We start from the raw sequence: 56035 nt of genomic DNA on the forward strand, positions 1-56035 counted from the left end.
TCATAGGAAATACTCCTTGAAAAGTAACGTGTTAGGTGAGTGCTTAAAATCACACTTCTGAGAGATTCATGAGGTGCACCACAAAAAAGCATAGCAGACAGGCATGGTAATGCTGGCTGAAGGAGGTAACATGGTTGTTATGAGTTGATTACGAAATCTTTATTCAAGTCGTGATAGTTTGGGGATCTTCAAAGTTTGCGTCCCGCAGTGCGGTGATAATGTGCGACGCACCTGACTGCGCGTGACTTTTTTGAACGATACGTGAAAGGAACAACAAGATGGATGACCAGTTAAAGCAAAGCGCCCTTGATTTCCACGAATTCCCGGTACCGGGTAAAATCCAGGTTTCCCCGACTAAGCCCCTTGCCACGCAGCGCGATCTGGCGCTGGCCTACTCGCCAGGCGTCGCCGCACCTTGTCTTGAAATCGAAAAAGACCCGCTGGCTGCGTATAAATACACCGCACGTGGCAACCTGGTTGCCGTTATCTCTAACGGGACGGCGGTGCTGGGCTTAGGCAATATTGGCGCGCTGGCCGGTAAACCGGTCATGGAAGGCAAAGGCGTTCTGTTTAAGAAATTCGCCGGTATTGATGTGTTCGATATTGAAGTCGACGAACTCGACCCGGATAAATTTATTAACGTCGTCGCCGCGCTGGAGCCGACGTTCGGCGGGATCAATCTGGAAGACATCAAAGCGCCAGAGTGTTTCTACATCGAGCAGAAACTGCGCGAACGTATGAATATTCCGGTGTTCCATGACGATCAGCACGGCACTGCAATCATCAGTACCGCCGCCATTCTTAACGGCCTGCGGGTGGTAGAAAAAAATATCTCCGACGTGCGGATGGTGGTATCCGGCGCAGGTGCGGCGGCGATCGCCTGTATGAACCTGCTGGTGGCGTTGGGGATGCAGAAGCACAACATCGTGGTTTGCGACTCCAAAGGCGTTATCTACAAAGGCCGCGAGCCGAACATGGCAGAAACCAAAGCGGCCTACGCGGTTGAAGATGACGGCAAACGGACGCTGGATGACGTCATCGACGGTGCGGACATTTTCCTCGGCTGTTCAGGCCCGAAAGTGCTGACCCAGGAGATGGTCAAGAAGATGGCTCGCGCGCCGATGATTCTGGCGCTGGCTAACCCGGAACCGGAAATCCTGCCGCCGCTGGCAAAAGAGGTGCGTCCGGACGCCATCATCTGTACGGGGCGTTCCGACTACCCGAACCAGGTTAACAACGTTCTGTGCTTCCCGTTCATCTTCCGCGGCGCGCTGGACGTTGGTGCTACGGCGATCAACGAAGAGATGAAGCTGGCTGCGGTCCATGCGATTGCCGAGCTGGCGCATGCCGAGCAGAGCGAAGTGGTGGCCTCGGCCTATGGCGACCAGGATCTGAGCTTTGGCCCGGAATACATCATTCCAAAACCGTTCGACCCGCGTCTGATCGTCAAAATCGCGCCGGCAGTTGCCAAAGCGGCAATGGATTCTGGTGTGGCGATGCGCCCGATTGCTGACTTCGATGCTTACATCGACAAGCTGACTGAATTTGTCTACAAAACCAACCTGTTCATGAAGCCGATCTTCTCGCAGGCGCGTAAAGCGCCGAAACGTGTCGTGTTGCCGGAAGGGGAGGAGGCGCGCGTCCTGCACGCCACGCAGGAACTGATCACGCTGGGTCTGGCGAAACCGATCCTGATTGGTCGCCCGAGCGTAATCGAAATGCGCATTCAGAAACTGGGACTGCAGATCAAAGCGGGCGTCGATTTTGAGATAGTCAATAATGAATCCGATCCGCGCTTTAAAGAGTACTGGAGTGAGTACTACCAGATCATGAAGCGTCGCGGCGTTACCCAGGAGCAGGCGCAGCGTGCGGTGATCGCCAACACCACGGTGATTGGCGCGATCATGGTACAGCGCGGGGAAGCGGATGCGATGATCTGTGGCACCATTGGCGATTACCATGAGCACTTCAGCGTGGTGAAAGAGGTGTTTGGCTACCGTGAAGGCGTCCATACTGCCGGGGCGATGAACGCCTTACTGTTGCCGAGTGGCAACACCTTTATTGCCGATACCTACGTTAATGACGATCCTGAGCCGGAAGAACTGGCAGAAATCGCCGTGATGGCGGCGGAAACCGTGCGTCGCTTTGGTATCGAACCGAAAGTCGCGCTGCTATCGCACTCTAACTTTGGTTCATCTGACTGCCCGTCTGCCGGTAAAATGCGTGCCGCGCTGGAGATTATCAAAGCACGTGCACCTGACCTGATGATTGATGGCGAAATGCATGGCGATGCCGCGCTGGTGGAAAGCATTCGTAACGATCGGATGCCAGATAGCCCGCTGAAAGGCTCGGCCAATATTCTGGTGATGCCAAATATGGAAGCCGCGCGTATTAGTTATAATTTACTGCGCGTCTCCAGTTCTGAAGGTGTTACGGTTGGCCCCGTTCTGATGGGGGTGGCGAAACCGGTTCATGTATTAACGCCGATCGCTTCGGTGCGTCGAATCGTTAATATGGTGGCGCTGGCGGTCGTTGAGGCGCAAACACAACCGCTGTAATCCGTTGTCATGATGATGTAACACTCGCTCTTACCCTGACTGGTTCAGGGTAAGAGTATTATTTTTTATGATTATCCGCGTTATTATCAGCCTGGTCGCCTGTCGTGCGGCTGTATTATTCTCTTCTCATCGACACGAAAATAATCACGATTATTAAATCGCTTGTGCTTGTTTACTGAAATCGAAATAATATTCCATCTCAGACAATGTGGCTGTTAAAAATGTCTTTAAAATCAATGGTAAGACAACTTTTTTATCGTCTTTATGATTATCAGTCTGTTTATATTGATAATTCAAATATAAAGCTCGCGGTTATTCATATACCCGATCAAATCGGGGACGCGATGTCAGTTTTTCCTGTAATACGTGCACTGGAAGCGGGTGACGTAAAACATTTGCTAATTGTATCATCGACTATTAATCAATCGATATTTGAGACACTTTCTTTACGTCAAACAAAATTGACCGTAATAAGTATGTCCATGCAAGACAATGCTACGTTTAATGAAATAAAAACAGTCGCCAGAAAGATAAGAAAAGAGTACGGAACCCCCGATATATGCATCGAAGCCATGCGGCGAAAGAACCTGAAAACAATGCTTTTCATCAATAGATTAAGGGCCAGAACGAATCTTCAGGTGGCGGGGTTAACCATGAAGTGTTATTCCCCGGTCTGCAAAACAGCCTCAAGAATGGATCAGATCTTTCGGGCACCCGTGCCGATGACCTGGGCAATTTTGATGAGAGACGCGGGGTTTCCGCTCGTCAGGGCTGTTTTTGAATTCCCTCTCAGCGAAGCGGTGTTAACGGAGGTTCGCAGCGATATCTCGACATTGGGACGATATATTGCCCTGAATTTAGAAGGCAGCGCGAAACAGCGCACGTTTTCACTTCCGGTTGCCGAAAAGCTTATCGCGATAATCAAAAAAGAGATCGATCTCCCGATTGTCATTGTCCACGGCCCGAAAGGGGTCGACAGTTCGGTTTCGTTAACGCAATCCTGCGATGGCGTGCATCGACTGTCATTGCCGCCATCCATAATGCGTTCCGCTGCGGTCATCAACGGTGCGTTTTTGGTCATCACACCGGATACCTCCATTTTACATATGGCAAGTGCGTACAATATTCCTGCGATTGCGGTTTATGCCGACTATAAAACGCGTTGGCCAGCGATGCAGGATATTTCAGAAACAATAGCGGTGGGTAAAGATATAGACCATATCAATCTGGATGAATTCAGAGCGGCGATAAAACGCGTCATTACGCGGATTCAGAGCTCCCCGTCCTGAGGGACCATTTTTAATGACACCTGTCGGCCATTGTGGCCGTCTGGCGGACGTAATATAACGATATCGGTAAACAAAATCCATAATTTGCCCGGCACGACTCCTCTCTGAGAATATTTCTGTTTGATTGAAAAATCCTGTGTTTTCGCCTTTATGTCGCATCTTTCACTTTTCCTGAGCGTATTCAATGTCGTTTGTGATAAGTCTTATTTTTTTTATTTCCCCATTCTTAGTGATCCACCTCACCTTTTAAATCTCTTTGCCGAATTTTGTTATTTACCCTGACAAAAAATTGCCACGATAAGCCCAGTCTTAACACAGGCGGTGAGCAATGGATAAAGAACGCATTATTCAGGAATTTGTGCCGGGCAAACAGGTCACGCTGGCGCATCTCATTGCGCATCCTGGTGAAGAACTGGCGAAAAAGATCGGCGTTCCCGAAGCTGGCGCCATTGGCATTATGACCCTGACGCCGGGAGAAACCGCGATGATAGCCGGCGATCTGGCGATGAAGGCTGCCGATGTACACATCGGTTTTCTCGACAGGTTCAGCGGCGCGCTGGTGATTTACGGTTCGGTCGGTGCGGTAGAAGAGGCCTTATTGCAAACGGTCAGTGGGCTGGGACGTTTATTAAATTTTACGCTCTGCGACCTGACGAAAAGCTAATTTTGAGGTGCTTATGAAACGTATTGCGTTTGTTGGCACTGTCGGCGCGGGAAAAACAACGCTTTTTAATGCGTTACAGGGGAATTATACCCTCGCCAGAAAAACCCAGGCCGTGGAATTTAATGAACATGGCGATATCGATACGCCAGGGGAATATTTCAGCCATCCCCGCTGGTATCACGCCTTAATTACCACGCTGCAGGACGTTGATACGTTGATTTATGTCCATGCAGCCAATGACAAAGAAAGTCGCTTACCTGCCGGGCTGTTAGATATCGGTGCCAGTAAACGACACATCGCCGTGATCAGCAAAACGGATATGCCAGATGCTGACGTGACCGCGACGCGGGAATTATTGCGCGGGATTGGGTTTCAGGAGCCGATTTTCGAACTCAACAGCCATGACCCGCAAAGCGTGCAGCACCTGGTGGATTATCTGACTGAGCTAAGCCAAAAGGAGGAAGGGGCAGGTGAAAAAACTTATCACAGCTAACGATATACGTGCGGCGCACGCACGGGGCGAGCAGGAAATGTCGGTGGTGCTGCGCGCCAGCATCATCACCCCGGAAGCTCGTGAAGTCGCGGAGCTACTGGGCGTCACGATTGTGGAGTGTGAGGGCTCCGCCCCGACGGCAACGGCTTGCGCGGACGAGACCAAATCTGAAACTCAGCGCATTCGTGAAACCATCATCGCGCAACTGCCGGAAGGGCAGTTTACCGAAAGTCTGGTCTCGCAGTTGATGGACAAAGTGCTGAAGGAAAAACAGTCGCTGGAGCAGGGCGGGATGCAACCGGGTTTTCATTCGGTGACCGGCAAAGGTGGCATCAAAGTGATCGACGGCAGCAGCGTTAAGTTCGGCCGTTTTGACGGTGCGCAACCGCACTGCGTAGGTCTGACCGATCTCGTCACCGAACAGGATGGCAGCAGCATGGCCGCCGGGTTCATGCAGTGGGATAACGCATTCTTCCCGTGGACGCTGAACTACGACGAAATCGACATGGTGCTCGACGGTGAGCTGCATGTGCGCCATGAAGGCGAAACGATGATCGCCAAAGCCGGGGACGTCATGTTTATCCCGAAAGGCTCGAGCATTGAATTTGGCACGCCGACGACCGTGCGCTTCCTGTACGTTGCGTGGCCTGCGAACTGGCAATCGGTATGAAAGATTTCATCACCGAAGCATGGCTCAGAGCGAATCATACGCTCAGCGAAGGAGCAGAAATCCATCTCCCCGCTGATGCTCGCCTGACGCCCTCTGCCCGCGAACTGTTGGAAGGCCGTCATCTGCGCATCAAGTTTCTCGATGAGCAGGGCAGTCTGTTTGTCGACGACGAACAACAGCAGCCGCAACCGGTGCACGGGTTAACCAGCAGCGACTCGCATCCACAGGCCTGTTGTGAACTGTGTCGCCAGCCAGTGGCGAAAAAGCCGGACACGCTGACCCACCTGACCGCGGACAAAATGGTTGCCAAAAGCGACCCGCGTCTGGGCTTTCGCGCCGCGCTGGACAGCACTATCGCGCTGGCGGTGTGGCTGCAAATCGAACTGGCGGAGCCGTGGCAGCCGTGGCTGGCGGACATTCGTTCACGGCTGGGCAACATCATGCGCGCCGATGCCATGGATGAACCGCTGGCGGCACAGTCCATCGTTGGGCTGAACGAAGATGACCTGCACCGTCTTTCCCATCAGCCGTTGCGCTATCTGGATCACGATCATCTGGTACCTGAAGCCAGCCACGGTCGCGAGTCCGCGTTGTTGAACCTGCTGCGTACCAAAGTTCGCGAGACGGAAACGATCGCCGCCCAGGTCTTTATCACCCGTGGATTTGACGTCCTGCGTCCGGATATTTTGCAGGCGCTGAACCGTCTTTCCAGTGCGGTCTACGTGATGATGATTCTGTGTGTCACCAAACACCCACTCACCGTCAGCCAGATTCAACAGCGACTGGGAGGTGAAAAATGATCATTGAACGCGCCCGTGAACGGGCTCAGCAATCCCCGGCACGGGTGGTCTTTCCGGATGCCCTGGACGAACGCGTGCTGAAAGCGGCGCACTACCTGCAACAGCACGGTCTGGCGCACCCCATTCTCGTGGCCAGTCCGTTCGCGCTGCGCCAGTTCGCCCTCACTCATCGGGTCGCGTTGGACGGTATTCAGGTTATCGATCCGCACAGCAATCTGGCGATGCGTGAAGCGTTTGCTCAGCGCTGGCTCGCCCGATCCGGGGAGAAAACGCCGCCGGATGCCCTTGAAAAACTCAATGACCCGCTGATGTTTGCCGCGGCGCTGGTTAGCGCAGGCCAGGCGGATGTCTGTATCGCCGGCAACCTCTCTTCCACGGCCAATGTGCTGCGCGCGGGCTTACGCATTATCGGTCTGCAGCCAGGGTGTAAAACGCTGTCGTCCATTTTCCTGATGCTGCCGCAGTACGTCGGACCAGCGTTAGGGTTTGCTGACTGTAGCGTGGTGCCACAGCCGACGGCGGCGCAACTGGCGGATATCGCGATCGCCAGCGCCGACACCTGGCGCAGTATCACCGGCGAGGAGCCGCGCGTGGCGATGTTGTCGTTCTCCAGTCAGGGCAGCGCGCGTCACCCGTGTGTGGCTAACGTGCAGCAGGCAACGGAGATCGTTCGTGAACGCGCGCCTGGGCTGCTGGTGGATGGCGAACTGCAGTTTGACGCTGCCTTTGTGCCGGAAGTCGCCGCGCAAAAGGCGCCAGCCAGTCCGCTACGGGGCAATTCCAACGTGATGGTTTTTCCGTCACTGGAGGCCGGCAATATTGGCTACAAAATCGCCCAGCGTCTGGGCGGATATCGTGCTGTCGGGCCGCTGATTCAAGGGCTTGCCGCACCGCTTCATGACCTCTCGCGAGGCTGTAGCGTACAGGAAATTATCGAACTGGCGTTGGTGGCAGCCGTGCCGCGCCAGACTGACGTGAGTCGCGAGCGCGACTCACAAACCCTGGTTGTATAAATGGTCCCGTTCTGGACCCCATGAGAGGAAAACATAATGGAAGCTTTAGGAATGATTGAAACCCGGGGCCTGGTTGCACTGATTGAGGCCTCTGATGCGATGGTAAAAGCCGCACGCGTGAAGCTGGTTGGTGTGAAACAGATTGGCGGTGGTCTGGTGACTGCGATGGTTCGTGGCGATGTTGCGGCCTGCAAAGCGGCAACGGATGCCGGTGCCGCCGCCGCGCAACGTATCGGGGAACTGGTCTCCGTGCACGTGATCCCGCGTCCGCATGGCGATCTGGAAGAAGTGTTCCCGATCAGCTTCAAAGGCGACAGCAACATCTAAGCAGGACTGGGGCCGGATGGCGCTGCGCTTATCCGGCCTACAGGATCGCAGCACAACTTAACCCACGGAGGCGGGTATGAAACTGGCAGTCGTCACAGGACAAATTGTTTGTACCGTACGCCATCAGGGACTGGCACACGACAAATTGCTGATGGTGGAGATGATCGATGCCCAGGGAAATCCCGACGGACAGTGCGCCGTCGCCATTGACAGCATCGGGGCGGGAACCGGGGAGTGGGTGCTGCTGGTCAGCGGTAGTTCTGCTCGCCAGGCACATCGCAGTGAAGCGTCTCCGGTCGACCTGTGCGTGATTGGTATTGTCGATGAAGTGGTGGCTGGCGGTCAGGTGATATTCCACAAATAGGACTTAACATCATGAATCAACAGGATATTGAACAGGTGGTGAAAGCGGTACTGCTGAAAATGAAAGACAGCAGTCAGCCAGCGACCACCGTTCATGAAATGGGCGTCTTTGCCTCCCTGGATGATGCGGTGGCGGCAGCAAAAGTCGCTCAGCAGGGGCTGAAGAGCGTGGCGATGCGCCAGCTTGCCATTCACGCCATTCGTGAAGCGGGCGAAAAGCATGCCAAAGAATTAGCGGAACTTGCCGTTGCAGAGACCGGCATGGGACGCGTTGACGATAAATTTGCCAAAAATGTGGCGCAGGCGCGCGGTACGCCGGGCGTGGAGTGTTTATCGCCGCAGGTACTGACCGGTGATAACGGCCTGACGCTGATCGAAAATGCGCCGTGGGGCGTCGTGGCCTCAGTGACGCCATCCACAAACCCGGCGGCGACGGTGATTAACAACGCCATTAGCCTGATTGCTGCGGGCAATAGCGTTGTGTTTGCTCCCCACCCGGCGGCGAAAGGGGTGTCACAACGCGCGATTACACTGCTTAACCAGGCGGTGGTCGCGGCGGGCGGCCCGGAAAACCTGCTGGTGACCGTGGCGAATCCGGATATTGAAACCGCGCAGCGGCTGTTTAAGTACCCAGGCATTGGCCTGCTGGTCGTGACCGGTGGCGAAGCAGTGGTCGACGCCGCACGCAAACACACCAATAAACGTCTGATTGCCGCCGGTGCCGGTAATCCCCCGGTCGTCGTCGATGAGACCGCAGATCTGGCGCGGGCCGCGCAGTCCATCGTCAAAGGTGCCTCCTTCGATAACAACATCATTTGTGCTGATGAGAAGGTGTTGATTGTTGTCGACAGTGTGGCGGATGAGTTGATGCGTCTGATGGAAGGTCAGCAGGCGGTGAGACTGAGTGCGGAGCAGGCCGAACAGCTCCAGCCGGTGCTGCTAAAAAATATCGATGAACGCGGCAAAGGTACTGTCAGCCGTGACTGGGTCGGACGCGATGCGGCGAAAATCGCAGCAGCCATTGGTCTGAAGGTTCCGGAGCAAACCCGACTGCTGTTTGTTGAAACGCCTGCCACGCATCCCTTTGCCGTCACTGAACTGATGATGCCGGTCCTGCCGGTGGTTCGGGTGGCAAATGTCGGCGAGGCTATTGCGCTGGCGGTGCAACTGGAAGGCGGCTGTCACCATACTGCTGCGATGCACTCACGCAACATCGACAACATGAACCAGATGGCAAACGCCATTGATACCAGCATCTTCGTCAAAAACGGACCGTGCATTGCCGGGCTGGGACTGGGCGGTGAAGGCTGGACCACCATGACCATTACCACGCCAACCGGGGAAGGGGTGACCAGTGCGCGCACGTTTGTGCGTCTGCGTCGCTGTGTTTTGGTGGATGCGTTTCGAATTGTATAAGGGATGAATGATGGCGCACGACGAAGAAAATTGGCTCACCCCAAGACTGCAAAAAGCCGCTGACCTGTGTAATCAGGCGCCTGCAATGAGCGACTCTCCACTGTGGCTGGGCGTTGACCTGGGCACCTGTGATGTGGTGTCGATGGTTGTCGACGGCGATGGACAACCGGTTGCGGTGTGTCTTGACTGGGCTGACGTCGTGCGCGACGGCATCGTCTGGGATTTCTTTGGTGCGGTCACCATCGTGCGCCGCCATCTCGATACGCTCGAACAGCAACTCGGCAGTCGCTTTACCCACGCGGCGACCTCGTTCCCACCGGGCACCGACCCGCGCATCTCTATCAACGTGCTGGAGTCTGCCGGGCTGGAGGTCAGTCATGTGCTGGATGAACCGACCGCGGTTGCCGACCTGCTGCAACTGGATAACGCCGGTGTCGTGGATATCGGTGGTGGCACGACCGGCATTGCCATCGTTAAACAGGGCAAGGTGACGTACTCGGCGGATGAAGCGACGGGCGGTCACCATATTTCTCTGACTCTGGCCGGAAATCGCCGTATCGAACTGGAAGATGCCGAGCAGGTCAAGCGCAGCAACGCGCAGGATATCTGGCCGGTGGTGAAACCGGTCTACGAAAAAATGGCGGAGATCGTTGCCCGTCATATCGAAGGACAAGGAATAGCTGATTTATGGCTGGCGGGCGGCTCCTGTATGCAGCCGGGTGTGGAGGCGTTGTTTCGTCAGCGCTTCCCGGCGCTCCAGGTGCATCTGCCCCGGCACAGCCTGTTTATGACACCGCTGGCAATCGCAAACAGCGGGAGAGAGAAAGCGGAGGGAATCTATGCAAGCTGAATTGCAGACGGCGCTCTTTCAGGCATTCGATACCCTGAATCTGCAACGCGTGAAAACGTTCAGCGTACCGCCGGTCACGCTGTGCGGGCTCGGGGCGCTCAGTTCCTGCGGACAAGAAGCGCAATCGCGAGGCTTAAGCCATCTGTTCGTGATGGTCGACAGTTTCCTGCATCAGGCGGGAATGACCGCGTCGTTAGAGCGCAGTCTGGCGATGAAAGGCGTAGCGATGACGGTCTGGCCGTGTCCGATGGGCGAACCATGCATCACTGACGTCTGCGCGGCGGTAGCTCAACTGCGCGAGTCAAAATGCGACGGCGTCGTTGCCTTTGGCGGCGGTTCGGTGCTGGATGCGGCAAAAGCGGTCGCGCTGCTGGTGACCAATCCGAATCAGACGCTGGCGGAGATGACGGAATACAGCGCTTTACGCCCGCGTCTGCCGCTGATTGCTGTGCCGACTACCGCCGGAACGGGATCCGAAACCACCAACGTGACGGTGATTATCGACGCGGCGACGGGACGCAAGCAGGTGCTGGCGCATGCGACGCTGATGCCGGACGTGGCGATCCTCGATGCAGCCCTGACCGAAGGCGTGCCGCCCCATGTGACGGCAATGACCGGGATTGATGCACTGACGCACGCGGTTGAAGCCTGGAGCGCGCTGAACGCGTCACCGTTCACCGACAGCCTGGCGATTGGCGCGATTGCGATGATTGGCAAATCGCTGCCAAAGGCGGTGGGCTACGGTCACGACCTTGCAGCGCGGGAAAGCATGCTACTCGCTTCCTGCATGGCGGGGATGGCGTTTTCCAGCGCCGGACTGGGGCTGTGTCATGCGATGGCGCATCAACCGGGAGCGACATTACATATACCGCACGGCCAGGCAAATGCCATGCTGTTGCCGACGGTGATGGGCTTTAACCGCCTGGTATGTCGAGAGCGCTTCAGCCAGATCGGACGCGCGCTGACCAACAAGAAATCAGACGATCGCGATGCGATCAATGCGGTCAGTGAACTGATTGCTGAAGTGGGCCAGACCAAACGGCTCGCCGACGTCGGCGCAAAACCCGAACACTACAGCGCCTGGGCGCAAGCCGCGCTGGAAGATATTTGTATTCGCAGTAACCCACGCACCGCTACGCAGAGCGAAATTATCGATTTGTACGCGGCGGCACAATAAAAGCATACCAGGACGTAGGCCGGATAAGGCGTTCGCGCCGCCATCCGGCAAAACGCGGCATCATTGCCTGATGGCGCTGCGCTTATCAGGCCTACGAAGACCCTGGCAAATGGAGACAAGGGTATGGGAATTAACGAAATCATCATGTACATCATGATGTTCTTTATGCTGATTGCCGCCGTTGACAGGATCCTGTCACAGTTCGGCGGGTCAGCGCGCTTCCTTGGAAAGTTCGGCAAAAGCATCGAGGGATCCGGCGGTCAGTTCGAAGAAGGATTTATGGCGATGGGCGCACTGGGACTGGCGATGGTCGGTATGACCGCGCTGGCACCGGTGTTAGCCAAACTGCTCGGACCGGTGATTATTCCGCTGTATGAAATGCTTGGCGCGAACCCGTCTATGTTCGCCGGAACGCTGCTGGCCTGTGATATGGGCGGCTTCTTCCTCGCCAAAGAACTGGCGGGTGGCGATGTGGCGGCGTGGCTCTATTCCGGGCTGATTCTGGGGGCAATGATGGGGCCAACCATCGTGTTCTCTATCCCCGTTGCGCTGGGCATTATTGAGCCGTCCGACCGCCGTTATCTGGCGCTTGGCGTGCTGGCCGGTATTGTCACGATCCCTATCGGCTGTATCGCCGGGGGGCTGGTTGCGATGTACTCGGGGGTTGAAATCAACGGGCAGCCTGTCGAGTTCACCTTCGCATTGATCCTGATGAACATGATTCCGGTGATCATCGTCGCCGTGCTGGTGGCGCTGGGGCTGAAATTCATCCCGGAAAAAATGATCAGCGGCTTCCAGATTTTCGCGAAATTCCTCGTCGCGCTGATCACCATTGGCCTCGCGGCGGCAGTCATTAAGTTCCTGTTGGGCTGGGAGCTGATCCCTGGACTTGACCCGATCTTCATGGCGCCTGGCGACACTCCCGGTGAAGTGATGCGCGCCATTGAAGTGATTGGTTCCATCTCCTGCGTGCTGCTCGGGGCGTATCCGATGGTGCTGTTGCTGACCCGCTGGTTTGAGAAGCCGCTGATGCGCGTCGGCAGCCTGCTGAAAATCAACAATATGGCAGCAGGTGGCATGGTGGCGACACTGGCGAACAACATCCCGATGTTCGGCATGATGAAACAAATGGATACCCGCGGCAAAGTGATCAACTGTGCTTTCGCTGTCTCCGCGGCCTTCGCGCTGGGCGACCACTTAGGCTTCGCGGCTGCCAACATGAACGCCATGATCTTCCCAATGATTGTCGGCAAATTGATTGGCGGTGTGACGGCGATTGGCGTAGCCATGATGCTGGTGCCAAAAGATGAAAACGTTCCGGCAGAAACGGAAGTGGAGGCGCAATCGTGAACACCCGCCAGCTACTGAGCGTCGGTATCGATATCGGCACCACGACCACTCAGGTGATCTTCTCGCGCCTGGAACTGGTTAACCGTGCGGCTGTGTCGCAGGTGCCCCGGTACGAATTTATTAAACGCGACATTAGCTGGCAAAGCCCGGTCTTCTTTACTCCTGTCGATAAGCAGGGCGGGTTACGGGAGGACGAACTTAAAGCGCTGATCCTTGCACAGTATCAGGCGGCGGGGATCGCGCCGGAATCGGTCGATTCAGGCGCGATCATCATCACCGGTGAGAGTGCGAAAACCCGCAACGCGCGCCCGGCGGTGATGACGCTCTCCCAGTCGCTCGGCGACTTTGTGGTCGCCAGTGCCGGACCGCATCTGGAATCGGTGATTGCCGGTCATGGTGCCGGGGCGCAAACCTTGTCTGAGCAACGGATGTGCCGGGTACTGAATATTGATATCGGCGGTGGCACCTCGAATTACGCCCTTTTCGATGCCGGAAAGGTGAGCGGCACCGCCTGTCTGAACGTTGGCGGCCGTCTGCTGGAGACCGACGGTCAGGGACGCGTTGTGCATGCCCATCAACCCGGACAGCAGATTGTCGACGAGGTATTCGGCGCCGGTACCGACGCCCGTTCACTGACCGTCTCACAGTTGGGACTGGTCGCGCAGCGGATGGCGAGTCTGATCGTGGAAGTGATCGACGGTACGTTGTCGCCGCTGGCACAAACGCTGATGCAAACCGGGTTACTGCCGGCGGGGGCGAAACCGGAAGTCATCACCCTGTCCGGCGGCGTGGGGGAGTGCTATCGCAACCTTCCTGCCGACCCGTTTTGTTTTTCTGATATTGGGCCGCTGTTAGCGACGGCGCTGCATGAGCATCCGCGTTTGCGCGAGATGAACGTGCAGTTCCCGGCGCAAACCGTGCGCGCCACGGTGATTGGCGCGGGGGCGCACACGCTTTCGCTCTCCGGCAGCACCATCTGGCTGGAAGGGGTTCAACTTCCGCTGCGCAATCTGCCGGTGGCGATCCCGGTGGATGACGCCGATCTGGTGAGCGCGTGGCAACAGGCGCTGATGCAGCTCGATCTGGATCCACAGACTGACGCATACGTACTGGCGCTTCCCGCCTCGTTGCCGGTGCGTTATGCCGCATTACTTACGGTCATCGACGCGCTGCTCGCGTTTATCGCGCGTTATCCGAATCCGCATCCCCTGCTGGTGGTGGCCGAGCAGGACTTTGGTAAAGCGCTGGGCATGCTGTTGCGCCCACAGTTACAGCAACTCCCGCTGGCGGTCATTGACGAAGTGATTGTCCGGGCGGGCGACTATATCGACATTGGTACGCCTTTGTTTGGCGGATCGGTTGTGCCGGTGACGGTGAAATCACTCGCATTTCCTTCCTGAGGGAACGACTTATGAAACTAAAGACCACATTGTTCGGCAATGTTTATCAGTTTAAGGATGTAAAAGAGGTGCTGGCGAAAGCCAACGAACTGCGTTCGGGGGATGTGCTGGCCGGCGTCGCGGCGCAAAGTTCGCAGGAGCGCGTGGCGGCGAAACAGGTGTTGTCGGAAATGACGGTGGCGGATATTCGCAACAACCCGGTGATTTCCTATGAAGAGGACTGCGTCACGCGTCTGATTCAGGACGACGTCAACGAGACGGCCTACAACCGCATTAAGAACTGGAGCATCAGTGAGCTGCGTGAGCACGTGCTGAGCGATGAAACCTCGGTTGATGATATTGCCTTTACGCGTAAAGGGTTGACCTCGGAAGTGGTGGCCGCGGTGGCGAAGATCTGTTCTAACGCCGATCTGATCTACGGCGGCAAGAAAATGCCGGTTATCAAAAAGGCCAACACCACGATCGGTATTCCGGGCACCTTCAGCTGTCGTCTACAGCCGAACGATACCCGTGACGATGTGCAGAGTATTGCCGCACAAATCTATGAAGGACTCTCTTTCGGTGCCGGTGATGCGGTAATTGGCGTCAACCCGGTGACCGATGACGTGGAGAACTTAAGCCGCGTACTGGACACGGTGTATGGGGTGATCGACAAGTTCAACATCCCGACCCAGGGCTGCGTGCTGGCACACGTTACCACTCAGATTGAAGCGATTCGTCGCGGCGCGCCGGGGGGGCTTATCTTCCAGAGTATCTGCGGCAGCGAAAAAGGCTTGAAAGAGTTCGGCGTGGAACTGGCAATGCTGGACGAAGCGCGTGCGGTAGGCGCGGAGTTTAACCGGATCTCCGGGGAAAACTGCCTGTACTTCGAAACCGGACAGGGCTCGGCGCTCTCCGCCGGGGCGAACTTCGGCGCGGATCAGGTGACGATGGAAGCCCGCAACTACGGTCTGGCGCGCCACTACGATCCGTTCCTGGTAAACACCGTGGTGGGTTTTATCGGGCCTGAGTATCTCTATAACGACCGGCAGATCATTCGTGCCGGTCTGGAAGACCACTTTATGGGCAAGCTGAGCGGCATCTCGATGGGCTGTGACTGCTGCTACACCAACCATGCCGATGCCGATCAGAACCTCAACGAAAACCTGATGATTCTGCTCGCCACCGCGGGCTGTAACTACATCATGGGTATGCCGCTTGGCGACGACATCATGCTCAACTACCAGACGACCGCTTTCCACGATACCGCGACCGTACGCCAGTTACTGAATCTGCGTCCGTCTCCGGAATTTGAGCGCTGGCTGGAAACGATGGGCATTATGGCAAATGGTCGCCTGACCAAACGGGCGGGCGATCCGTCACTGTTCTTCTGATGACGCGGGGATGACAAACAATGGATCAAAAACAGATTGAAGAAATTGTACGCAGCGTGATGGCGTCAATGGGACAGACACAGCCGCAGCCACAGACCGCCGCCCCGTCGCCGCAGTCCTGCAACCAGCCACAGTGCGCGGCACCGTCCACCGCAGAAAGCTGTGCGCTGGATCTGGGCTCCGCCGAAGCGAAAGCGTGGATTGGCGTGGAGAATCCGCACCGTGCCGAGGTGCTGACTGAACTGCGGCGCAGTACCGCGGCGCGCGTCTGCACCGGACGTGCCGGTCCGCGTCCGCGTACTCAGGCGCTGCTGCGCTTTCTCGCCGACCACTCGCGCTCGAAAGACACCGTACTGAAAGAAGTGCCGGAAGAGTGGGTGAAAGCCCAGGGGCTGCTGGAGGTCCGTTCGGAAATCAGCGACAAAAATCTCTACCTGACGCGCCCGGATATGGGGCGTCGACTGAGCCAGGAAGCCATTGAGGCGCTGAAATCGCAGTGCGTGATGAGTCCGGATGTGCAGGTGGTCGTATCTGACGGCCTGTCTACCGATGCGATCACCGCGAACTACGAGGAGATCCTGCCGCCGCTGCTGTCCGGTCTGAAGCAGGCCGGGCTGAAGGTCGGGACGCCGTTCTTTGTCCGCTATGGTCGCGTGAAGATTGAAGACCAGATCGGCGAGATCCTCGGTGCGAAGGTGGTGATTCTGCTGGTCGGTGAACGTCCGGGGCTGGGGCAATCAGAAAGTCTCTCCTGCTATGCGGTCTATTCACCGAAGGTGGCGACCACCGTGGAGGCCGACCGTACCTGTATTTCCAACATCCACCAGGGCGGCACGCCGCCGGTAGAAGCGGCTGCTGTGATCGTGGATTTGGCCAAACGTATGCTGGAGCAGAAAGCGTCCGGCATCAATATGACCCGTTAAGGAGGCATCATGCCAGCATTAGATTTGATTCGACCCTCGGTCAGCGCGATGCGCGTGATTGCTTCCGTGAACGATGGGTTTGCACGCGAACTTAAATTACCGCCGCATATACGTAGCCTCGGTCTCATCACGGCAGATTCTGATGACGTCACGTATATTGCCGCAGACGAAGCGACAAAACAGGCGATGGTTGAAGTGGTGTATGGCCGTTCGCTGTATGCCGGGGCGGCCCACGGGCCGTCACCGACCGCGGGTGAAGTGTTGATTATGTTGGGGGGGCCGAACCCGGCGGAAGTGCGCGCCGGTCTGGATGCGATGGTCGCCCATATCGAAGGCGGCGCGGCGTTCCAGTGGGCGAACGATGCAGAAAACACGGCGTTTCTGGCGCACGTGGTGTCGCGTACCGGTTCTTATCTTTCGTCAACGGCAGGCATTGCGTTGGGCGATCCGATGGCCTATCTGGTGGCACCGCCGCTGGAAGCGACGTATGGCATTGATGCGGCGATGAAATCTGCCGATGTCCAGTTGGTGACCTACGTGCCGCCACCGTCGGAAACCAACTACTCGGCGGCGTTTTTAACCGGCAGCCAGGCTGCCTGTAAAGCCGCCTGCAATGCCTTTGCCGATGCGGTTCTGGATATCGCCCGTAACCCTGTTCAGCGCGCGTAACGGAGGTCATCGATGATCAATGCACTGGGGCTACTGGAAGTGGAGGGCATGGTTGCCGCCGTTGACGCGGCGGATGCCATGCTGAAAGCCGCCAATGTCAACCTGCTGAGCCATGAAGTGCTTGACCCGGGTAAGGTGACGCTGGTGGTGGAAGGCGATCTGGCGGCGTGCCGCGCGGCGCTGGATGCTGGAAGCGCCGCGGCACAGCGGACCGGTCGCGTCATCAGCCGCAAAGAGATTGGTCGGCCAGAAGACGATACCCAGTGGCTGATCGGCGGATTTAAGCGGGCGTCGAAACCCTCTGAGCAGAAGAAAGCGCCGACGCCTGAAGCGCCTGCGCGGTCTGAATTCGCCGATGCGCTGTTGGCACAACTCGCCACAGTGCGTCAGGGGATGACGGCGGGAGAGGTCGCCGCGCACTTTGGCTGGCCGCTTGAAGAGGCCAGAAACGCGCTGGAACAACTCTTTACTGACGGGGCGTTGCGTAAACGCAGTAGTCGCTATCGCTTAAAAAATTAACCTGTCGGAGGGCCGGACGTCTTACCAGGCGTCCGGCATAAAAGATCATGAAAAAGACCCGTTCAGCCAGTTTGCACCATCTTTATCATGAAGCGTTACCCGAAGACGTTAAACTTACGCCAAAGGTTGAAGTGGATAACGTTCACCAGCGGCGGACCACGGATGTTTATGAGCACGCCCTGACGATCACCGCCTGGCAGCAGATTTACGATCAGCTTCATCCGGGGAAGTTTCATGGCGAATTCACGGAAATCCTGCTCGATGATATCCAGGTTTTTCGCGAATACACCGGACTGGCGCTGCGTCAGTCTTGCCTGGTATGGCCGAACTCGTTCTGGTTTGGCATTCCGGCCACGCGCGGCGAGCAGGGATTTATTGGCGCCCAGTGTCTTGGCAGCGCCGAGATTGCGACTCGCCCCGGGGGGACTGAGTTCGAGCTGAGCACGCCGGATGATTATACGATTCTCGGGGTAGTTATCTCGGAAGATGTGATTTCCCGTCAGGCACAGTTCTTACATAATCCGGAAAGGGTGCTGCATATGCTGCGCAACCAGTCGGCGCTGGAGGTCAAAGAGCAGCACAAGGCGGCGCTGTGGGGCTTTGTCCAGCAGGCGCTGGCGACCTTTAGCGAGAGCCCGGAGAATCTTCATCAACCCGCAGTGCGTAAGGTGCTGGGGGATAATCTGCTGCTGGCGATGGGCATGATGCTGGAGGACGCGCGACCCATCAATTCGGCGGAGAGCATCAGCCATCAGGGCTACCGCAAACTGCTCTCCCGGGCGCGGGACTATGTGCTGGACAATATGTCGGAGCCGTTGACGGTACTCGACCTCTGCAACCAGCTCCACGTCAGCCGTCGTACGTTGCAGAACGCATTTCACGCCATTTTAGGGATTGGCCCGAATGCATGGCTGAAGCGGATCCGCCTGAATGCAGTGCGACGGGAATTAATCAGCCCGTGGTCGCAGAGTACCACGGTCAAGGATGCGGCAATGCAGTGGGGATTCTGGCATTTAGGGCAGTTCGCTACCGACTACCAGCAACTGTTCGCCGAGAAGCCGTCGCTGACGTTGCACCAGCGCATGCGCCAGTGGATGTAGTGGCGTGCCTGATGGCGCTTCGCTTATCAGGCCTACAAAGACAGACCCCGTAGGCCGGATAAGGCGAAGCCGCCATCCGGCATTAATAACGTCCTCAGACCTGGGGGTAATGCGTCACACCCACTCGCGTACCTGAATAAAATCGCGCAGCGCGGCCTCCGGGCTGTCGGCGTCCGGCTGCCAGTCATATTCCCAGCGAACCAGCGGCGGCATTGACATCAGAATGGATTCCGTGCGTCCACCGGTCTGTAACCCGAACAGGGTGCCGCGATCCCACACCAGATTAAACTCCACGTAACGGCCACGGCGATAGAGCTGGAAGTTTCGCTCACGTTCACCCCAGCGCATCGCCTTACGACGCTCAACGATCGGCAGATACGCCTCGGTATAACCTTGACCTACGGCCTGCATGAAGGCAAAACAGTGGTCAAAATCCGGCGTATTCAGGTCGTCGAAAAATAACCCGCCGATGCCGCGCTGTTCGTTGCGATGTTTGAGGAAGAAATAGTCGTCGCACCACTTTTTGTAACGCGGATAGACATCATCGCCAAACGGCTGGCACAAATCGCGCGCGGTACGATGCCAGTGGACGGCGTCTTCTTCAAAGCCGTAGTAAGGCGTTAAGTCGAAGCCGCCGCCAAACCACCAGACCGGGTCGGCACCTGGTTTTTCGGCAATAAAAAAACGTACGTTGGCATGGCTGGTGGGAATATAGGGGTTGAGCGGATGCACGACCAGCGATACGCCCATCGCTTCAAAACTGCGTCCTGCCAGTTCCGGGCGGTGCGCGGTGGCTGACGCTGGCATAGCGTCGCCGTGTACGTGAGAAAAATTGACCCCAGCCTGTTCGAAGATGCCGCCGTTACGCAGCACCCGACTGCGCCCACCGCCGCCCGCTTCACGCTGCCAGCTATCCTCAACAAACTCCGCGCCGTCAATGGCGGTGAGCTGCTGGCAAATGGCATCCTGCAGGTTCAGCAGGAACTGTTTTACGCGTAGAGCATCGGGTTTCATGATTAACGTTTCTTCGAGTGTGCTTTCTGATTATCAAACCAGTGGAAATAGCTGATCACGCCGTTGGCGATGGCGGTGGCAATCTTCTGGCGAAAAGCCGTGGTGCCCAGCAGTCGCTCTTCTTCCGGGTTGGTGATGAACGACGTTTCCACCAACACCGAGGGGATTGAGGGTGATTTTAGCACCACAAACGCCGCCTGTTCCGTACTGCGGCTGTGTAATTTATGTACCGGCTTGATCTTCCTGAGAATATGCGAACCCAGCGTCAGGCTGTTTTTGATGGTATCCGTCTGTACCAGGTCAAATAGTACCTGCTGTAGCAGGTGATCTTTGTCGGTCGTTTTCTTGCCGGCCACTTCGTCGGCGCGGTTTTCGCGATCGGAAAGGTATTTCGCCATGGCGCTACTGGCCCCGCGATTGGAGAGGGCAAACACTGACGCACCCGCCGCGCTGGGATTGGTGAAGCCGTCGGCGTGGATAGACATAAACAGATCCGCGCCGTGCTTATGGGCGATTTCAACGCGATCGTACAGAGGAATAAAGGTGTCGCCCGAGCGCGTCAGGCGGCAGTCGATCCCCTGGCTGCGTAAAATTGAACGCACATTTTTCGCAATCGCCAACACGACGTGCTTTTCTTTGGAGCCGTTGCGGCCAATGGCTCCGGTGTCGATACCGCCGTGTCCGGGGTCCAGTACGACAATGCGCTTGCCGCCCGATTTTTTTGTGGCGGGTTGGCTGTGACCATTGCTGGTTTTCAGTGGAGCTTCTTTGGCTGAGGCGTTCGACATCCCTGTTAATGTCAGCGCCGCCAGTCCGGCTTTCAGCACCTGGCGGCGCGATGTGAGAATTTTTAGCGGTTTAAAAGTGCTCATACGGCCTGAGTTGTAAAAAAAAGAATCCCGATGTTATATCGTATCGCGTAATCCGTTACGACGCTTGATGTTGAGAATTGTTTTACTTTTCATTTCAATACGTGACAATTGGCTATTATGCCATTTTTTCCGCCGTTTCGCGTCAGATATTGGCTAAATCAGTCGTTCACGCCATAATCACTATTTTTAAGGCTAAAAGGGTCTCAATACCATGGAGATACGCGTTTTTCGCCAGGAAGATTTCGAAGAGGTGATCACCCTCTGGGAGCGCTGCGATTTGCTGCGGCCGTGGAATGACCCCGAAATGGATATCGAGCGGAAGGTGAATCATGACGTCAGCCTGTTTCTCGTCGCAGAAGTGAACGGGGAAGTGGTGGGAACAGTGATGGGCGGCTATGACGGCCATCGCGGGTCGGCCTATTATCTCGGTGTGCATCCGGAATTTCGCGGTCGCGGCATCGCCAATGCGCTGCTTAATCGACTTGAGAAGAAACTCATCGCCCGCGGTTGCCCGAAGATTCAGATCATGGTGCGTGAAGATAACGATGTCGTGTTGGGGATGTATGAGCGACTCGGCTATGAGCATTCCGACGTGCTGTGTCTGGGGAAACGCCTGATCGAAGATGAAGAATACTGAGTTTCATCCTGCTGATTACGACAACCACGGTCATTTGCGTCTGCCCTTTTTATTCTGGCTGGTACTGCTGCTCCAGGCGCGGACCTGGGTGCTGTTTGTGATCGCAGGTTCCTCTCGCGAGCAGGGCACCGCGCTGCTAAATCTGTTTTATCCCGATCACGACAACTTTTGGCTGGGACTGCTGCCCGGCATTCCGGCGGTGCTGGCGTTTTTGCTCAGCGGACGACGTTACACCTTTGTACGTCTGTGGCATGCGTTGCGACCGCTGCTGATGGTGGCTCAGATGGCGCTGCTCTGCTGGCAGCCCGTGCTGTGGTTCAATGGCTCCCCTGTTAACGGCGTTGGCCTGGCGCTGGTGGTGGCCGATATTGTGGCGCTTCTCTGGCTACTGACCAACCGACGAATGCGTGCCTGTTTTGCCCTGGAAAAAGAATAACGGAACTTTTTGGCGAAGCCGGACTCCAGGTAACGTTGAATATCAAAGAAAGGAAGTGAGATGAAATCGCTGCGTGTATTGTTATGTGCCATGCCGCTGGTACTGACCGGCTGTTCGACGCTGTCGTCGGTAAACTGGTCCGCCGCTAATCCGTGGAACTGGTTTGGTTCATCGACAGAGGTGACCGAGCAGGGCGTTGGGGCGCTCACGGCATCGACGCCACTGGATGAACAAGCCATTGCTGATGCGCTGGACGGCGACTATCGCCTGCGCAGTGGCATGAAAACCGAGAACGGCAATGTGGTACGCTTTTTCGAAGCTATGAACGGTGACAAGGTGGCGATGGTTATCCACGGCGAGCAGGGTAACATCAGCCGTATTGATGTCCTGGATAGCAAGATCCCTTCCGACGCAGGCGTTGACATTGGCACACCGTTTAGCGACCTCTACAGTAAAGCGTTCGGCAATTGTCAGCCTGCCAGCCACGATGAGCAGAGCGCGGTAGAATGTAAAGCCGAAGGCAGCCAACATATCAGCTATCTCTTTACCGGTGAATGGAAGGGACCGGAAGGGCTAATGCCGCCAGACGATACGCTGAAAGCGTGGAAGGTGAGCAAAATTATCTGGCGTCGTTAATTTGCGTCTGAACAAACCCTGGAAAGTAAAAACAGGGTAAAATAACGCTCATCAATGCCACGATTGCGTGGCATTCTCATTTTTCAGGAGGAATGATGTCTCAGGTTCAGAGTGGCATTTTGCCAGAGCATTGCCGTGCGGCGATTTGGATTGAAGCGAATGTAAAAGGCGACGTTGACGCCCTGCGTGGGGCGAGCAAAGCGTTCGCCGATAAACTGGCGACCTTCGAAACCAAATTCCCGGATGCCCATCTGGGCGCGGTTGTGGCATTTGGCAACAAAACCTGGCGCGCCCTGAGCGGCGGGGTGGGGGCTGAAGAGCTGAAAGACTTTATCCCTTACGGTAAAGGTCTGGCTCCGGCCACGCAGTACGACGTGTTAATCCACATTCTTTCTCTGCGTCATGATGTCAACTTCTCAGTCGCCCAGGCGGCCATGGAAGCCTTTGGCGACTGTATTGAGGTACAAGAAGAGATCCACGGGTTCCGTTGGGTGGAAGAGCGTGACCTCAGCGGCTTTGTTGACGGCACAGAAAACCCGGCAGGTGAAGAAACGCGCCGCGACGTGGCGGTCATCAAAGACGGCGTGGATGCCGGCGGCAGTTACGTCTTTGTTCAGCGCTGGGAACACAATCTGAAACAGCTCAATCGTATGAGCATTCACGATCAGGAAATGATGATCGGTCGAACCAAAGAAGCCAACGAAGAGATCGATGGCGACTCCCGTCCGGTAACGTCGCACCTGAGCCGTGTGGATCTGAAAGAAGACGGCAAAGGGTTGAAAATTGTTCGCCAGAGCTTGCCGTACGGGACGGCAAGCGGTACTCACGGTCTCTATTTCTGCGCCTATTGCGCGCGTCTGCACAACATCGAACAGCAATTGCTGAGCATGTTTGGCGACACCGACGGCAAACGTGACGCCATGCTGCGCTTCACCAAACCAGTGACCGGTGGATATTACTTTGCGCCGTCGCTGGATCGTTTGCAGGCGCTGTGATTTTCTGCGTACTCACGTCGGTACTGGCAGCATAAAAATAGTGTCCCCGCCTCGGCGGGGATTATTTTTACCTAAGATTTACCTTAATTAGTGAGCTGTTCCTCAGCACTTATCTGTTTTTACTGTATTTTCAGTGTTAATGGAGTGTGAGACTCCATTTTCACAAGGAGAGCATTGAAATGGGTAAACTCACGGGCAAAACAGCATTGATTACGGGCGCATCACAGGGTATTGGCGAAGGTATCGCCAAAGTATTTGCACGCCATGGCGCGAACTTAATCTTGCTGGATATCTCCGATGAGATTGAAAAGCTGGCCGATGAACTGGGTGGCCGCGGGCATCGCTGTACGGCGGTGATTGCGGATGTGACCAATCCCGCGTCTGTGGCAGCGGCGCTGAAGAAAGCGAAAGCGGTGGAAGGCCGCATCGACATTCTGGTCAACAATGCGGGCGTTTGCCGTCTGGGAAGCTTCCTCGACATGACTGACGAGGACCGCGATTTCCACATTGATGTGAACATCAAAGGCGTCTGGAACGTGACCAAAGCCGTTCTGCCGGAGATGATTAAGCGTAAAGATGGACGCATTGTGATGATGTCATCGGTTACCGGCGACATGGTGGCCGATCCCGGGGAAACCGCCTATGCGTTATCGAAAGCGGCGATTGTGGGACTAACCAAATCGCTGGCGGTAGAGTATGCCCAGTCGGGGATTCGCGTGAATGCGATTTGCCCGGGCTACGTGCGTACCCCGATGGCAGAGAGCATTGCGCAGCAGTCAAATCCGGCCGATCCGGAGTCGGTGCTGACCGAGATGGCGAAGGCTATTCCGCTACGTCGACTGGCCAGCCCGCTGGAAGTGGGTGAACTGGCGGCTTTTCTCGCGTCCGATGAATCCAGCTATCTCACGGGTACACAAAACGTGATTGATGGGGGCAGCACACTGCCGGAGACCGTCAGCGTCGGCATCTGACGGCCGCGTAACCCCTTCTGATTCTCAGGAGGGGTTTTCTCTTATTCCCTTTTCAACTTTCAAATCAGTAAACGGTATATAAAACCGTTACTCCTTTCACACTCGTTATAAATATTATGGCTATTAGAAAGTCATCAAATTTATAAGGGTGCGCAATGGCCGTTAACTTACTGAAAAAAAGATATCTGACGCTGATGGCGTCGCTGTTACTGGTCGGTCAGGCGCAGGCGACGGAGCTATTGAATAGCTCATACGACGTCTCCCGAGAACTGTTTGCTGCCCTTAACCCGCCGTTCGAACAGCAGTGGGCGAAAGATAACGCTGGCGATAAGCTGACCATTAAGCAGTCGCATGCGGGCTCTTCAAAGCAGGCGCTGGCGATTTTACAAGGGCTGAAAGCCGATGTCGTGACCTACAACCAGGTGACCGACGTGCAGATCCTGCATGACAAAGGCAAGCTGATCCCGGCGGACTGGCAAAGCCGCCTGCCGAACAACAGTTCACCGTTCTACTCCACGATGGGATTCCTGGTGCGTAAAGGCAACCCGAAGAACATCCATGACTGGAATGACCTTGTCCGAACTGACGTGAAACTGATCTTCCCGAATCCGAAAACCTCCGGTAACGCGCGTTACACTTATCTGGCCGCATGGGGCGCAGCCGATAGCGCGGATGGCGGCGATAAAGCCAAAACCGAACAGTTCATGACGCAGTTCCTGAAAAACGTCGAAGTGTTTGATACCGGTGGTCGCGGCGCGACGACCACGTTTGCTGAACGCGGACTGGGCGATGTGTTGATAAGCTTCGAGTCTGAAGTGAACAACATTCGCAAACAGTATGAAGCGCAGGGTTTTGAAGTCGTTATCCCGAAAACCAATATTCTGGCCGAGTTCCCGGTCGCCTGGGTGGACAAAAACGTACAGGCCAACGGCACCGAGAAAGCGGCAAAAGCCTATCTGAACTGGTTGTACAGCCCGCAGGCGCAAACCATCATCACCGACTACTACTACCGCGTGAACAACCCGGAGGTGATGGACAAGCTGAAAGATAAATTCCCGCAGACCGAACTGTTCCGCGTGGAAGAAAAGTTTGGCTCCTGGCCTGAGGTGATGAAAACCCATTTCACCAGCGGTGGCGAACTGGACAAACTGTTGGCGGCGGGGCGTAAGTAATGTTTGCAGTCTCCTCCCGACGCGTGCTGCCCGGCTTTACTTTAAGTCTGGGCACCAGTCTGCTGTTTGTTTGCCTGATTTTGTTGCTGCCGCTCAGTGCGCTGGTGATGCAACTGGCGCAGATGAGCTGGGCGCAATACTGGGAGGTGATCACCAATCCGCAGGTGGTCGCCGCCTATAAGGTGACGCTGCTGTCGGCGTTTGTGGCGTCGATTTTTAACGGCGTGTTTGGCCTGCTGATGGCGTGGATCTTAACCCGCTATCGCTTCCCGGGACGGACGCTGCTGGATGCGCTGATGGACCTGCCGTTTGCTCTGCCGACGGCAGTCGCAGGTCTGACGTTGGCCTCGTTGTTTTCCGTTAACGGTTTTTACGGCGAATGGCTGGCGAAGTTTGATATCAAGGTGACGTACACCTGGCTTGGTATCGCGGTGGCGATGGCTTTTACCAGCATTCCGTTTGTGGTGCGTACCGTGCAGCCGGTGCTGGAAGAGTTAGGCCCGGAATATGAAGAAGCGGCGGAAACGCTCGGCGCAAGTCGCTGGCAGAGCTTTCGCAAAGTGGTACTGCCGGAACTGTCGCCGGCGCTGGTGGCTGGCGTGGCGCTGTCGTTTACCCGCAGCCTCGGCGAGTTCGGCGCGGTGATTTTTATCGCCGGTAATATCGCCTGGAAAACGGAAGTGGCCTCGTTGATGATTTTTGTTCGTTTGCAGGAGTTCGATTACCCTGCCGCCAGCGCGATTGCTTCGGTGATCCTCGCGGCATCGTTGCTGCTGCTGTTTTCGATTAACACTCTGCAAAGTCGCTTTGGCCGACGTGTGGTAGGTCACTAATGGCGGAAGTTACTCAATTGAAGCGTTATGACGCCCCCCGTATTAACTGGGGAAAATGGTTTCTGATTGGCACCGGTATGCTGGTGTCGGCGTTTATCCTGCTGGTGCCGATGCTCTACATTTTCGCCAAAGCGTTTAGCCTTGGGCTGATGCCGGTACTACAGAATCTGACCGACCCGGATATGCTGCACGCCATCTGGCTGACGGTGCTGATTGCGCTGATTGCGGTGCCGGTGAACCTGGTGTTCGGTATTCTGCTGGCCTGGCTGGTGACCCGTTTTAATTTTCCGGGGCGCCAGTTGCTGCTGACATTGCTGGACATTCCCTTTGCTGTCTCGCCGGTGGTGGCGGGGCTGGTGTATTTGCTGTTCTACGGCTCGAATGGTCCGCTGGGCAGCTGGCTGGATGAGCATAACTTGCAAATTATGTTCTCCTGGCCGGGGATGGTGCTGGTCACTATCTTCGTCACCTGTCCGTTTGTGGTACGTGAGCTGGTGCCGGTGATGCTCAGCCAGGGCAGCCAGGAGGATGAGGCGGCGATTTTGCTGGGCGCATCCGGTTGGCAGATGTTCCGTCGCGTGACGTTGCCGAACATTCGTTGGGCGCTGCTGTATGGCGTGGTGCTGACCAACGCCCGTGCGATTGGCGAGTTTGGCGCGGTGTCGGTAGTGTCGGGCTCGATTCGCGGGGAAACGCTATCGCTGCCGTTACAGATTGAATTACTGGAGCAGGATTACAACACCGTCGGCTCCTTTACCGCCGCCGCGCTGCTGACGCTGATGGCGATTATTACCCTGTTTTTGAAGAGCATGTTGCAATGGCGCCTGGAGAATCAGGAAAAACGCGCGCAACAGGAGGAAAATCATGAGCATTGAGATTGCCAATATTAAGAAGTCTTTTGGTCGCACCCAGGTGCTGAACGATATCTCACTGGATATTCCTTCAGGTCAGATGGTTGCGCTGCTGGGGCCGTCCGGTTCCGGAAAAACCACGCTGCTGCGCATTATTGCCGGACTGGAACATCAGTCCAGCGGCCATATTCGTTTCCACGGCACGGACGTCAGTCGCCTGCATGCGCGCGATCGTAAAGTCGGTTTTGTCTTCCAGCACTATGCGCTGTTCCGCCATATGACGGTGTTTGACAATATCGCCTTTGGCCTGAGCGTCCTGCCGCGTCGTGAGCGCCCCAATGCGGCAGCAATCAAAGCGAAGGTGACGAAACTGCTGGAGATGGTGCAACTGGCACACCTGGCGGATCGCTTCCCGGCGCAGCTTTCAGGTGGACAAAAACAGCGTGTCGCGCTGGCCCGCGCCTTAGCCGTTGAACCGCAAATTCTGTTATTGGATGAACCGTTCGGTGCCCTCGATGCGCAGGTACGAAAAGAGTTGCGCCGTTGGTTGCGTCAACTGCATGAAGAGCTGAAATTCACCAGCGTCTTTGTCACGCACGATCAGGAAGAGGCTACGGAAGTGGCGGATCGCGTGGTGGTGATGAGTCAGGGCCATATTGAACAAGCCGATGCGCCAGACCAGGTATGGCGTGAACCGGCGACCCGCTTTGTGCTGGAGTTTATGGGCGAAGTTAACCGCCTGCAGGGCACCATTCGCGGCGGACAGTTCCATGTTGGCGCCCACCGCTGGCCGCTGGGCTATACGCCAGCGTATCAGGGACCGGTCGATCTGTTCCTGCGTCCGTGGGAAGTCGACATCAGTCGCCGTACCAGTCTGGATTCACCCTTGCCGGTACAGGTCATCGAAGCCAGCCCGAAAGGCCACTACACCCAATTAGTTGTGCAGCCACTCGGGTGGTATCACGAACCGTTGACGGTGGTTATGCAGGGAGACGATGCCCCGGTGCGCGGCGAGCGTCTGTTTGTCGGGCTGCAAAACGCACGGTTGTATGATGGCAATCAGCGTATTGAGACCCGCGAAGAGGAACTTGCTCTGGCACAAAGTGCTTGATAGGTTATCTGTATGTTTATCGCCCGGAGGCGCAACGCGATCCGGGCTTTTTTATGGACAGCGTGCGTGAACACATTAGAACAAACAATTGGCAATACGCCTCTGGTGAAACTCCAGCGCCTGACACCGGATAATGGCAGTGAAATTTGGGTCAAACTGGAAGGCAATAACCCGGCAGGTTCGGTGAAAGATCGTGCTGCATTATCGATGATTGTTGAGGCGGAAAAACGCGGCGAGATTAATCCTGGCGACGTGTTAATTGAGGCGACCAGCGGCAATACCGGCATTGCGCTGGCTATGATTGCCGCGTTGAAAGGTTATCGTATGAAGCTGCTGATGCCAGACAACATGAGTCAGGAGCGTCGTGCGGCGATGCGCGCCTACGGTGCCGAGCTGGTTCTGGTCACTAAAGAGCAGGGAATGGAAGGGGCGCGCGATTTAGCGCTGGAAATGGCCCAGCGCGGCGAAGGTAAACTGCTGGACCAGTTCAACAACCCTGATAATCCGTACGCGCATTACACCACCACAGGGCCGGAAATCTGGCAGCAAACGTCCGGACGCCTCACCCATTTTGTCTCCAGTATGGGCACTACGGGCACCATCACCGGCGTTTCCCGCTTTCTGCGCGAACAAGAGAAACCGGTGACGATTGTGGGGCTGCAACCGGAAGAGGGCAGCAGCATTCCGGGGATTCGCCGCTGGCCAGCGGAATACCTGCCGGGCATTTTTAATGCTCAGCTTGTCGATCAGGTGGTGGATATTCACCAGCGAGATGCGGAGAACACCATGCGTGAACTGGCTGTACGTGAAGGGATCTTCTGTGGCGTCAGTTCAGGCGGCGCAGTGGCCGGCGCGATACGGATTGCGAAAGCGAATCCGGGCGCGGTGGTAGTGGCGATTATTTGCGATCGCGGCGATCGTTATCTCTCTACTGGTGTGTTTGGCGAAGAACACTTCAGCCAGGGCGCAGGGATTTAATCACCACATAGCCCGGCCCTGGCCGGGCTATGTCAGTTAACGCTGGCGTTTTTTTACCAGCAGATCCAGGAACTGCCAGAGCTTTTCGTTCATCTCCCGGTAATCCCATTCACGCATTTCCGCATTTGAGCGAATAAAGCGCTTCCCTTTGGCTTCTGCCAGCTCCTGCTCAGAGTGCTGAATCAGCCCTTCCACAGCCTCGGCGGTAAATTCCATGTGGCACTGAAAGCCGTAAACGAAATTACCGTACTGCACTATCTGCCGTGGACACCCGGCACTTGTGGCAAGTACCGTTGCCTGATCGGTAAGCCCTGGCATGTCGTTATGCCAGTGACCGACGATTAGTGGGGATCCGAAGTGGGCTACCAGCGGATGCTGCTTTCCTGCTTCGCTCAGGGTGATGGGATAGTGACCAATCTCTTTCTCCGGGCTCTGGCAGACTTTGGCTCCCAGCGCCTCCCCAATCAGCTGTGAGCCCAGGCAGATCCCGACCACAATACGACCCGCCGAGATGGCTTGGTTGATCAGATGTTGTTCGGCCAGAGAATCAAAGTAAGGGCACTCGGCGAGCGTGGTGCGCGGTGATTGTGGGCCGCCGAAAACGACCAGCATATCAAAGCCATCGGCGTTAGCCGGAACGGGTTCGTTGTCGTAGACGCGAGTCCAGGTGATGTTGTGACCGCGTGTTTCAGCCCACGGCAAATAAGCGCCTGCCGATTCAAACGACTCGTGAATGATAAAATGGACGTGCACGGATGCTCTCCTGTTATTGGCTCAGCGCCTGATGAAGATGGGCGGCCAGGCGGTTGATGTCGTTGTCGTTGAGTGTGGACAGGGTAATGCGCAGTCCCTGTGCGGGGGTGTTGACGCCGAAGGCTTCGCCTTCACGCACCAGCCAGCCAGATTTCGCCAGCGCGAATGCGGTGTTCTGACTGGCTTCAGCGAGCGGTAGCCACAGGTTCAGGCCATCGCCGGGGAAGAAATTGCTGATGCCTTGCGTGAGCAGCGCCTGAGCCAGTTTACGCTGCTGTTCAGCATAAAACTGGCGGGATTCTGTGAGGGTTCGCTGCCAGGCGGGGTCCGTCAGACAGGCGTAAACCAGATCCTGCAAAATGTGGCTGACCCACTGACTGCCAGCGTTAAGGCGTAGGCGTAACTTTGCCGAGGTCGCGGGATCGCTGGCGACAATGGCAAGGCGCAGGTCCGGCCCCAGCGTTTTCGACATTGAGCGAACGACCGACCAGTGGAGCGTTTCGGCTGCAATTACCGGATACCATGCGGAAGCTGAAAGCAGCGCAAAGTGGTCGTCAACAATGACCAGCACCTGCGGATATCGCGCAAGGATAGCCTGTAACGCGCCAGCGCGTGCGGCGCTTAAACTGCATCCTGTCGGGTTGTGCGCCCGTGGCGTAACGATCACCGCGCGCGCGCCTTTACTCAACGCCTGTTCAAGCCCTTCGGGTAACATCCCTTCGCTATCGACGCTCACCGGGCTGGCGCTGAATCCGGCGTATCGCAGCATGCTGATGCTGCTTAAAAAACAGGGATCCTCAACCACCACGCTGTCGCCCGGTAGCAGATGGGCGCTCAGCAGGCGCTCAATGGCATCAATCGCGCCGCTGGTGATATCAATTTCGCCCGCGGCGGGAACGGCATTCTGCATCCATTGTGTGGCCCAGCGCTTTAGCTCCGGTGAAACGGGCGCGTCGCCGTACAGACGGTGACCATGATGGAGATTTACAAAGTAGCGACTCAGGTCGGGCAGACGAGTCGGATCTGGATTTCCGCTGGAGAGATCGTGCAGTGGCGTATGTGGGTCGCCGCCTTCCCGCGCGATGGGCACAGAAGCACTTTTGATGACGGTACCATTGCGGCCACGACTTTGCGCCAACCCGGAAGTGACCAGGCGTTTGTAGGCCGCCGCGACGGTATTGCGATTCACGTTGAGTTGCGCTGCCAGTTCCCGCACCGGAGGCAGTGTTTCACCGGCAGGCAACACGCCACTGGTTACGTGCTGACGTATACTGTCAAATATTTCGCTGGCGGTTTTTCCGTCGATCATTATTGACCTATGACAAAATGAATTTTAGCATATGACGATAATAGTGAGGCATCAGCCCGCTGTCCAGTGAGAGGAGAAGTCTATGGGGCAGGAGAGTGATATTCAGTCAGTGCTCTTCGACGATAAGCATCGGGCGTTACAGACCGATATTGTCGCCGTTCAGTCACAGGTGGTGTATGGCAGCGTTGGCAACAGCATCGCTGTACCTGCCATCAAAGCAAAGGGATTGCGGGTGACAGCGGTGCCTACCGTTCTGTTCAGTAATACTCCGCACTATGACACGTTTTATGGCGGGGTGATCCCGGCTGACTGGTTCAGTGGCTATTTGCTGGCGCTTAATGAGCGCGATGCGCTGCGCGAGTTAAAGGCCGTGACAACCGGTTACATGGGCAGCGCGGAGCAAATTGCGCGACTGGCGCAGTGGCTGAAAATCGTGCGTGACACGCATCCGGACATCGCGGTTCTGGTCGATCCGGTGATTGGCGACGTTGACAGCGGGATGTATGTGAAAGCCGAGATTCCGGATGCCTATCGACTTCATCTGTTGCCGTTGGCGCAGGGGCTGACGCCGAATGTTTTTGAGCTTGAGATGCTCAGTGGCATGTCGTGCCGCACGCTGGAGGAGGCTGTCGTCGCGGCGAGATCGTTGCTGACCGACACGCTGAAGTGGATTGTGATCACCAGCGCACCAGGGCAGGACGGTGACACCATCACTGTGGCGGTGGTGACAGCGCAAACGCTGGATGTGATTGAACACCCGCGTGTAGAAACCGATCTGAAAGGGACCGGCGATCTGTTTTGTGCTGAGTTAATTAGTGGCATTGTGCTGGGAAAAACACTGACGCAGGCAACGCAACAGGCTGCAGAACGCGTGCTGGAGGTGATGACCTGGACGCAGCAATGCGGGTGTGACGAACTAATACTGCCTCCGGCAGGGGAGGCGCGATGAAGAGCTATCGACTGGTGGTGCGCCAGCAGGGGCGCATCGTCGGGCATTTTGAAACCAGCGGGCTGAATGCGCTGGAAGATATCTGCGTGGCGCGCGCGATGTTTGGCATTACGGGCGGCTATCAGTGTGAACTGCTGGTGTCTGATTCAGAAAAGCGGATGCTGGAGAGCGGGCCGGATGGGATGAAAATCCTGATGCGTGAAAAGTGTTATCGCCCGGTGACCTCGCCACTATGACCGCCGTACCGATGCCGGATGGCCTGGTTCCGTGGTGACAAATCGCCCAGGCCTGATAACGTGTATAAAAAAATGGCGCCAGAAGGCGCCATTTTTTCCTGCGGCAAGAATTATTTCTTGATGCGGATAACCGGGGTTTCCCCTACGGTCACGCTACCGGACAGTTTGATCAGTTCTTTGATTTCGTCCATGTTGGAGATAACAACCGGAGTCAGGGTAGACTTGGCTTTTTCTTCCAGCAGCGGCAGATCGAATTCAATAACCGGGTCACCCACTTTCACACGCTGGCCTTCTTCAGCAATGCGCTTAAAGCCTTCGCCTTTCAGCTCAACGGTGTCGATACCGAAGTGAACAAACAGTTCGATACCGCTATCGGATTCGATAGAGAACGCATGGTTGGTCTCAAAGATTTTGCCGATAGTGCCATCAACCGGTGCAACCATCTTGTTACCGGTTGGTTTGATAGCGATGCCATCACCCACGATTTTTTCAGCAAAAACGACATCCGGTACGTCTTCGATGTTGACGATCTCGCCAGAGAGCGGTGCAACAATCTCAATAGTTCCGGTGTCTTTCTTATCATCAGAAACCAGAGACTTCAGTTTATCGAACAAACCCATGATCTTCTCCTAAGCAGTAAATTGGGCCGCATCTCGTGGATTAGCAGATTGTTTTTTCTTCAATGAACTTGTTAACCAGCGTCATTAACTCGTCCGTTGTCGGTTGAGCAAGAGCCTGCTCTGCTAACACCTTCGCATCTTCGAAGTTCGTGTTACGGATAATCTTCTTAATGCGCGGGATAGAAATGGCGCTCATAGAGAATTCGTCCAGACCCATCCCCAGCAACAGAAGTGTAGCACGTTCGTCGCCTGCAAGCTCACCACACATGCCAGTCCATTTACCTTCAGCATGAGAAGCATCAATAACCTGCTTGATAAGCGTCAGGACAGATGGCGACATTGGCTGGTAGAGATGTGAAATCATATCATTACCACGGTCAACTGCCAGGGTGTACTGCGTTAAATCATTGGTGCCGATACTAAAGAAATCAACTTCTTTGGCTAAATGACGAGCAATGGTTGCCGCTGCCGGTGTTTCCACCATCACGCCAATCTCAATGGTTTCATCAAATGCTTTACCTTCGTCACGCAGTTCCTGTTTGTAGATTTCGATCTCTTTGCGCAGCGCGCGGACTTCTTCAACAGAGATGATCATCGGGAACATAATGCGCAGTTTGCCGAAAGCAGACGCGCGCAGGATAGCGCGAACCTGATCGCGCAGGATCTCTTTACGATCCATCGCGATACGCACAGCGCGCCAGCCCAGGAACGGGTTCTCTTCTTTCGGGAAGTTCATGTACGGCAGCTCTTTGTCGCCGCCGATGTCCATGGTACGCACGATCACGGCCTGAGAGCCACAGGCTTCAGCCACGGCTTTGTACGCTGCAAACTGTTCTTCTTCAGTCGGCAGCGCGTCGCGGTCCATAAACAGAAATTCAGTACGATACAGACCAACGCCTTCCGCACCGTTACGCTCTGCACCTTCGACGTCACGCACGGTACCGATGTTGGCGCACACTTCAACCTGATGACCATCCAGCGTGATCGCCGGCAGGTCTTTCAGTTTAGCCAGTTCCGCTTTCTCAGAGGCAACCTGCTCCTGAACAGCGCGCAGTTTTTCAATTTCTTCGTTGGTCGGGTTGACGTAAACCTGGTTGTTTACGGCATCCAGAATCAGATAGTCGTCATTTTTGACCTGAGAGGTCACGCTACCGGTACCCACGATGGCAGGTAGTTCCAGAGAACGCGCCATGATAGAGGTGTGGGAGGTGCGGCCGCCCGCGTCGGTAATGAAACCCAGCACCTTCTGCAGGTTCAACTGTGCGGTTTCGGACGGGGTCAGGTCAGCGGCAACCAGGATCACTTCGTCCTTGATTGCGCTCAGGTCGATGATTGCCAGGCCCAGGATGTTGCGCAGCAGGCGCTTACCGATGTCACGTACGTCAGCCGCACGTTCTTTAAGGTATTCATCATCCAGTTCTTCCAGGGCAGTGGCCTGACCTTCGATAATTTCATGCGCAGCTGCGTCAGCCGTCATGTGTTTATCTTTAATCAGGGCTATGATTTCCTGCTCCAGCTCCTCATCTTCGAGCAGCATGATATGCCCCTCGAAAATGGCTTCTTTTTCTTCACCGAACGTTTCACCAGCTTTCGTTTTGATCGCTTCTAACTGTGCAGATGCCTTGGCACGACCGCTCAGAAAACGTTCAACTTCCTGATCAACCTTGTCGGCAGAAACTTTTTTCCGGTCAATGACGATTTCGTCTTCTTTCAGCAAAAGTGCTTTGCCGAAAGCGATACCCGGGGATGCTAAAATGCCTGAAATCATAACCCTACCTTACTTGTGACTGATTTTTAAAAGAACCCGGAAAAACTTATTCCAGTTCCGCCATCAGCTTGACCAGATGTTCAACCGCTTTCTGCTCGTCTTCACCTTCCGCAGAGATAGTAACGACGGTACCCTGAGTCAGACCCAGAGTTTGCAGTTTAAACAGGCTTTTCGCGCTGGCGCTTTTGCCGTTGGAAGTCACAGTAATCTCAGAAGTGAAGCCTTTCGCTTCTTTAACAAACTGAGCAGCAGGGCGGGTGTGCAGACCGTTCGGAGCGGTAATGGTAACTTCTTGCTGGAACATTGTATTTCCCCAACTTATAGGTTTAGTGTTGTGGAACTAAAGTCTAGCCTGGCGGTTTGACTTTAGCCTGTATTGTTAGCGCCGGCGTAAACGGGCGCGACACACCAGGTGTTTTACGCAATCCGTTGCAGTCAACCTCTGGCCGCTGACGTTTCGCTCGTCATTAAACATTATGCCGCTAAATCAATACTTGAACCAAATCATAAAATCGATTCAGCCAGCAGTTTTCCTGTAACGATTAATTTCGCGCTTCAAAATAATTAATCAGGTTAAATACCAGACCTGGCGGGGTGAAGCAATGGCAGGTGGGGTGAAAGTTTGAAGCAGGCCACAAAAAAGCACCTGGAAAGGTGCTTTTTTACGCGTTTTTAACATGCTGGCATTACTGTTGCAATTCTTTCTCTGTGAAGAGATCGGCAAACAGTGCAGTGCTCAGATAACGCTCACCCGATGATGGTAGGATAACCACAATATTCTTATTGGTAAAGGTTTCATCTTCCTGAAGTTTAAGCGCGGCAGCCACTGCGGCTCCGGAGGAGATACCAGCAAGAATACCCTCTTCTTCCATCAGACGGCGGGCGGTGGAGATCGCTTCTTCGTTGGTGATGGCAACCACTTTATCGATCAGTTTCAGATCCAGGTTACCTGGAATAAAGCCGGCACCGATACCCTGAATTTTGTGCGGACCTGGTTTCAGCTCTTCACCGGCCAGCGCCTGAGCAATGACCGGGGAATCCGTCGGCTCAACGGCAACGGTAATCAGGTCAGTTTTGCCTTTGGTGCCCTTAATATAGCGGGTGACACCGGTGAGCGTACCGCCAGTCCCCACGCCGGAGATAAAGACGTCAACCTGACCATCGGTATCTTCCCAGATTTCCGGGCCAGTGGTTTTCTCGTGAATTTCCGGGTTAGCCGGGTTGCTGAACTGCTGAAGCAGCAGGTATTTCTCTGGATCGCTGGCGACAATTTCTTCCGCTTTCTGAATCGCGCCTTTCATGCCTTTCGCGCCTTCGGTCAGCACCAGATTGGCACCCAGCGCTTTCAGCAGCTTACGACGTTCGATACTCATGGTTTCGGGCATGGTCAGCGTCAGCTTGTAGCCACGCGCCGCCGCAACATAGGCCAGCGCGATACCGGTGTTGCCGCTGGTGGGCTCAACCAGTTCAACGCCAGGTTTCAGCACGCCGCGTTTTTCAGCATCCCAAATCATATTGGCACCGATACGGCATTTCACGCTGAAGCTCGGGTTACGTGATTCCACCTTCGCCAGAATGCGTCCGTTACCGATACGGTTCAGTCGAACCAGCGGCGTATGACCGATAGTCAGCGAGTTGTCTTCAAAAATCTTACTCATGGCCTGTCCTTAACTGTATGAAATTGGGATACCTTCCCAGCATACCCTTCAGACTGAGATGGGGAAGTAAAGATTTCGCATATCTATATGCTATGGAGAAATAATGGGGATCAGTATGGAATAAGAGGTGGCATAAGCCACCTCTCGTTTACACATTTTTGCATTACTTCCATAACGCGTGTTTAGCACGATAGCAATCCACCCACATCGCGGTGGCGCCACAAACCGCCACTGGCATGATGAAGAGATTAAGTACCGGGATCAGGGTAAACAGACTGGTGAGCGCACCAAACTGCATATTGATGACCTTACGGCTGCGCAGGGCGGTGCGCATCTCTTTAAACGGTACTTTATGGTTGTCAAAAGGGTAATCGCAATACTGAATCGCTAACATCCAGGCGCTGAACAGGAACCACAATACGGGGGCGACGGTTTGTCCGATGCCGGGAATAAAATAGAGGATTAGCAGCACAACGGCGCGCGGCAAATACCAGGCGAGTTTTTGCCATTCGCGTTTCATAATGCGCGGCACATCTTTCATGATGCCCAGAATCCCCGTGTCCGGCGGCGTTGCGCCGGTCAGCCGCGCTTCCAGTTGCTCCGCCAGTAGCCCGTTAAACGGCGCGGCAATCCAGTTAGCCAGGGTCGAGAAAAAGTAACCAAACACCAGCAGCACAGAGAGGACGGCGACAGGCCACAGCAGATAGCTCAGCCATTGCAACCAATCGGGGACGTGACGCATTAATGATGGGATCCAAACGTCCAATTGTGTGAATAACCACCAGAATGCACTGCCCATCAGCAGGATGTTTACCAGTAGCGGCAAAATGACATAGCGACGGATCCCTGGCTGTGAAACCAGTTTCCATCCCTGAGCAAAGTAATAAAAACCGCTGCGTGGTGCAGTGACAGATGATGACACCATAGTCAGGACATGCTCCTTTTAGTATAAGTCCTAAGCGAACACGGGTATCTTACCGGGTTATCGCATGCAGAACAGTTCGGAAATGTTCGAAAAAACAGCAAAAAGCACAATTTCGTTCATCTTTATGCTGTGAAAGCTAAGAGTACACTTGCACTTGACGTAATCGGCAAATACTCTTAGTGAGTAAATGTTTGCCGTGGTGGCAAGGTGTTAGAACAACAGAGAATATAATGATGCAGGATTTGCGTCTGATATTAATCATTGTTGGCGCGATCGCCATAATCGCTTTACTGGTACATGGTTTCTGGACCAGCCGTAAAGAACGATCTTCTATGTTCCGCGATCGTCCACTGAAACGCATGAAATCAAAACGCGACGACGACTCGTATGACGATGATGTTGACGCAGACGAAGGCGTCGGTGAAGTTCGTGTTCACCGCGTGAATCATGCCCCTGGTAACCCACAGGAGCATGAAGCTCCTCGCCAGTCGCCGCAACACCAGTACCAGCCGCCTTATGCGTCGGCACAACCGCGTCAGCCGGTTCAGCAACCGCCTGAAGTGCCGGTACAGCCGCAGCATGCCCAGCGTCCGCCGGTACAGCAGCCGCAGCCAGCGCCGCAGCAATCCGTTCAGCCGCAGCCGGTGCATCAGCCTGCGCCACAACAACCTGTGCATCAGCCGCAACCGGTTCAACAACAGCCCGCTGCGCCACAGGTTCAGCCGGTTCAGCCAACTGCGCCACAGCCGTCTCAGCAGGCCTTCCAGCCCGCAGAGCCCGTGATCGAGCCGCAGCCTGAGCCCGTCGTTGAGGAAGCGCCAGCTCCGGAAAAACCGCAGCGTAAAGAAGCCGTGATCATCATGAACGTCGCCGCCCATCATGGCAGCGAGTTGAACGGTGAGGTGCTGCTCAATAGCATCCAGCAAGCCGGCTTCAAATTTGGCGACATGAATATCTTCCATCGTCATCTGAGTCCGGATGGCAGCGGTCCAGCGTTGTTCAGCCTGGCAAATATGGTTAACCCGGGCACGTTTGATCCAGAAATGGTCGACTTCACCACGCCGGGCGTGACCATCTTTATGCAGGTGCCGTCTTATGGTGATGAACTGCAAAACTTCAAACTGATGCTGCAATCCGCACAGCACATTGCCGATGAAGTCGGTGGCGTAGTGCTTGACGATCAGCGTCGGATGATGACGCCGCAAAAATTGCGCGAGTATCAGGACCGTATCCGTGAAGTGAAAGACGCGAACGCCTGATACACTCAAGGCACGACAACTTCCTTTCTGAACCCCCGCCTGTCGGGGGTTTTTTATCATTGATGGTGCGATATGGAATCAATCGAACAACAAATTACCGAACTGCGAACCACGCTTAGCCATCATGAGTATCTTTACCATGTGATGGATGCGCCAGAAATCCCGGATGCGGAATATGACCGTCTGATGCGCGAACTGCGTGAACTGGAAGCGCAACACCCGGAACTGATCACTCCGGATTCGCCGACTCAGCGTGTAGGCGCTGCGCCGCTGGCGTCTTTCAGCCAGATTCGTCATGAAGTGCCGATGTTGTCGCTGGACAACGTCTTTGATGAAGAGAGCTTCCTGGCGTTTAACAAACGCGTACAGGACCGCCTTAAGAGCAGCGATAAGTTGACCTGGTGCTGTGAGCTGAAGCTGGACGGTCTGGCAGTCAGTATCCTCTATGAAAACGGGGTGCTGGTAAGCGCCGCAACCCGTGGCGATGGCACGACCGGTGAGGATATCACCTCAAACGTGCGGACGATCCGCGCCATTCCGTTGAAACTCCGTGGCGATAACATTCCGACCCGTCTGGAAGTGCGTGGCGAGGTTTTCCTGCCACAGGCTGGCTTTGAAAAGATCAATGACGAAGCTCGCCGAACGGGCGGTAAGCTGTTTGCCAACCCGCGTAACGCGGCAGCGGGGTCACTGCGCCAGCTCGATCCGCGTATCACTGCGAAGCGACCGCTCACTTTCTTTTGCTATGGCGTTGGGGTGCTGGAAGGTGGTGAACTACCCGATACCCATCTGGGCCGCCTGCTCCAGTTCAAAGCGTGGGGGCTGCCGGTCAGCGATCGCGTGACCCTGTGCGACTCCCCGGAGGCCGTGCTGGCGTTTTACCACAAGGTGGAAGAAGACCGTCCGACGCTGGGCTTTGACATTGACGGCGTAGTGATTAAGGTCAACTCCATGGCGCTTCAGGAGCAACTGGGCTTCGTCGCGCGTGCGCCGCGCTGGGCGGTGGCTTTTAAATTCCCGGCGCAGGAGCAGATGACCTTTGTTCGTGACGTGGAGTTCCAGGTGGGGCGTACCGGGGCGATTACTCCCGTTGCGCGCCTTGAGCCGGTGCAGGTTGCGGGCGTGCTGGTGAGTAACGCCACGCTGCATAACGCCGATGAAATCGAGCGTCTCGGACTGCGCATTGGCGATAAGGTGGTGATTCGCCGTGCTGGCGATGTCATCCCGCAGGTGGTAAACGTGGTGCTTTCCGAGCGTCCGGACGATACGCGGCCAGTGGCGTTTCCGACGCATTGTCCGGTTTGCAATTCCGACGTCGAACGCGTGGAAGGTGAAGCGGTCGCTCGTTGTACCGGTGGCCTGATTTGCGGGGCGCAGCGTAAAGAGTCCCTCAAGCATTTCGTCTCTCGTCGGGCAATGGATGTGGACGGGATGGGTGACAAGATTATCGATCAACTGGTTGAGAAAGAGTACGTCCATACGCCGGCGGACTTGTTCAGGCTGACCGCCGGTAAACTGACCGGTCTCGACCGGATGGGGCCGAAGTCGGCGCAAAATGTGGTGGATGCGCTGGAAAAATCGAAAGAAACGACCTTTGCGCGCTTCCTGTATGCGCTGGGGATCCGGGAAGTCGGCGAAGCCACTGCGGCAAGCCTGGCGGCCTTTTTTGGTACGCTGGACGCGCTGGAAGCCGCGTCTATTGACGAGCTGCAAAAAGTGCCGGACGTGGGCATTGTGGTCGCCACCCATGTGTTCAACTTCTTTGCCGAAGAGAGCAACCGCGAGGTGATCGCACAGCTGTTGGCGGAAGGCATTCGCTGGCCAGCGCCAGTGGTTATCAATGCGGAAGAAATCGACAGTCCTTTCGCCGGGAAAACGGTCGTTCTGACAGGGAGCCTGAGTCAGATGTCGCGTGATGATGCTAAAGCGCGACTGGTGGAACTCGGTGCGAAAGTGGCGGGCAGCGTCTCAAAGAAGACCGATCTGGTCATTGCCGGCGAAGCGGCAGGTTCCAAACTGGCCAAAGCGCAGGAACTGGGTATTGCAGTGATTGACGAAGCGGAAATGCTCCGTCTGCTGGGTGTCTGAGATGGAAAAAGAGCAGCTCGTTGAGATTGCCAATACGGTGATGCCGTTTGGTAAATATAAGGGGCGTCGGCTGATCGATGTGCCGGAAGAGTATCTGCTGTGGTTTGCCCGTAAGGATGAGTTCCCGGCGGGTAAACTGGGTGAGCTGATGCAAATTACGCTGCTGATCAAAACCGAAGGGCTGAGCCAACTGGTTCAGCCCCTGAAACGTCCGCTTTAAGCTTTTGCGGCGCGGCTGTTCTGCTGCGCCTGTAACTGTTCAGTCTGGCGCTTGTAGCGACGCGCCAGTACCGCGCAGACCATCAACTGGATCTGGTGGAAGATCATCAGCGGTAGCACCATCATCCCAATAACGGACGTCGGAAAGAGGATATTGGCCATTGGTACGCCGTTCGCCAGGCTCTTTTTCGACCCGCAGAAGACGATCGTGATTTCGTCGGCCTTGTTGAAGCCGCATTTGCGCGCCACAAAAATGTTTACGGCAATCACGATGGCGAGCAGCACAATGCTGACCACGACGATAAACAGCAGCGATCCCCAGCCCACTTTGTGCCAGATCCCGTTAACGACGGCTTCGCTGAAGGCCGAATAGACCACCAGCAGAATCGACGTCTGGTCTGTCTTCGCAATCCATTTTTTATTTTGCGCAACCCATTTGCCGATCCACGGACGGGAAAGGTGTCCGAGCACAAACGGCAACAGCAGTTGCAGCATGATTTTTCCAACCTGTTCCAGACTCCCTTCTGCGCCGTGAATATTCATCACCACACCGACCAGCAGCGGGGAGAGGAAAATCCCCAGCAGGCTGGAGGCCGACGCCGAGCAGACCGCTGCCGCAACGTTCCCTCCCGCCAGCGATGTAAAGGCAATCGCCGACTGCACCGTAGCGGGCAAAATGCACAGATACAGGAAACCGGTGTAGAGCATCGGGTCAACGTTGACAGGCGCCCACCAGGCAAACAGTACACCAAGCACCGGGAACAGAATGAAGGTGCTGCACATCACCCACAGGTGCAAACGCCAGTGGCTGCCGCCAGCGATAATGGCTTCGCGCGAGAGCTTTGCCCCGTGCATAAAAAACAAGAGCGCAATGGCGGCAGTGGTAATGCCTTCAACGACAGGAACAAAATCTCCCTCCGCTGGAAAAAATGAGGCCAGCAGAACGACCGTAACCAGGGTCAGGGTAAACGGATCAAGGATACGAAAAATATTCATAAATACTCCAGGAATTCAGTGTCCTCATTTTGCGTTTTTCATTTTGAGAAATAAAATTGATTTATTGCATCTATATATGAATCAAGTTGATGAATTATTCACTGCGTCAATTACGTGTGTTTGTCACCGTTGCTCAGGAGCGAAGTTTCAGCCGGGCTGGTGAGTGTATTGGTCTGAGTCAGTCGGCAGTCAGTCACAGTATCAAAGAACTGGAGCGTCAGACAGGGGTGAAACTACTGGACCGTACGACGCGTGAAGTCGTGCTGACGGAAGCCGGGCAACAGCTGGCGGGCCGCCTGGAGCGACTGCTGGATGAACTGCATATCACGCTGCGGGAAGCGGGTAGGGTGGGCACGCAACTTGCCGGTACAGTCCGCGTCGCGGCAAGCCAGACTATTTCCGCCCATCTCATTCCGCAGTGCATTGCCCAAAGCAATCAGCGTTATCCGGCGATCGACTTTGTTCTGCACGATCGACCGCAGCAGTGGGTGCTGGAGAGTATCCGCCAGGGGGAAGTGGATTTTGGTATTGTGATTGATCCCGGTGCGGTGAGCGATTTGCAGTGCGAAGCGATACTGTCCGAACCCTTTCTTCTGCTCTGTCACCAGGCGCATCCGTTGGCACAACAGGAGTGGGTGAGTTGGCAGGATCTCCAACAGGAACGACTGGTGTTGCAGGATTACGCGTCGGGGAGTCGGCCGCTGATTGACGCGGCGCTCGCGCACTTTGCAATAGAGGCCAATATTGTGCAGGAGATTGGCCATCCGGCGACGCTGTTTCCGATGGTGGAAGCGGGGATAGGCATTAGCATTTTGCCTGCGCTGGCCCTACCGCTGCCGCAGGGGAGCCATTTGCAGGTGAAGCGCCTGACGCCGGTAGTGGAACGACAGTTGATGCTGGCGCGGCGCAAAAACCGCTCGCTGTCGACAGCAGCCCAGGCGCTGTGGGAGGTGGTTCGCACCCAGGCAAATGAATTAACGGATTTACGTGCACAGGATCCGCTCTATCAGATATAGACGTCAACCTGATGGTCATCGGAAGGATAGTTAACGCCTTCCGCTTTGAGCTGTGTTTGTTCCTGCTTTTGCTGGGCCTCTTCGACCTGCTGGCGCTGTAACTGTGCCAGCTGTGCCTGCAACACTTTGATCTGAGTCTGTATCAATTCCTGCTGCTTCTTCTTCTCTTCGGCACTGCCGCTGCCGTCCGGCACCTCTTTTAGCTTCTGCGTCAGTTGGGTGATTTTCTCTGCAATCTGCGCGATTTGTGCAGAGAGGCTGTTACCGGAGGCGGCTTTGGTTCCCCCGCCGCTTTGCACGGAAGGGGTTGAGACGTTAATCGTGGTCATTATGGTTTTCCTTTTGCCATTAAAACTACGATATCGGCAGACGTTAGCGGACCTTCAGTACCACCTGCCATTTCTGGCAGCGACACTTTTTCTCTTGCAACGGTTTTTATTCGCTATATCAATACATATTTACTATCGATCGGCAGGGAAAACTGTATTGGTAATCGATTGCGTGCTCTGGTTATAACCATTACTTCCCTCACTCAATGAGTGATTAGCCGATTATAAGGACATCTCATGACCCACTCCCACTTTTCCCAGAATCCCTGGAACAGCGCTGATATTATTCGCGGTTACAAACCTGACTTCACGCCGCGCGTCGCCTTTATCCTGGGATCGGGTTTAGGCGCGCTGGCTGAGCAGATAGAAGACGCGGTGGCGATTTCCTACGAGAAGCTGCCGGGTTTCCCGGTGAGTACTGTTCACGGGCATGCGGGCGAGTTAGTGCTTGGCCATCTGGCCGGGGTCCCCGTCGCCTGTATGAAAGGGCGCGGGCATTTCTACGAAGGACGCGGCATGACCGTCATGACCGACGCTATTCGCACGATGAAGCTGCTGGGTTGCGAACTGCTGTTCTGCACCAATGCAGCGGGTTCTCTGCGTCCGCAAGTGGGACCGGGGAGCCTGGTGGCGCTGAGTGACCATATTAACACCATGCCGGGAACGCCGATGGTTGGGCCGAACGATGAACGCTTTGGTGAGCGTTTCTTCTCGCTGGCTAATGCCTACGACGCCGATTATCGCGCGGTTTTGCAGACCGTCGCGGCTGACGAGGGCTTTTCGCTGAGTGAAGGGGTGTTTGTTTCCTACCCTGGGCCCAACTTTGAGACAGCCGCTGAGATCCGCATGATGCAGATTATCGGCGGTGACGTGGTGGGAATGTCGGTGGTGCCTGAAGTCATCACCGCCCGCCATTGCGGACTGAAAGTGGTTGCCGTGTCGGCGATCACCAATCTGGCGGAAGGCCTGGGGGATGTGAAACTCTCGCACGCGCAAACCCTGGCGGCGGCTGAACTTTCACGACAAAACTTTATCGACCTGATTTGCGGGTTCCTGCGCAAACTGGCCTGAAACAGATAATAATAATGACCCCGCCTCCAGGCGGGGTTCGTACTCTACGGCAAGGAAGTGAAAAATGGGTATTGCGTCCCGATTAAAGATCATGTCGTTTATGCAATATTTTATCTGGGGAAGCTGGCTGGTGACCCTGGGTTCATACATGATTAACACCCTTCATTTTACCGGCGCCAATGTGGGCATGGTGTACAGCTCAAAAGGACTGGCGGCGATTATCATGCCCGGCATTATGGGTATCATTGCGGATAAGTGGCTGCGTGCTGAGCGCGCTTATATGTTTTGTCATCTGCTCTGCGCGGGCGTGTTGCTCTACGCGACCACGGTGACCGACCCGGACACCATGTTCTGGGTGATGTTGATCAACGCAATGGCCTTCATGCCAACGATTTCTCTTTCTAACAGCGTCTCTTACTCTTGTCTGGCGCAGGCAGGGCAGGATCCGGTAACGACATTTCCTCCTGTCCGCGTTTTTGGCACGCTAGGGTTTATCGTCGCAATGTGGACGGTAAGTCTGATGGGGCTGGAGCTGAGCAGCGCGCAGTTGTACATTGCGTCCGGTGCATCACTGCTGCTGGCGATCTATGCACTTACGCTGCCTAAAATTCCGGTAGCCGAGAAGAAAGCGAATGCGTCGTTCGCCAGTAAGCTGGGGCTGGACGCATTCGTACTGTTCAAAAATCCGCGGATGGCGATCTTCTTCCTGTTTGCGATGATGCTGGGGGCCGTTCTGCAAATTACCAACGTTTTCGGTAATCCCTTCCTGCACGACTTTGCCCGCGATCCGCAATTTGCCGACAGTTTCGTGGTGAAATACCCGTCCATCTTACTGTCCGTCTCGCAGATGGCGGAAGTGGGCTTTATTCTGACCATCCCGTTCTTCCTCAAACGTTTTGGCATCAAAACGGTCATGCTGATGAGCATGCTGGCGTGGACATTGCGTTTTGGTTTCTTTGCCTTCGGCGATCCGTCGCCGTTCGGTTTTGTCTTGCTGTTGATGTCGATGATCGTCTACGGCTGCGCATTCGACTTCTTCAACATTTCTGGCTCCGTTTTCGTTGAGCAGGAAGTGGAATCTCGGATCCGTGCCAGCGCGCAGGGGCTGTTTATGACGATGGTCAATGGCGTCGGGGCCTGGGTGGGTTCCATCCTGAGCGGGATGGCGGTCGATTACTTCTCTGTGGATGGTGTCAAGGACTGGCAAACCATCTGGCTCGTCTTTGCGGCGTATGCCCTGGCGCTGGCGGTGATTTTTGCGCTGTTCTTTAAGTACAAGCATGAGCCTGAAAAACTGACGCAACCCTCGCTGGCCCGTTAATCCTCCTTTGCGGCGGGCGTGTATTGCCCGCCGTTCCTGTTCTGCGATGCAATGTGGTAACCTGGCGCATCAGTCTTCTTCTCAGGAGCGCATTACCCATGGAACGCACGCATCGTATCGATCTCAAGTTACTGCGTTATTTTCTTGCCGTCGCCGAAGAGTTGCATTTTGGACGCGCCGCGGCTCGTCTGAATATGTCGCAGCCTCCGCTGAGTATTCACATCAAGGAGCTGGAACAGGAGCTCGGCACGCTGTTGTTTATCCGGCATTCACGCAGCGTGGCGTTGACCCATGCGGGGAAAATCCTGATGGAAGAGTCACGACGGCTGCTTTCCAGCGCCAATCAGGTACTGGCGCGGGTCGAACAGATCGGGCGCGGTGAGGCAGGGCGGATCGAACTGGGGGTGATTGGCACCGCGATGTGGGGAAAAATGCGCCCGGTCATGCGGCGATTCCTGAAGGCGAATCCCAACGTTGAGGTGATGTTTCGCGAAAATATGCCGGCGATGCAGATGGCCATGCTGGAGCGACGTGAACTGGATGCCGGCGTCTGGCGAATGGCAATTGAACCTGCGCCTGGATTTACCAGTCTGCGACTGCATGAATCCTCTTTTCTGGTTGCGATGCCGGAAGAGCATCCGCTGACGGCCCGTGAGGCAATACCGTTAGCCGCACTGCGCAATGAATATTTCGTCACTATGCCTTCTGTTCACACTGACTGGGCATTTCTGCAACGCGTTTGTCAGAGCGCGGGATTCTCTCCGATGATTATTCGTGAAGTGATGGAACCGCAAACGGTGCTGGCGATGATCAGTATGGGAATTGGCATTACGCTGATTGCCGATAGCTATGCGCAGATGAACTGGCCGGGAGTGGTGTTCCGCCCGTTAGAAGAGCGTATTCCGGCAGATTTGTACATCGTCTATGACCAACAGCAGGCGACGCCCGCATTAGAACATATGATTGATGCCTTAACGGCGTAGCTGAGAAGGGTAGGCCTGATAAGCGAAGCGCCATCAGGTAAGCAGGTTTGAGCCTTGTGAATCCTGATATCGCCGGATGGCGACTGACGTCTTATCCAGCCTACGCGACTTAACTAAGCAGTGTAGGCCTGATAAGCGAAGCGCCATCAGGCTCTAATCGTTACATTCTGCACATAGCAAAAAGGCGCCTTTAGGGCGCCTTTTTACATTGGTGGGTCGTGCAGGATGACTCGCTTCGCTCGCCCTTCGGGCCGTCGCCGCAGGCGGCTCCGTTGTTTCGCTGCGCTCAACACCGAACCTGCAGCAGGTTCGAATCATCAGATTCTGCACATAGCAAAAAGGCGCCTTTAGGGCGCCTTTTTACATTGGTGGGTCGTGCAGGATTCGAACCTGCGACCAATTGATTAAAAGTCAACTGCTCTACCAACTGAGCTAACGACCCGAAGTGGTGGGTGATGACGGGATCGAACCGCCGACCCCCTCCTTGTAAGGGAGGTGCTCTCCCAGCTGAGCTAATCACCCACTTCGGTACTTCACAATAAGAAATTTAGCTGGCGAGAAAGTGGTGGGTGATGACGGGATCGAACCGCCGACCCCCTCCTTGTAAGGGAGGTGCTCTCCCAGCTGAGCTAATCACCCACTTCTCAATTTCTTATCTACACGGCGGAGACTACATAAAGTAGTTGGTGGGTGATGACGGGATCGAACCGCCGACCCCCTCCTTGTAAGGGAGGTGCTCTCCCAGCTGAGCTAATCACCCCCGCTGTGTGGAGTCGCATTATAGGGAGAGTTGAAAATGAGTCAACGCCTTTTCTAAAGAAATTGTTCGTTCGTCGTAATTTTAAGCAAAACGATCGTGAAACGGTCTCTGACGCATGATTTCTAAACAAAAACGTCTATGCGCGGCGTTTACCCGGTAACAACATTGAGGATTTACCTCACAGTGATAGAATATCGGCCATTCTATTTTTCCCGGATTTGCCGGTTGTCGGCATCTTTATTAACGTAAGGCCATTTCATGAAAATCAAAACTCGCTTCGCGCCAAGCCCGACAGGTTATCTGCATGTCGGTGGTGCGCGTACTGCTCTCTATTCCTGGCTTTTTGCACGTAATCACGGCGGTGAGTTTGTGCTGCGTATTGAAGACACCGATCTCGAACGTTCTACACCGGAAGCAATCGAAGCTATTATGGACGGTATGAACTGGCTGAGCCTGGAATGGGACGAAGGTCCGTACTTCCAGACCAAACGTTTCGATCGTTATAACGCAGTGATTGATGAGATGTTGGAAGCGGGTACGGCTTATAAGTGTTACTGCTCCAAAGAGCGTCTGGACGCACTGCGTGAAGAGCAGATGGCGAAGGGCGAAAAGCCGCGTTACGATGGTCGCTGCCGTCATGGTCATGAACATCATGCAGATGATGAGCCTTGCGTTGTCCGTTTTGCCAACCCGCAGGACGGTTCTGTCATTTTTGACGACCAGATCCGCGGCCCGATCGAATTCAGCAATCAGGAGCTGGACGATCTGATCATCCGCCGCACCGACGGTTCCCCGACCTATAACTTCTGTGTTGTGGTTGACGACTGGGATATGGAGATCACCCACGTAATTCGCGGTGAAGACCATATCAACAATACCCCACGCCAGATCAACATCCTTAAAGCGCTGAACGCACCGGTACCGGTGTATGCTCACGTTTCCATGATCAACGGCGACGACGGTAAAAAGCTGTCCAAACGTCACGGCGCGGTGAGCGTCATGCAGTATCGTGATGATGGTTATCTGCCGGAAGCCCTGCTGAACTATCTGGTGCGTCTGGGCTGGTCCAGCGGCGATCAGGAAATCTTCACCCGTGAAGAGATGATCAAGCTGTTCTCACTTAGTGCGGTCAGCAAATCCGCCAGTGCGTTCAACACGGAAAAACTGCAGTGGCTGAACCATCACTACATTAACTCGCTGGCACCGGAGTATGTGGCAACGCATCTGCAGTGGCACATCGAGCAGGAAAATATCGACACGCGCAATGGCCCGCAATTGGCTGAACTGGTGAAACTGCTGGGCGAGCGTTGCAAGACACTGAAAGAGATGGCGCAGAGCTGCCGCTACTTCTACGAAGATTTTGCCGAGTTTGATGCAGATGCCGCGAAGAAACACCTGCGTCCGGTTGCGCGTCAGCCGCTGGAAGTCGTGCGCGACAAACTGGCAGCCATCACCGAGTGGACGGCTGAAAACGTGCACCATGCCATTCAGGCGACCGCCGATGAGCTAGAAGTGGGAATGGGTAAAGTCGGTATGCCGCTGCGTGTGGCGGTTACCGGCGCGGGCCAGTCGCCTGGCTTAGACGTAACGGTGCATGCGATTGGTAAAACCCGCAGTATTGAGCGTATCAATAAAGCACTGGCTTTTATTGCGGATCGTGAAGCGCAGCAGTAAGCGAGCGCCGCATTAACGCAACGGCAGGGGAGACTCTGCCGTTTTTATTTGTGTCACTCAGGATCATTCAGACCCAGGCGAGTAAGTAAACCGCGGATGCCTTCGCGTGAAAGAAACTGTGCTAACTTTTCCCGTTCCGCTTCGGACATATTTTCCACGGCATTAATAATCTGTCGGTAGGCATGACTGCGTATAACAGGGTTGTATTCGGCCAGTGGCTCTTCAGCCTGGTAAAATGCAGAATGGTTACGAAACGCCGGAATGTTCAGAATAAATTCCCGCACGCGCGTATCGATGTGAACGAGCCTTGCGCGACCGCCTTTAACACCGGGGAATTTTTCCGTTTCCCATTTTTGTTCGCGGATCCAGCGATTCACGGTCTGTTTAGCCACACCGAGGCAATCCGCCAACTCTTCGGTGGTCATTTTGCTGCGTAATCTTTTCATATTATTTGCTGTCGCGGATCCCTAAGCGTTGTAATAAACCGGTAATCCCTTCCCGCAGTAGCAAAGAGGTGAAGTGTTTTTGTTCGGCTGGTGTCATCTCTTTCACCAGCTTGACCAGCAGCGCTTCCAGTGAGGCATCGCCTGGGGGGGAAAAGGTGTCAGATAACCCTTCCGCCGAGCGTTCCGCGCTGCGGATATATTCACGAACCTGTTCGTTAACATGCACCAGTCGTGCTTTACCACCCTGGACGCCTGGTTTTGGTGATGTCGCCCAGCCCTCTTTCCGTACCCACTTGTTGATGGTCTGTCGGCTATAACCCGTCAGATTAGCGAGTTCTTCTGGCGTCATCCGCTCCTTGAACATAAAGATTCCCTGAATAGTCGTATGGTTAATTAGTGGTTCATTTTATAGCACCATTTTAGTGGAAACCGTGACGTGTTTAACTACTGAATGCGAGTTGCTGCGCATTGTTATTCAGTTGTCTGCTTTTTCAGCGATTAGAATCGGCGTTTTCAATTTGCCGTTGACACATGCGAAGGGAATTCATATGATGCCGCCCGTCAACTCGACAAGCTTTACGTAATGGGGCTATAGCTCAGCTGGGAGAGCGCTTGCATGGCATGCAAGAGGTCAGCGGTTCGATCCCGCTTAGCTCCACCAAAAATTGAACCCAACAATTTTTGGTACGTAAACGCATCGTGGGGCTATAGCTCAGCTGGGAGAGCGCTTGCATGGCATGCAAGAGGTCAGCGGTTCGATCCCGCTTAGCTCCACCAAATTCAGAACCCTCGCTGTGAAGCGGGGGTTTTTTTATCTCTGCATACCTTCCATTTTTGTAATACAGTTGCTGATAAGCCAGAGTCTTATTTGCAATATGGGCCTCTGTTTCTGGTGGGCATAGGTTTGCTTCGCGATGCGAATAAACTTATCATTAATGTGATTAATAGTTCGTTCCGTGAGAGCAGCCAATTCATGCCAGTCAAGCGCAACCTGATAAATAATATAAGAATATTCGCTCTTGCGATCGTGCTCTCCATCGCAGCCATTCAGTTTTCGCGTTTGATTTCCCCTTTGGCCATTATCGATTCCAGCTATATCTATCTTTCGTGGTTGCCGCTGTGCGTACTGCTGTCGATGATGTTTCTTTTCGGCAGGCGCGGTGTTCTGCCTGTCATGTCAGCGTTATACATCACTAACCACTGGAATCTTCATCTGCCGTTTGCCCAGGGAGTCGTACTTCTGTTTTGCCAGATGTTTGCTGTGGTGGGCATCTGTGCCATTGCCCGCTGGCAGTTGGGTTCGCGCTGGCGCTACGGGCTACCCAATCGCAATATCTGGCGACGCGTCATTTTGTTCGGTTTTATCACCCCTGTGGGTATTAAAGTCAGCATGTATCTGGCGGGGAATTATCTCGACTTTCCGGTAGCGGTCTCGACGTTCTTTGGAACTGCCGCCGCAATTTTTACGATTGTCGACATTCTAAGTCTGATCTCCGCGGTGCTCATCTTTACCCTGCTTTTTTATTACCCAATGCGAATGATCGTGAGCCCACACTATGCCAGGACATTCTGGCGCAGGGATATCGCCCCCTGTTTCAAAAAGGAAATTCGCTTATTTACCTTATGCTGGCTCACTGTCATTGCCGTTATGCTTATCCTGATGTGCTCCCCGTATGACAACGATTACATTGCCGGGTATCTGGTTCCCGTTTTCTTTATCATTTTCACCTCCGGTGTGGGCAAGCTGACCTACCCTTTTTTGAACCTGAGCTGGGCGATTTCTACGCTGTTCTTGCTGACCTATAATCGCAATTTTTTACAGGGCGTCGGATCGGAATATTCGTTGGCCTTCGTCCTGTCAGTACTGGTCTCGTTCAGTATTTGTCTGCTCTATATGATGCGTATTTACCAGCGTAGTGAATGGTTGAATCGTCGTTGGCATCAGCAGGCGCTTACCGATCCGTTAACTCGCTTGCCAAATCTGCGCGCGCTGGAACAGTTCCTGCAAAAAGAGTCCGGGCAGAGTGTCTGCTGCTTGCGCATGGAGAATATGGAGTTTCTGAGCCGTCACTACGGCATGTTAATGCGCGTGCATAGCAAACGCACGGTGCACCGGATGTTGCAACCGTTGATGCTTGAGAATGAAAAAATCTTTCAGTTACCCGGCAGCGAATTATTGCTGGTGCTCACCGGGCCGGAGATGGATGCCCGCCTGCAACATATGCTCGACCTGTTGAACAGTCGTAAAATTTTCTGGAACAACACCGGGCTGGACATTGGGTATGGCGCATCCTGGGGACAATGGGATGGTAAGCCGGAGACATTGCAACCGTTGTTGGGTCAGTTGAGCTGGCTGGCGGAGCAATCCTGTGCAAATCACCGGGTATTGGCGCTGACTCACAGTCAGGAAGTCGCAACGGGCCAGACGACCGAGCGAGTGCTGTTGCTCAATAAAATTCGTAACGCGCTCGATAACGGCGATCTCCTGCTTTACACACAACCTATTCGCGACGCCCAAGGCAAAGGGTACGATGAAATTCTCGCCCGGCTGAAAAGCGATGAAGGCATCATGACTCCGGATCAGTTTATCCCGCTGATTGCGCAGTTTAACCTCAGCGCCCGTTTTGATTTACAGGTCGTTGAAGCCTTACTGACCTGGCTGGCCGCGCATCCTTCTGATAAGTCTGGTCCACTTTTCTCGGTCAATTTAATGCCGCTGACCTTGCTGCAAAAAGAGACCGCGCCGCGCATTATTCGCTTATTCACTCGCTATGGCATTGCTCCAGAAACGGTCATCATTGAGATCACTGAAGAGCAGGCGTTTTCCAATTCGGAAACCAGCATGCAAAATATCGAACAGTTGCACAAATTTGGCTTCAGGATTGCGATTGACGATTTTGGGACCGGGTATGCCAATTATGAGCGTCTGAAGCGCCTGCAGGCTGACATCATCAAAATCGATGGCGTGTTCGTGAAAGATATTCTGACCGATTCGCTAGATGCAATGATCGTGAAATCGATAACCGATCTGGCAAAAGCAAAGTCGTTAAGCGTGGTAGCGGAATATGTAGAAACGCCTGCACAGCGGGAGCTGCTGTTAAGTCTGGGCGTGAACTACCTGCAAGGGTATTTGATTGGACGACCGAGGCCGTTAGGGGAATTACAGGGATAAAAAAACGGGGATATGCTCCCCGTTTTCTGTTTAGTGCTCTCTTACAGAACCAGTGCGGCGATAGAGGCAGACAGGACGCTCACCAGTGTAGAACCGTAAACCAGCTTCAGACCGAAGCGGGACACGACGTTACCTTGCTCTTCGTTCAGGCCTTTAATCGCACCTGCGATGATACCGATAGAAGAGAAGTTGGCGAAGGAGACCAGGAACACAGAGAGGATACCTTCAGCGCGTGGAGAGAGCGTGGAAGCGATTTTCTGCAGGTCCATCATCGCAACAAATTCGTTGGAAACCAGTTTGGTCGCCATGATACTGCCCACCTGCAGCGCTTCGCTGGACGGCACACCCATCACCCAGGCAATCGGGTAGAAGATGTAGCCCAGGATGCCCTGGAAGGAAATGCTGTAGCCAAACCAGCCGGTCACGGTAGCAAACAACGTGTTCAGCGCGGCGATCAGGGCGATGAAGCCGATCAGCATGGCAGCAACGATGATCGCAACTTTGAAGCCAGCCAGGATGTATTCACCCAGCATCTCAAAGAAGCTCTGACCTTCGTGCAGGTTGGACATCTGGATGTTTTCTTCGCTGGCATCAACGCGGTACGGGTTGATCAGCGACAGCACGATAAAGGTGCTGAACATGTTCAGAACCAGCGCCGCAACGACGTATTTTGGCTCCAGCATGGTCATGTACGCGCCGACGATAGACATGGAAACGGTGGACATTGCCGTTGCAGCCATGGTGTACATGCGGTTGCGGGACATTTTGCCGAGAATGTCTTTATACGCGATAAAGTTCTCAGACTGACCAAGGATCAGCGAGCTGACGGCGTTGAAGGATTCCAGTTTGCCCATGCCGTTGACTTTGGATAACAAGAAGCCAATAGAACGGATGATAATCGGCAGCACGCGAATATGCTGCAGAATACCGATCAACGCTGAAATGAAGACGATAGGGCACAGGACTTTCAGGAAGAAGAAGGCCAGGCCTTTGTCGTTCATGCTGCCAAAGACGAAGTTCGTCCCTTCATTGGCGAATCCGAGCAGTTTTTCAAACATTTCGGAAAAGCCTCTAACGAAGCCGAGGCCGACGTCAGAGTTCAGGAAGAACCACGCCAGTAACACTTCGATAACAAGCAGTTGAACGACATAACGAATGCGAATTTTTTTACGGTCACTGCTTACCAGCAATGCGAGGATCGCAACAACGGCAAGTGCCAGGACAAAATGAAGGACGCGGTCCATATTTGCTCCAAATATGAGGCAGGTTAAATTTCCGTGCACATTCTATGCAACGTGTGCAAAGAAAACGAGATCTAACACACACTATAATCAGGACCTGTGACGAGATTCAAAAATAGTGATCCGGCATACACTTCTGTTATGACTGATACGAAAGTTAATAGTTAATTTATTGTGCTAATATAATAACAATTATTAAACATGCTGCGCGCACTTCCTGCACCCGCACTCTTTATCGTTCCCGACTATCAGAGAAATCAAGGTTACCTCTTTTACATGCACTTGATAACCATTCTCATCAGGCATAACATTAAACATAGCACAGGCTATGTTTCAGAGGCAGAAGATGACAAACGATCGCGTTGAGAGTAGCAGTGGAAGAGCAGCGCGCAAGTTAAGGCTCACGTTAATGGGGCCTGCGTTCGTCGCGGCTATCGGGTATATCGACCCGGGCAACTTCGCGACGAACATTCAGGCCGGTGCCAGTTTTGGTTATCAACTGCTGTGGGTGGTGGTCTGGGCCAACCTGATGGCGATGCTTATCCAGGTCTTGTCAGCCAAACTGGGCATTGCCACGGGTAAAAATCTGGCTGAACAAATTCGCGATCGCTATCCGCGCCCGGTGGTCTGGTTCTATTGGGTGCAGGCGGAGATCATTGCGATGGCAACCGATCTCGCGGAATTTATCGGTGCGGCGATAGGATTCAAACTGATCCTTGGCGTTTCGTTATTGCAGGGGGCGGTGTTGACCGGGATCGCCACCTTCCTGATCCTGATGCTCCAGCGGCGCGGGCAAAAGCCGCTGGAAAAAGTGATCGGCGGTCTGCTGCTGTTCGTCGCTATGGCTTATATCGTTGAACTGATCTTTTCCCAACCCAATTTCGCGCAGCTGAGTAAAGGCATGATGATCCCCAGCTTGCCCAACTCTGAAGCCGTGTTTCTGGCTGCCGGGGTACTGGGTGCAACCATTATGCCGCACGTTATCTATCTGCACTCTTCCTTAACGCAACACCTGCACGGCGGCACCCGTCAACAGCGCTATGCGGCGACAAAATGGGATGTGGCTATCGCCATGACCATTGCGGGGTTCGTCAATCTGGCGATGATGGCGACGGCTGCCGCCGCGTTTCACTTTAGTGGTCACACGGGGATTGCCGATCTGGATCAGGCCTATCTGACCCTGGAGCCGTTGTTAAGTCACGCGGCGGCAACGGTTTTCGGGCTGAGTCTGGTGGCGGCGGGACTGTCGTCAACGGTAGTTGGGACGCTGGCGGGGCAGGTCGTGATGCAGGGCTTTGTCCGCTTTCATATCCCGTTGTGGGTACGCCGTACCATCACCATGATGCCGTCATTTATCGTTATTCTGTTAGGTCTTGACCCGACGCGTATCCTGGTGATGAGCCAGGTGTTGTTAAGTTTTGGTATCGCACTGGCGTTGATCCCACTGCTGATTTTTACCGGCGACAGTAAACTGATGGGCGATCTGGTGAACACCCGCTGGGTTAAACAGATTGGCTGGATGATTGTGGTACTGGTGGTGGCGCTGAATCTGTGGTTGCTGGTGGGCACGGCGCTGGGGTTGTAACCGGCAATGAAAAAGCCCGAGACTTGCGTATCGGGCTTTCAACAAAAATGGGATTAATGACGGTGTCCGTGACCTTTGCCGCGACCCCGGTGGTCGTCGCGATCGCGCCAGCCTTCCCGGTATCCGCGCTCGTAAGCTTTACGCTTATCCCAGCCACGGTGATAGCCATTATCATGTCGCCACCAGCGATTTTTACG

General features: G+C 54.8%; 58 protein-coding genes, 6 tRNA genes and 1 other RNA gene (2 of these 65 cut by a window edge). 44 read left to right on the plus strand and 21 right to left on the minus strand.

The annotated features are described in order from the left end of the window. Window positions 1-4, minus strand: the 5' end (the start) of a protein-coding gene (gene tal, locus I6L53_RS06115) for a transaldolase (RefSeq protein ID WP_042317645.1). Its footprint begins 947 nt before the window's first position; the window shows 4 of its 951 coding nt (coding positions 1-4); its start codon is at window positions 2-4; the stop codon falls past the left edge of the window. A gap of 274 nt (window positions 5-278) precedes the next feature. Here tal and maeB point away from each other — a divergent pair, with 274 nt between their 5' ends. From maeB to eutR, 19 genes are all read left to right on the plus strand, one after another. Then, complete coding sequence (gene maeB / locus I6L53_RS06120; protein WP_042317646.1) at window positions 279-2558, plus strand: NADP-dependent oxaloacetate-decarboxylating malate dehydrogenase; 2280 nt, start codon at window positions 279-281, stop codon at window positions 2556-2558. A 221-nt stretch (window positions 2559-2779) separates the two neighbouring features. After that, window positions 2780-3847 carry a glycosyltransferase family 9 protein gene (locus I6L53_RS06125; protein WP_042317694.1) on the plus strand — a complete coding sequence of 356 codons (1068 nt, stop codon included), beginning with the start codon at window positions 2780-2782 and terminating at the stop codon, window positions 3845-3847. 328 nt (window positions 3848-4175) lie between these two features. Beyond that, window positions 4176-4511: an ethanolamine utilization microcompartment protein EutS gene (gene eutS, locus I6L53_RS06130; RefSeq protein ID WP_042317647.1), complete on the plus strand. Its 336-nt coding sequence runs from the start codon at window positions 4176-4178 to the stop codon at window positions 4509-4511. Window positions 4512-4524: 13 nt separating this feature from the next. Next, complete coding sequence (gene eutP / locus I6L53_RS06135) at window positions 4525-5004, plus strand: ethanolamine utilization acetate kinase EutP (protein ID WP_042317648.1); 480 nt, start codon at window positions 4525-4527, stop codon at window positions 5002-5004. Beyond that, window positions 4982-5674 carry an ethanolamine utilization acetate kinase EutQ gene (gene eutQ, locus I6L53_RS06140; protein WP_042317649.1) on the plus strand — a complete coding sequence of 231 codons (693 nt, stop codon included), beginning with the start codon at window positions 4982-4984 and terminating at the stop codon, window positions 5672-5674. The genes eutP and eutQ overlap by 23 nt, the downstream gene beginning before the upstream one ends. After that, window positions 5671-6474 (plus strand): ethanolamine utilization cob(I)yrinic acid a,c-diamide adenosyltransferase EutT, encoded by an 804-nt coding sequence (gene eutT / locus I6L53_RS06145; protein WP_042317650.1) that lies wholly within the window; start codon window positions 5671-5673, stop codon window positions 6472-6474. The genes eutQ and eutT overlap by 4 nt, the downstream gene beginning before the upstream one ends. Then, window positions 6471-7487, plus strand: coding sequence for a phosphate acetyltransferase (pta, locus tag I6L53_RS06150; protein ID WP_042317651.1), 1017 nt, complete (start codon window positions 6471-6473; stop codon window positions 7485-7487). The genes eutT and pta overlap by 4 nt, the downstream gene beginning before the upstream one ends. A gap of 36 nt (window positions 7488-7523) precedes the next feature. After that, entirely contained in the window at window positions 7524-7814 is a 291-nt protein-coding gene (gene eutM, locus I6L53_RS06155; RefSeq protein ID WP_000387720.1) for an ethanolamine utilization microcompartment protein EutM, read from the plus strand. Between the two features lie 76 nt (window positions 7815-7890). Next, window positions 7891-8178, plus strand: a complete 288-nt coding sequence (eutN, locus tag I6L53_RS06160; RefSeq protein WP_042317652.1) for an ethanolamine utilization microcompartment protein EutN — start codon at window positions 7891-7893, stop codon at window positions 8176-8178. A gap of 11 nt (window positions 8179-8189) precedes the next feature. After that, window positions 8190-9593, plus strand: a complete 1404-nt coding sequence (locus tag I6L53_RS06165) for an aldehyde dehydrogenase family protein (RefSeq protein ID WP_042317653.1) — start codon at window positions 8190-8192, stop codon at window positions 9591-9593. Between the two features lie 10 nt (window positions 9594-9603). Then, window positions 9604-10443, plus strand: coding sequence for an ethanolamine utilization protein EutJ (gene eutJ, locus I6L53_RS06170; RefSeq protein ID WP_042317654.1), 840 nt, complete (start codon window positions 9604-9606; stop codon window positions 10441-10443). Next, window positions 10433-11620 carry an ethanolamine utilization ethanol dehydrogenase EutG gene (gene eutG / locus I6L53_RS06175; RefSeq protein WP_042317655.1) on the plus strand — a complete coding sequence of 396 codons (1188 nt, stop codon included), beginning with the start codon at window positions 10433-10435 and terminating at the stop codon, window positions 11618-11620. The genes eutJ and eutG overlap by 11 nt, the downstream gene beginning before the upstream one ends. Window positions 11621-11743: 123 nt before the next feature. Then, the gene (eutH, locus tag I6L53_RS06180) at window positions 11744-12970 is read left to right on the plus strand and encodes an ethanolamine utilization protein EutH (RefSeq protein WP_042317656.1); all 1227 of its coding nucleotides are present in this window, start codon (window positions 11744-11746) and stop codon (window positions 12968-12970) included. Continuing rightward, the gene (gene eutA, locus I6L53_RS06185) at window positions 12967-14370 is read left to right on the plus strand and encodes an ethanolamine ammonia-lyase reactivating factor EutA (protein ID WP_042317657.1); all 1404 of its coding nucleotides are present in this window, start codon (window positions 12967-12969) and stop codon (window positions 14368-14370) included. The genes eutH and eutA overlap by 4 nt, the downstream gene beginning before the upstream one ends. An 11-nt stretch (window positions 14371-14381) precedes the next feature. Further along, a complete protein-coding gene (eutB, locus tag I6L53_RS06190; protein ID WP_042317658.1) occupies window positions 14382-15743 on the plus strand; it encodes an ethanolamine ammonia-lyase subunit alpha in 1362 nt (453 codons plus the stop codon). A 20-nt stretch (window positions 15744-15763) separates the two neighbouring features. Next, a complete protein-coding gene (eutC, locus tag I6L53_RS06195) occupies window positions 15764-16666 on the plus strand; it encodes an ethanolamine ammonia-lyase subunit EutC (RefSeq protein ID WP_042317659.1) in 903 nt (300 codons plus the stop codon). A 9-nt stretch (window positions 16667-16675) separates the two neighbouring features. Further along, entirely contained in the window at window positions 16676-17335 is a 660-nt protein-coding gene (eutL, locus tag I6L53_RS06200) for an ethanolamine utilization microcompartment protein EutL (RefSeq protein WP_042317660.1), read from the plus strand. A gap of 12 nt (window positions 17336-17347) precedes the next feature. After that, complete coding sequence (gene eutK, locus I6L53_RS06205; protein ID WP_042317661.1) at window positions 17348-17854, plus strand: ethanolamine utilization microcompartment protein EutK; 507 nt, start codon at window positions 17348-17350, stop codon at window positions 17852-17854. A gap of 47 nt (window positions 17855-17901) precedes the next feature. Next, window positions 17902-18954 (plus strand): HTH-type transcriptional regulator EutR, encoded by a 1053-nt coding sequence (eutR, locus tag I6L53_RS06210; protein WP_042317662.1) that lies wholly within the window; start codon window positions 17902-17904, stop codon window positions 18952-18954. A gap of 114 nt (window positions 18955-19068) precedes the next feature. On the opposite strand, the gene hemF is transcribed toward eutR, so the two are convergent. After that, the gene (gene hemF / locus I6L53_RS06215) at window positions 19069-19968 is read right to left on the minus strand and encodes an oxygen-dependent coproporphyrinogen oxidase (RefSeq protein WP_042317663.1); all 900 of its coding nucleotides are present in this window, start codon (window positions 19966-19968) and stop codon (window positions 19069-19071) included. Between the two features lie 2 nt (window positions 19969-19970). Beyond that, window positions 19971-20840 (minus strand): N-acetylmuramoyl-L-alanine amidase AmiA, encoded by an 870-nt coding sequence (gene amiA, locus I6L53_RS06220; protein WP_042317664.1) that lies wholly within the window; start codon window positions 20838-20840, stop codon window positions 19971-19973. Between the two features lie 211 nt (window positions 20841-21051). On the opposite strand from amiA, the gene I6L53_RS06225 reads away from it, so the two are divergent. From I6L53_RS06225 to cysM, 10 genes are all read left to right on the plus strand, one after another. Beyond that, window positions 21052-21477: a GNAT family acetyltransferase gene (locus tag I6L53_RS06225; RefSeq protein ID WP_042317665.1), complete on the plus strand. Its 426-nt coding sequence runs from the start codon at window positions 21052-21054 to the stop codon at window positions 21475-21477. Beyond that, the gene (locus tag I6L53_RS06230) at window positions 21464-21913 is read left to right on the plus strand and encodes a DUF2919 domain-containing protein (RefSeq protein WP_042317666.1); all 450 of its coding nucleotides are present in this window, start codon (window positions 21464-21466) and stop codon (window positions 21911-21913) included. Before I6L53_RS06225 ends, I6L53_RS06230 begins: the two co-directional genes overlap by 14 nt. A gap of 60 nt (window positions 21914-21973) precedes the next feature. Continuing rightward, window positions 21974-22549, plus strand: coding sequence for an RpoE-regulated lipoprotein (locus I6L53_RS06235; RefSeq protein ID WP_042317667.1), 576 nt, complete (start codon window positions 21974-21976; stop codon window positions 22547-22549). A 95-nt stretch (window positions 22550-22644) separates the two neighbouring features. Beyond that, window positions 22645-23544, plus strand: a complete 900-nt coding sequence (locus I6L53_RS06240) for a Dyp-type peroxidase (protein ID WP_042317668.1) — start codon at window positions 22645-22647, stop codon at window positions 23542-23544. Window positions 23545-23723: 179 nt separating this feature from the next. Continuing rightward, on the plus strand, window positions 23724-24515 hold the full coding sequence (ucpA, locus tag I6L53_RS06245; RefSeq protein WP_042317669.1) for an SDR family oxidoreductase UcpA: 792 nt from the start codon (window positions 23724-23726) through the stop codon (window positions 24513-24515). Window positions 24516-24670: 155 nt separating this feature from the next. Continuing rightward, window positions 24671-25687, plus strand: coding sequence for a thiosulfate/sulfate ABC transporter substrate-binding protein CysP (gene cysP / locus I6L53_RS06250; protein ID WP_042317670.1), 1017 nt, complete (start codon window positions 24671-24673; stop codon window positions 25685-25687). Next, window positions 25687-26520: a sulfate/thiosulfate ABC transporter permease CysT gene (cysT, locus tag I6L53_RS06255; RefSeq protein WP_042317671.1), complete on the plus strand. Its 834-nt coding sequence runs from the start codon at window positions 25687-25689 to the stop codon at window positions 26518-26520. The genes cysP and cysT overlap by 1 nt, the downstream gene beginning before the upstream one ends. Next, window positions 26520-27395 (plus strand): sulfate/thiosulfate ABC transporter permease CysW, encoded by an 876-nt coding sequence (gene cysW, locus I6L53_RS06260; RefSeq protein WP_042317672.1) that lies wholly within the window; start codon window positions 26520-26522, stop codon window positions 27393-27395. The genes cysT and cysW overlap by 1 nt, the downstream gene beginning before the upstream one ends. After that, window positions 27385-28482 (plus strand): sulfate/thiosulfate ABC transporter ATP-binding protein CysA, encoded by a 1098-nt coding sequence (gene cysA, locus I6L53_RS06265; RefSeq protein ID WP_042317673.1) that lies wholly within the window; start codon window positions 27385-27387, stop codon window positions 28480-28482. The genes cysW and cysA overlap by 11 nt, the downstream gene beginning before the upstream one ends. A 66-nt stretch (window positions 28483-28548) precedes the next feature. Next, window positions 28549-29460, plus strand: coding sequence for a cysteine synthase CysM (cysM, locus tag I6L53_RS06270; RefSeq protein WP_042317674.1), 912 nt, complete (start codon window positions 28549-28551; stop codon window positions 29458-29460). Between the two features lie 36 nt (window positions 29461-29496). On the opposite strand, the gene I6L53_RS06275 is transcribed toward cysM, so the two are convergent. Both I6L53_RS06275 and ptsJ read right to left on the minus strand, forming a co-directional pair. Beyond that, complete coding sequence (locus I6L53_RS06275) at window positions 29497-30213, minus strand: type 1 glutamine amidotransferase (protein ID WP_042317675.1); 717 nt, start codon at window positions 30211-30213, stop codon at window positions 29497-29499. A gap of 13 nt (window positions 30214-30226) precedes the next feature. Continuing rightward, window positions 30227-31522: a MocR-like B6 salvage transcription factor PtsJ gene (ptsJ, locus tag I6L53_RS06280; RefSeq protein ID WP_042317676.1), complete on the minus strand. Its 1296-nt coding sequence runs from the start codon at window positions 31520-31522 to the stop codon at window positions 30227-30229. Between the two features lie 82 nt (window positions 31523-31604). Here ptsJ and pdxK point away from each other — a divergent pair, with 82 nt between their 5' ends. After that, window positions 31605-32471 (plus strand): pyridoxine/pyridoxal/pyridoxamine kinase, encoded by an 867-nt coding sequence (gene pdxK / locus I6L53_RS06285; RefSeq protein WP_042317677.1) that lies wholly within the window; start codon window positions 31605-31607, stop codon window positions 32469-32471. Continuing rightward, entirely contained in the window at window positions 32468-32707 is a 240-nt protein-coding gene (locus I6L53_RS06290; protein ID WP_042317678.1) for a hypothetical protein, read from the plus strand. Before pdxK ends, I6L53_RS06290 begins: the two co-directional genes overlap by 4 nt. Window positions 32708-32817: 110 nt before the next feature. Here the strand turns inward: I6L53_RS06290 and crr are convergent, their stop codons facing one another. From crr to cysZ, 5 genes are all read right to left on the minus strand, one after another. Then, a complete protein-coding gene (gene crr / locus I6L53_RS06295) occupies window positions 32818-33327 on the minus strand; it encodes a PTS glucose transporter subunit IIA (protein ID WP_000522253.1) in 510 nt (169 codons plus the stop codon). A gap of 40 nt (window positions 33328-33367) precedes the next feature. Then, window positions 33368-35095 carry a phosphoenolpyruvate-protein phosphotransferase PtsI gene (gene ptsI / locus I6L53_RS06300; protein WP_042317679.1) on the minus strand — a complete coding sequence of 576 codons (1728 nt, stop codon included), beginning with the start codon at window positions 35093-35095 and terminating at the stop codon, window positions 33368-33370. Between the two features lie 46 nt (window positions 35096-35141). Beyond that, the gene (ptsH, locus tag I6L53_RS06305; RefSeq protein WP_000487600.1) at window positions 35142-35399 is read right to left on the minus strand and encodes a phosphocarrier protein Hpr; all 258 of its coding nucleotides are present in this window, start codon (window positions 35397-35399) and stop codon (window positions 35142-35144) included. 382 nt (window positions 35400-35781) lie between these two features. Beyond that, window positions 35782-36753: a cysteine synthase A gene (gene cysK / locus I6L53_RS06310; protein ID WP_042317680.1), complete on the minus strand. Its 972-nt coding sequence runs from the start codon at window positions 36751-36753 to the stop codon at window positions 35782-35784. A gap of 163 nt (window positions 36754-36916) precedes the next feature. After that, a complete protein-coding gene (gene cysZ / locus I6L53_RS06315; protein WP_042317681.1) occupies window positions 36917-37678 on the minus strand; it encodes a sulfate transporter CysZ in 762 nt (253 codons plus the stop codon). A 230-nt stretch (window positions 37679-37908) separates the two neighbouring features. Between cysZ and zipA the strand changes: the two genes are divergently transcribed. The 3 genes from zipA (at window position 37909) to I6L53_RS06330 (ending at window position 41245) form a co-directional block, all read left to right on the plus strand. Next, window positions 37909-38937 (plus strand): cell division protein ZipA, encoded by a 1029-nt coding sequence (zipA, locus tag I6L53_RS06320; protein WP_042317682.1) that lies wholly within the window; start codon window positions 37909-37911, stop codon window positions 38935-38937. A gap of 72 nt (window positions 38938-39009) precedes the next feature. Then, the gene (ligA, locus tag I6L53_RS06325; protein WP_042317683.1) at window positions 39010-41025 is read left to right on the plus strand and encodes an NAD-dependent DNA ligase LigA; all 2016 of its coding nucleotides are present in this window, start codon (window positions 39010-39012) and stop codon (window positions 41023-41025) included. A gap of 1 nt (window position 41026) precedes the next feature. After that, a complete protein-coding gene (locus I6L53_RS06330) occupies window positions 41027-41245 on the plus strand; it encodes a DUF3820 family protein (RefSeq protein WP_042317684.1) in 219 nt (72 codons plus the stop codon). Here I6L53_RS06330 and I6L53_RS06335 read toward each other — a convergent pair. Continuing rightward, entirely contained in the window at window positions 41242-42240 is a 999-nt protein-coding gene (locus tag I6L53_RS06335) for a bile acid:sodium symporter family protein (RefSeq protein WP_042317685.1), read from the minus strand. The genes I6L53_RS06330 and I6L53_RS06335 overlap by 4 nt on opposite strands. Window positions 42241-42329: 89 nt before the next feature. On the opposite strand from I6L53_RS06335, the gene I6L53_RS06340 reads away from it, so the two are divergent. Beyond that, the gene (locus I6L53_RS06340) at window positions 42330-43256 is read left to right on the plus strand and encodes a LysR family transcriptional regulator (RefSeq protein WP_042317686.1); all 927 of its coding nucleotides are present in this window, start codon (window positions 42330-42332) and stop codon (window positions 43254-43256) included. Here the strand turns inward: I6L53_RS06340 and I6L53_RS06345 are convergent. Further along, window positions 43247-43585 (minus strand): FlxA-like family protein, encoded by a 339-nt coding sequence (locus I6L53_RS06345; RefSeq protein ID WP_042317687.1) that lies wholly within the window; start codon window positions 43583-43585, stop codon window positions 43247-43249. The two genes, I6L53_RS06340 and I6L53_RS06345, sit on opposite strands and share 10 nt — an antisense overlap. A gap of 237 nt (window positions 43586-43822) precedes the next feature. On the opposite strand from I6L53_RS06345, the gene xapA reads away from it, so the two are divergent. The 3 genes from xapA (at window position 43823) to I6L53_RS06360 (ending at window position 46960) form a co-directional block, all read left to right on the plus strand. Continuing rightward, the gene (xapA, locus tag I6L53_RS06350) at window positions 43823-44656 is read left to right on the plus strand and encodes a xanthosine phosphorylase (RefSeq protein ID WP_042317688.1); all 834 of its coding nucleotides are present in this window, start codon (window positions 43823-43825) and stop codon (window positions 44654-44656) included. Between the two features lie 64 nt (window positions 44657-44720). Further along, the gene (locus I6L53_RS06355) at window positions 44721-45977 is read left to right on the plus strand and encodes a nucleoside permease (RefSeq protein ID WP_042317689.1); all 1257 of its coding nucleotides are present in this window, start codon (window positions 44721-44723) and stop codon (window positions 45975-45977) included. 98 nt (window positions 45978-46075) lie between these two features. Then, a complete protein-coding gene (locus I6L53_RS06360) occupies window positions 46076-46960 on the plus strand; it encodes a LysR family transcriptional regulator (protein WP_042317690.1) in 885 nt (294 codons plus the stop codon). A gap of 209 nt (window positions 46961-47169) precedes the next feature. On the opposite strand, the gene I6L53_RS06365 is transcribed toward I6L53_RS06360, so the two are convergent. The 5 genes from I6L53_RS06365 to I6L53_RS06385 all read right to left on the minus strand — a co-directional run bounded on the left by I6L53_RS06365 (window position 47170) and on the right by I6L53_RS06385 (window position 47720). Beyond that, window positions 47170-47304, minus strand: a non-coding RNA gene (locus I6L53_RS06365) — RtT sRNA. A 22-nt stretch (window positions 47305-47326) separates the two neighbouring features. Then, window positions 47327-47402: transfer RNA gene (locus tag I6L53_RS06370), tRNA-Lys, on the minus strand. Between the two features lie 4 nt (window positions 47403-47406). Then, window positions 47407-47482, minus strand: a tRNA-Val gene (locus I6L53_RS06375). Between the two features lie 41 nt (window positions 47483-47523). Beyond that, a tRNA-Val gene (locus I6L53_RS06380) sits at window positions 47524-47599 on the minus strand. A 45-nt stretch (window positions 47600-47644) separates the two neighbouring features. After that, window positions 47645-47720 (minus strand) — tRNA-Val (locus tag I6L53_RS06385). A 258-nt stretch (window positions 47721-47978) separates the two neighbouring features. On the opposite strand from I6L53_RS06385, the gene gltX reads away from it, so the two are divergent. Continuing rightward, window positions 47979-49394 carry a glutamate--tRNA ligase gene (gltX, locus tag I6L53_RS06390; RefSeq protein ID WP_042317696.1) on the plus strand — a complete coding sequence of 472 codons (1416 nt, stop codon included), beginning with the start codon at window positions 47979-47981 and terminating at the stop codon, window positions 49392-49394. 53 nt (window positions 49395-49447) lie between these two features. Here gltX and I6L53_RS06395 read toward each other — a convergent pair whose 3' ends face one another. Both I6L53_RS06395 and I6L53_RS06400 read right to left on the minus strand, forming a co-directional pair. Further along, the gene (locus tag I6L53_RS06395; protein WP_042317697.1) at window positions 49448-49840 is read right to left on the minus strand and encodes a MerR family transcriptional regulator; all 393 of its coding nucleotides are present in this window, start codon (window positions 49838-49840) and stop codon (window positions 49448-49450) included. A gap of 1 nt (window position 49841) precedes the next feature. Beyond that, window positions 49842-50204, minus strand: coding sequence for a MerR family transcriptional regulator (locus tag I6L53_RS06400; protein ID WP_042317698.1), 363 nt, complete (start codon window positions 50202-50204; stop codon window positions 49842-49844). 221 nt (window positions 50205-50425) lie between these two features. Between I6L53_RS06400 and I6L53_RS06405 the strand changes: the two genes are divergently transcribed. The 3 genes from I6L53_RS06405 to I6L53_RS06415 all read left to right on the plus strand — a co-directional run bounded on the left by I6L53_RS06405 (window position 50426) and on the right by I6L53_RS06415 (window position 53012). Then, window positions 50426-50501: transfer RNA gene (locus tag I6L53_RS06405), tRNA-Ala, on the plus strand. Window positions 50502-50541: 40 nt separating this feature from the next. Next, window positions 50542-50617 (plus strand) — tRNA-Ala (locus tag I6L53_RS06410). A gap of 196 nt (window positions 50618-50813) precedes the next feature. Beyond that, entirely contained in the window at window positions 50814-53012 is a 2199-nt protein-coding gene (locus I6L53_RS06415; RefSeq protein WP_042317918.1) for a bifunctional diguanylate cyclase/phosphodiesterase, read from the plus strand. 41 nt (window positions 53013-53053) lie between these two features. On the opposite strand, the gene nupC is transcribed toward I6L53_RS06415, so the two are convergent. Beyond that, the gene (nupC, locus tag I6L53_RS06420; protein WP_217124964.1) at window positions 53054-54256 is read right to left on the minus strand and encodes a nucleoside permease NupC; all 1203 of its coding nucleotides are present in this window, start codon (window positions 54254-54256) and stop codon (window positions 53054-53056) included. Window positions 54257-54529: 273 nt separating this feature from the next. On the opposite strand from nupC, the gene I6L53_RS23770 reads away from it, so the two are divergent. Both I6L53_RS23770 and I6L53_RS06425 read left to right on the plus strand, forming a co-directional pair. Continuing rightward, a complete protein-coding gene (locus I6L53_RS23770; protein ID WP_420909113.1) occupies window positions 54530-54619 on the plus strand; it encodes a hypothetical protein in 90 nt (29 codons plus the stop codon). Beyond that, complete coding sequence (locus tag I6L53_RS06425; RefSeq protein WP_042317700.1) at window positions 54600-55838, plus strand: Nramp family divalent metal transporter; 1239 nt, start codon at window positions 54600-54602, stop codon at window positions 55836-55838. The genes I6L53_RS23770 and I6L53_RS06425 overlap by 20 nt, the downstream gene beginning before the upstream one ends. Window positions 55839-55891: 53 nt before the next feature. Here the strand turns inward: I6L53_RS06425 and ypeC are convergent, their stop codons facing one another. Then, window positions 55892-56035 carry the 3' end of a DUF2502 domain-containing protein YpeC gene (gene ypeC, locus I6L53_RS06430; RefSeq protein ID WP_042317701.1) on the minus strand. It continues 183 nt past the right edge of the window, so only the last 144 of its 327 coding nucleotides appear in the window; the start codon falls outside the window, past its right edge — the gene reads right to left on this strand; the stop codon is at window positions 55892-55894.

This window comes from Citrobacter farmeri (assembly GCF_019048065.1).
GTDB lineage: Bacteria > Pseudomonadota > Gammaproteobacteria > Enterobacterales > Enterobacteriaceae > Citrobacter_A > Citrobacter_A farmeri.

Coding starts and splice junctions, on each gene's coding strand:
- maeB (WP_042317646.1), top strand. CDS start 279: ATGGATGACCAGTTAAAGCAAAGCGCCCTTGATTTCCACGAATTCCCG.
- I6L53_RS06125 (WP_042317694.1), top strand. CDS start 2,780: ATGTCTTTAAAATCAATGGTAAGACAACTTTTTTATCGTCTTTATGAT.
- eutS (WP_042317647.1), top strand. CDS start 4,176: ATGGATAAAGAACGCATTATTCAGGAATTTGTGCCGGGCAAACAGGTC.
- eutP (WP_042317648.1), top strand. CDS start 4,525: ATGAAACGTATTGCGTTTGTTGGCACTGTCGGCGCGGGAAAAACAACG.
- eutT (WP_042317650.1), top strand. CDS start 5,671: ATGAAAGATTTCATCACCGAAGCATGGCTCAGAGCGAATCATACGCTC.
- pta (WP_042317651.1), top strand. CDS start 6,471: ATGATCATTGAACGCGCCCGTGAACGGGCTCAGCAATCCCCGGCACGG.
- eutM (WP_000387720.1), top strand. CDS start 7,524: ATGGAAGCTTTAGGAATGATTGAAACCCGGGGCCTGGTTGCACTGATT.
- eutN (WP_042317652.1), top strand. CDS start 7,891: ATGAAACTGGCAGTCGTCACAGGACAAATTGTTTGTACCGTACGCCAT.
- I6L53_RS06165 (WP_042317653.1), top strand. CDS start 8,190: ATGAATCAACAGGATATTGAACAGGTGGTGAAAGCGGTACTGCTGAAA.
- eutJ (WP_042317654.1), top strand. CDS start 9,604: ATGGCGCACGACGAAGAAAATTGGCTCACCCCAAGACTGCAAAAAGCC.
- eutG (WP_042317655.1), top strand. CDS start 10,433: ATGCAAGCTGAATTGCAGACGGCGCTCTTTCAGGCATTCGATACCCTG.
- eutH (WP_042317656.1), top strand. CDS start 11,744: ATGGGAATTAACGAAATCATCATGTACATCATGATGTTCTTTATGCTG.
- eutB (WP_042317658.1), top strand. CDS start 14,382: ATGAAACTAAAGACCACATTGTTCGGCAATGTTTATCAGTTTAAGGAT.
- eutC (WP_042317659.1), top strand. CDS start 15,764: ATGGATCAAAAACAGATTGAAGAAATTGTACGCAGCGTGATGGCGTCA.
- eutL (WP_042317660.1), top strand. CDS start 16,676: ATGCCAGCATTAGATTTGATTCGACCCTCGGTCAGCGCGATGCGCGTG.
- eutK (WP_042317661.1), top strand. CDS start 17,348: ATGATCAATGCACTGGGGCTACTGGAAGTGGAGGGCATGGTTGCCGCC.
- eutR (WP_042317662.1), top strand. CDS start 17,902: ATGAAAAAGACCCGTTCAGCCAGTTTGCACCATCTTTATCATGAAGCG.
- hemF (WP_042317663.1), bottom strand. CDS start 19,968: ATGAAACCCGATGCTCTACGCGTAAAACAGTTCCTGCTGAACCTGCAG.
- amiA (WP_042317664.1), bottom strand. CDS start 20,840: ATGAGCACTTTTAAACCGCTAAAAATTCTCACATCGCGCCGCCAGGTG.
- I6L53_RS06225 (WP_042317665.1), top strand. CDS start 21,052: ATGGAGATACGCGTTTTTCGCCAGGAAGATTTCGAAGAGGTGATCACC.
- I6L53_RS06230 (WP_042317666.1), top strand. CDS start 21,464: ATGAAGAATACTGAGTTTCATCCTGCTGATTACGACAACCACGGTCAT.
- I6L53_RS06235 (WP_042317667.1), top strand. CDS start 21,974: ATGAAATCGCTGCGTGTATTGTTATGTGCCATGCCGCTGGTACTGACC.
- I6L53_RS06240 (WP_042317668.1), top strand. CDS start 22,645: ATGTCTCAGGTTCAGAGTGGCATTTTGCCAGAGCATTGCCGTGCGGCG.
- ucpA (WP_042317669.1), top strand. CDS start 23,724: ATGGGTAAACTCACGGGCAAAACAGCATTGATTACGGGCGCATCACAG.
- cysP (WP_042317670.1), top strand. CDS start 24,671: ATGGCCGTTAACTTACTGAAAAAAAGATATCTGACGCTGATGGCGTCG.
- cysT (WP_042317671.1), top strand. CDS start 25,687: ATGTTTGCAGTCTCCTCCCGACGCGTGCTGCCCGGCTTTACTTTAAGT.
- cysW (WP_042317672.1), top strand. CDS start 26,520: ATGGCGGAAGTTACTCAATTGAAGCGTTATGACGCCCCCCGTATTAAC.
- cysA (WP_042317673.1), top strand. CDS start 27,385: ATGAGCATTGAGATTGCCAATATTAAGAAGTCTTTTGGTCGCACCCAG.
- ptsJ (WP_042317676.1), bottom strand. CDS start 31,522: ATGATCGACGGAAAAACCGCCAGCGAAATATTTGACAGTATACGTCAG.
- pdxK (WP_042317677.1), top strand. CDS start 31,605: ATGGGGCAGGAGAGTGATATTCAGTCAGTGCTCTTCGACGATAAGCAT.
- I6L53_RS06290 (WP_042317678.1), top strand. CDS start 32,468: ATGAAGAGCTATCGACTGGTGGTGCGCCAGCAGGGGCGCATCGTCGGG.
- crr (WP_000522253.1), bottom strand. CDS start 33,327: ATGGGTTTGTTCGATAAACTGAAGTCTCTGGTTTCTGATGATAAGAAA.
- ptsI (WP_042317679.1), bottom strand. CDS start 35,095: ATGATTTCAGGCATTTTAGCATCCCCGGGTATCGCTTTCGGCAAAGCA.
- ptsH (WP_000487600.1), bottom strand. CDS start 35,399: ATGTTCCAGCAAGAAGTTACCATTACCGCTCCGAACGGTCTGCACACC.
- cysK (WP_042317680.1), bottom strand. CDS start 36,753: ATGAGTAAGATTTTTGAAGACAACTCGCTGACTATCGGTCATACGCCG.
- cysZ (WP_042317681.1), bottom strand. CDS start 37,678: ATGGTGTCATCATCTGTCACTGCACCACGCAGCGGTTTTTATTACTTT.
- zipA (WP_042317682.1), top strand. CDS start 37,909: ATGATGCAGGATTTGCGTCTGATATTAATCATTGTTGGCGCGATCGCC.
- ligA (WP_042317683.1), top strand. CDS start 39,010: ATGGAATCAATCGAACAACAAATTACCGAACTGCGAACCACGCTTAGC.
- I6L53_RS06330 (WP_042317684.1), top strand. CDS start 41,027: ATGGAAAAAGAGCAGCTCGTTGAGATTGCCAATACGGTGATGCCGTTT.
- I6L53_RS06335 (WP_042317685.1), bottom strand. CDS start 42,240: ATGAATATTTTTCGTATCCTTGATCCGTTTACCCTGACCCTGGTTACG.
- I6L53_RS06340 (WP_042317686.1), top strand. CDS start 42,330: ATGAATTATTCACTGCGTCAATTACGTGTGTTTGTCACCGTTGCTCAG.
- I6L53_RS06345 (WP_042317687.1), bottom strand. CDS start 43,585: ATGACCACGATTAACGTCTCAACCCCTTCCGTGCAAAGCGGCGGGGGA.
- xapA (WP_042317688.1), top strand. CDS start 43,823: ATGACCCACTCCCACTTTTCCCAGAATCCCTGGAACAGCGCTGATATT.
- I6L53_RS06355 (WP_042317689.1), top strand. CDS start 44,721: ATGGGTATTGCGTCCCGATTAAAGATCATGTCGTTTATGCAATATTTT.
- I6L53_RS06360 (WP_042317690.1), top strand. CDS start 46,076: ATGGAACGCACGCATCGTATCGATCTCAAGTTACTGCGTTATTTTCTT.
- gltX (WP_042317696.1), top strand. CDS start 47,979: ATGAAAATCAAAACTCGCTTCGCGCCAAGCCCGACAGGTTATCTGCAT.
- I6L53_RS06395 (WP_042317697.1), bottom strand. CDS start 49,840: ATGAAAAGATTACGCAGCAAAATGACCACCGAAGAGTTGGCGGATTGC.
- I6L53_RS06400 (WP_042317698.1), bottom strand. CDS start 50,204: ATGTTCAAGGAGCGGATGACGCCAGAAGAACTCGCTAATCTGACGGGT.
- I6L53_RS06415 (WP_042317918.1), top strand. CDS start 50,814: ATGCCAGTCAAGCGCAACCTGATAAATAATATAAGAATATTCGCTCTT.
- nupC (WP_217124964.1), bottom strand. CDS start 54,256: ATGGACCGCGTCCTTCATTTTGTCCTGGCACTTGCCGTTGTTGCGATC.
- I6L53_RS23770 (WP_420909113.1), top strand. CDS start 54,530: ATGCACTTGATAACCATTCTCATCAGGCATAACATTAAACATAGCACA.
- I6L53_RS06425 (WP_042317700.1), top strand. CDS start 54,600: ATGACAAACGATCGCGTTGAGAGTAGCAGTGGAAGAGCAGCGCGCAAG.